This window comes from Stenotrophomonas maltophilia group sp. LNF247 (assembly GCF_054083135.1).
This window is the reverse complement of the sequence record NZ_JBSRQL010000007.1, coordinates 1-55084: the sequence shown is the minus strand read 5'-3', so window position 1 is coordinate 55084 and position 55084 is coordinate 1. Positions and strand designations below refer to the sequence as shown.

Sequence of the window (55084 nt, the reverse complement as noted above, 5' to 3'; positions counted from 1 at the left end):
CCAGGCGCCGTGACCAGTTCTGGTGGATATCGGCATACAGCGCTGAATCCGCGCCCAGCCGCAGTTGCCGGCCGATACGCAGTTCACCGTCGCGCAGCAGCGCCAGGTCGATCGGCAGGCCCACCGACAGGTTGGACCGGATGGTGGAGTCCAGCGAGACGATGGCCGTGCGCGCGGCGTCCTCCAGCCGCGTGGTCGGGCTGAGGATGCGATCCAGGATCGGCTTGCCGTACTTGGATTCACCGATCTGCAGGTAGGGCGTCTCCGGCGAGGCGGCAATGGCGTTGCCGAGCGGGTAGATCATGTACAGCCCGGGCCGCTCGCCGGCGATCTGGCCGCCGAAGATCAGCGTGGCCTGGGTGTTGACCCCGTCATGGCCGTGTTCGCTGTGGCTGCTGTGCACCTGGCTGTCCACCAGCAGCTGACCCACATACGCGGCGGCTTCGAACAGGTGGGTCATGTCGCGCAGGTTGGGCACGCGCCGCTCTGCGGCGTCGCGGCCCAGGCGCGACACCAGCAGCTGGGTGGTGGCCAGGTTGCCAGCCGCCATCAGCACGTAGGCTGCCTGGCCGGGATATTCGAACACGTGCAGCTTGCGATGCACGCGCACATCGTCCAGCGAGGCATTGGTCCGGGTGTCGGCAGCGAAGACCAGGCCCTCGTCCACCTCGATTCCAACGCAATAGGTCATGTCGGTGCCCTATCATGTGCGTCCCGGATTGTAGGCAGGCCGCCGTGACGACGGCATGTCCACGCCCCCCAAGTGCCGTCACCTGAACCGCATGACCACCGTGCTCCTGAGCCTGGGCAGCAACGTCCAGCCCCGCCGCTACCTCCACGCCGCGGTGACGGCCCTGCGCGAGCGTTTCGGCGCGCTGCGGGTGTCGCCGGCCTACCGTACTGCCGCGGTCGGCTTCGACGGCCCGGCCTTCCTCAACAACGCCGTGGCGATCGACACCGACCTGCCGCTGCAGGAACTGGACGACTGGCTGCACGCGCTGGAAGACGCGCACGGCCGCGATCGCAGCGGGCCGCGCTTCTCCGACCGGACCCTGGACATCGACGTGGTGTTCTACGGCGACCTGGTGGTGGAAGGCCCCGGCCACCTGCGCATTCCGCGCCCGGAACTGAAGCATGCCTTCGTGCTGAAGCCGCTGGCGGACATCGCGCCGGGCTTCATCGACCCGGTCAGCGGGCAGGACCTGGCCACGCTGTGGCGGGCGCACGCGCAGTTTGGCGAGGCGTTCGAGGTGGTGGACCTGGAATGATGGGTTGTTGTTGCCGCTGCGCTCGCCGGGCATGGCCCGGCGCTACCGGTGGTGCCGGCCGCTGGCCGGCAAGATTTCAGCTGACGGTGCGCCCACCATCCACGCGCAGGGTGTGGCCGGTGACGAAGCTGGCTTCGGCCACCAGCCAGTAGACCGCTTCGGCGATCTCCTCGACCGTGCCGATCCGCGCCAGCGGCGTGCGCGCCAGCAGCGCCTCGCGGGCGAAATCGTCCTTGCCCTGTTCCGGCCAGAGGATCGCACCCGGCGCCACCGCGTTGACCCGCACCTTCGGCGCCAGCTCCAGTGCCAGTGCGCGGGTGGCCATCTCCAGCGCGGCCTTGGCCATGGTGTAGGCGATGTGGTCGCGCATCGGATCGGTGCCGTGCAGGTCGGTCAGGTTGACGATGCAGCCCTGCTGGCGGCGCAGGTAGGGCGCCGCCGCTTGTGACAGCAGCAGCGGCGCACGTGCATTGACTGCATACAGTGCGTCCATCGCCTCGGCGGTGACCTGGCCGAGCGGGGTGGGGAAGAAGTTGGAGGCGTTGTTGACCAGCGCGTCCAGGCGGCCGAAGTGGGTGACGGCCTGTTCCACCAGGTCGGGCAGGGCGTCGGCGTCACGCAGGTCGGCCTGCAGGGCCAGCACGCTGCCCGGCCGCACATTGTCGAAATCGAACGCGGCCTGCTGCAGTTCGGCGCTGGAGGTGTTGGCATGCAGTACCACCGACCAGCCACAGGCGTGGAACTGGCGGGCGATGGCCGCGCCGATCCGGCGCGCGCTGCCGGTGATCAGGACCACGGGGTGGGTATCGCTCATCGAGGGTCCTCCAAGGCTCAGCTATCCTGTGCACATTGTCACCGCATTCGAACACGCCATGCAGCCCACCTTCCCCCTGCCCGAAGCCGATGCCCTGGCCCACAGCGACCAGCTGGCGGCCGCCCTGCGTGCTGAAATCCTCGCGCAGGGCGGGGCCATGCCCTTCTCGCGCTTCATGGAGCTGTGCCTGTACACCCCGGGCTGGGGCTATTACAGCGCCGGCGCCAGCAAGTTCGGTGGCAGCGGTGACTTCACCACCGCGCCCGAGCTTGGCAGCCTGTTTGCCGGCAGCGTGGCCAATGCGCTGGCACCGGTGTTCGCCCAGCTCGGCGCGCAGGCGCGGATGCTGGAGCTGGGCGGCGGCACCGGCGCCTTCGCCGAGGCCGTGCTGCTGCGCCTGGCCGAGCTGGATGCGCTGCCGTCGCGCTACGCCATCCTCGAACCCAGTGCCGATCTGCGCGAGCGGCAGCAGCAGCGTCTGCAGCAGAACCTGCCGGCCGAGCTGGCCGCGCGCGTGGACTGGGTCGACCGCCCGTTCGACGAGGCCTGGGAAGGCGTGGTGTTCGCCAACGAGGTGATCGACGCGCTGCCGACCCCGCGCTTCCTGATCCGCGATGGCGAGGTCTACGAGGAAACCGTCGAGCTGGACGCCGAAGGCAATTTCATCCGTGGCGCGCAGCCGGCCGACATCCTGCTCAACGGTGCGGTGCGCCATATCGAGCGCTACCTGGAAAAGCCTTTCGCCGAGGGCTACCGTTCCGAAGTGTTGCCGCAGCTGCCGTACTGGCTGCAGGCGGTGGCTGGTGGCATGCAGCGTGGTGCGATGCTGTTCGTCGACTACGGCTACAGTCGCAGCGAGTTCTACCAGCACGACCGCGACGAGGGCACCGTGCGTGCGTTCTACCGCCACCACGTGCACAACGACGTGCACCGCTGGCCGGGCCTGCAGGACATCACCGCGTCGGTGGATTTCACCGCGATGGCCGAGGCCGGAATGCACGGCGGTTTCGAGCTGGCGGGCTACTGCAGCCAGGCCAGCTTCCTGCTCGGCAACGGCCTGGACCAGGTGCTGCTGCTGGCCGAGGAACGCACCGACGAGGTCGGCCGCATCCAGTTGCGCGACCAGGTGAAGAAGCTGACCCTGCCGACCGAGATGGGCGAGCGCTTCCAGGCCATCGGCCTGCAGCGTGGCGTCGATTTCGAACCGGCCTTCGAACTGGGTGACCTGAGCTGGCGCCTGTGAGCGAGGTGTTGCCGGTGATCAAGCCGCTGCGGCGGCCGCGGTTGTGGGCCGTGCTGTGGGGTTTGGCCGTGCTGCTGGTGATTGTGGTCTGCCTGATCCCGCCACCGCCGATTCCGTTGCCGGAAAACAGCGACAAGGGCGAGCACTTCGTCGCCTACTTCATCCTGGCCGGCAGCGCTGTGCAGCTGTTCCGCCGCGGCAGGCCGCTGCTGTGGGTGGGCGTGGCCCTGGTGTTGATGGGCATCGGCATCGAGTTCGCGCAGGGCGCACTGACCAGCAACCGCATGGCCGACCCGATGGACGCCATCGCCAACACGGTGGGCGTGCTGGTCGGCATGGTCACGGCCCTGACCCCGCTGCGCGACCTGCTGCTGCGCTGGCGAGGGTGAGGTTCCTGTAGAGCCGAGCCCATGCTCGGCTTTCCGGTTGAAAAGCAGCCGAGCATGGGCTCGGCTCTACAGTAGATCCACGCCATGCGTGGATCCGGCCGCAAAGCGCCAACCAAGGTTGGCACCTACCTGAGCGTGACCTCATCCAGCACCCACATCGCCGGGCGCGTGTCGCCGGTGAAGTTGATGCACAGGTCACCGGTGCCCTGCGTCCCCTTCGGCAGCGCCGCACGCAGCGTCACGAAGCCATCGGCATCGGGCGTGGCCGGCAGCGGTACTTCGGCCAGCACCTTGCCGCTGCAATCTCCGCGACGCACCTGCATCTCGCCATGCGCGCGCCTCGCTTTTTCGAAGCGACGCTTCGGCTCGTCGTGGGCCAGCTGGAAGTAGTAGGGGATGCGCCCGGCACGGACTTCCACGCTGCCGACGCCGTCCAGCTGCGCCTGCGGCCAGCGCCAGCAGGGCTGGAAGATATCCACGTTGAACACCGCGCGATTTCCTTCGCGCGGGCCATCGTCCTCCAGGCGCAGCACCAGCCCCTTCTTGCCCACGCAGCTGAGCAGCTCATCGCTGCGGCGGCTGAGCAGCGATTGTGCGCTGAACGCCGCGACCGTCGGCTTCGCCGCCAGCATCTGGCCCTGGTAGAACGCGGCGGCCTGCACGGTAGCGGGCAGCTGCGCGGTCAGCGGCTGCTGGTACAGCGGCGACTGCGCCGTCACCGGCTGGCCATCGGTGCTGTAGCGCACTTCATAGCCCAGCGGATTGGCCAGCGACACGGTCACCGTGTTGGCGGCGCGGTTGTTGGTGTAGTCCACGCCCACTTCGAACGGGGTCTGCGCGTAGGCCAGGCCCCAGGCGCGGTAGCGCTGCAGCTGCGCGGGCAGGCGCGCGAGGAAATCGCGGAAGTCGCGATGTTCCGGCGTGCTCCAGCCGGTCTCGGCCACTGCCGCCAGGCGCGGGAACAGGTTGTGCTGCAGGCGTGCGTAGGTGCGCGTGTGCTCGGTGAACATGTTGGCCTGCAGACCGAGAATGTGCTGGCGCTTGTCGGCCGCCAGCTCGGCCGGCACCGGCTCGTAGTTGTACAGCTTGCCGAGGTTGACCTGGGCCGGGCGGCCCGGCGGTTCGTTCGGCGAGGCCGTCTGCAGGTAATCCAGATAGAGGTAGCCCACCGGCGACATGACCACGTCATGGCCAGCACTGGCCGCGGCCAGGCCACCTTCGGTGCCCTGCCACGACATCACCGTGGCCTGCGGTGGCAGGCCGCCTTCGAGGATTTCGTCCCACCCGATCAGGCGCCGGTCGTGCTTCTCCAGGAAGGTCTCCAGGCGCTTGATGATGTGGCTCTGCATGGCCATTTCATCCTTGATGCCCAGTGCACGCATGCGCTGCTGCACCTGCTTCGAGGCTTCCCACTGGTCCTTGACTGCCTCGTCGCCGCCCACGTGCACGTACTTCGCAGGGAACAGTTCGATCACTTCTTCCAGCACGTTCTCGAGGAAGGTGACGGTGCTGTCTTCCACGTTGAACAGGTTCGGGAACACGCCCCATTCACTGATCGGCTTCAGCGGGGTGTCGATCGAACCCAGTTCCGGGTACGCGGCAATCGCGGCGGTGGCATGGCCGGGCACGTCGATTTCCGGAATCACCTGGATATGCAGCTTGGCGGCATAGGCGATCACTTCGCGGATCTGCTCCTGCGTGTAGAAGCCGCAGTACGGATGCTCCTGGCCGCTGACCGGATCGACGCCGCCATCACCCGCCGGCAGGCGGCAGCTTCCCACCTCGGTCAGCTTGGGGTAGCGCTTGATCTCCATGCGCCAGCCCTGGTCATCGGTCAGGTGCCAGTGGAAGGTATTGAGCTTGTGCGCGGCCATCGCATCGAGCACGCGCTTGATCTCGTCCAGGCTCTGGAAATGCCGTGCCGAGTCGAGCATGAAACCGCGCCAGCTGAAGCGCGGCGCGTCCTGGATCTGTACCGCGGGCAGCACGCCGTTGCTTCCGCCCGTGGCCAGCTGGGCAAGCGTGGTTGCGCCGTAGAACAGGCCGGTTTCGTTGCCGGCCTGGATCACCACGCCCTGCGCGGTGCTTTCCAGCGTGTAGCTCTCGCCGCTGTCACGGAAGGTGGGCACGATCTGGAAGCGGATGCCGCCCGGGGCGGCTGCCGTCTTGCCCTTGGCCGGCGTAAGGCGCGGACCGCCACTGCGCGCCAGCAGGTCGGTGAACTGGGTGGCGACGCGCTGCGCGGCTTCGCCTTCGGCGTGCAGCGCGGTATCGGCGCGTACGGTGATGCCGCTGCCCTGGCCGCGCTGCACGGTGGCTGGCGCGGGAATCAGCATCAGGCTGCCGGTGCGCAGCTGCGGGCCGGGTGCTTCGGTGGCCGGCGTGGGATCGGCGGCCAGCGCCGGCAGTGCCGGCAGCAGGGCAATCAGGCTGCCCAGCAGCGCGCTGCGCATCCGGGCGCGGGAAGGCTTGACCATCGGAACGACTCCTTGGAACGGTGCGATGAACGCTATACATGAAAAACGCCGGGCCCGGAATGACCAGGCCCGGCGTGCGTGCACGACTCGGCGATGTTGCCGCCGCTGGATCAGTACTTGAAGCGGAAGTTGAGGTAGTACTGGCGACCGTTCTCATAGAACGCGCTCGGGATCGAGGCGCTCTGGTAGTACTTCAGGGTCGGGTTGTTGAGGTTCAGCGCATCGAAGCTCACGCTCATCCAGTCGGTCGCCTTGTAGCTGAGCGACAGCGACAGTGTGCCGAAATCATCCTGGTAGTACGGGCTCGCGCCCTTCAGACCGATCAGGAACGAGGACCGGTAGGTGTAGCTGACGCGCGCACCGAAGGTATCATTCTCGAAGTAGGCACCCACGTTGTAGGTGTTCTTCGAGGTACCCAGCAGGTTGTTGCTGCCGTCTTCCCAGGTGTGGGAGGTGCTGCCGTCGGCGTAGGTGTAGTTGGCGTTCAGGCCGAAGTTCTCACCCAGCGGCTGTTCGTAGGCGAACTCCATGCCGTAGACCTTGCCGTCGGCGTTGACCGGCACGGCGACCTGGTAGGCCTCCAGCTGGTTGCTCAGCTCGCTGTACAGCATCTGGGTCTGGGTGCCGAAGGCCACGTAGTCCTTCAGGTTCATCGAGTACGCGCCCAGCGACACCAGGCCGCGCGGCATGAAGTACCACTCCAGGTTGGCGTCGAAGTTGGTCGACAGCACCGGCTTCAGCTTCGGGTTGCCGCCACCGCCGACCTTGGTCAGGTCCGAACCCCAGGACGATGCGCCCAGTGCCGAGAAGTCCGGCAGGGTCTGGGTCTGCGACGCGGCGAAGCGGAACACCAGGTCATCGGCCAGATCGAACTTCAGGTTCGCGCTGGGCAGGATGCGGTCGTGCTTGTTTTCGAACGACAGCGCCTTCCATTTGCCGAACAGGCTGCTGACGTCGGCGTTGGCGATATCGCTGACCGCCTGGTAGGTGTCGATGTCCTGCTTGATGTTGACGTAGCGCAGGCCGACGTTGCCGCTCCAACGGTCGCCGCTGAAGTTGGCCTGGACATAGCCGGCGAAGTTCTTTTCGGCCACCTTCCACTCGGCGCCATAGTTGTGGCGACCGGTCGGGCCGTCATTGCCGGCCAGCCAGGTGGAGTTGTTGAGCACTGCGTCCTTCAGCGCACCGGGGGTGTAGTACCAGATGTTGCGCGGGAAATTGCCGCCGATGCCGCCGGCGAAGCCACCCGGGAAGCTGCCGGTGGGGGCGCCCTTCAGTGCGTCCCAGATCGCGCCCGGCGTTGCGCCTTCCGGCGACAGCGCCTCGCGCTTGTGGTCGGCATAGCGCACGCCGAAGTCGAGCGAGTTCAGCACGCCGCCATCGTTGAAGTACTGATTGAAGTCCGCCGTGAACCACTTTTCCTTGTCTTCGGCAGTGACTTCCTGGTTGCCCCAGGTGCCGAAGCTGGTCACGCCGTTCGGGCTGATGTCGCCGCCGACGTTCCAGTCCACCGGCGAACCGTTGCCGTGGGTGGTCCAGTTGGCGCCGCCGCCGTCAGCCACGGTCACTTCCGCGATGAACTGGCGCGGCGTGGTGCCGGTACCCTTGGTGCTGCCGGCCTGGAACTTGGCGTTGAGGCTGTCGTTGATCTGCCAGTCGGCATCGAGGGTGATGTAGTTGCTCTTGGCGGTGGCCTCGCGGTAGATCATGTCGTACACCGCGTACGGCGTACCGGCGACGCCTGCGAAGTTGGCGTTGGTCAGCACGCCATCCTTGACCACATAGCCTGGCAGCGGGGCCTGGCCCGGGCGGGTGATCACGCCGGCGTCGTCCTTGTCGTCGCCCATGATCTTGCTACCCCACAACATGAAGTTGCGGTTGTAGTTGTTGGCTTCCATCTTGGAACTGAAGCCTTCCAGGCCCAGCGTCAGATTGTCGGCCGGCTTGAACTGCAGTGAGATCAGGCCACCCTTGCGCTCGCGGGTCTGCTCGAACAGGGTCGAGCCGAGCAGGGCGGGCGCATAGACACCGGCCAGGTCCGGGTTCGACTTGGCTACGGTGCCGTTTGGGTCGATCTTGAAGAAGCCCGACGGGATTTCCTGCGCTTCACGACGCAGTTCACGCTTCTGGCTGAACCCCTGCACCATCACGCCGAAGGTGCCGTCGTCGTTCTTGTAGTTGAACAGGCCCGACAGCTGCGGGTCGGTCGACTTGGCCTGGTCCGAGCGCACCGCGCCGATCGAGGCTTCAGCGGTGATCTGCTTGGAAAATTCCAGCGGCTTGCGGGTGAGGATGTTGACGGTGCCGGTGGTGCCGCCGTCCTGCAGCTTGGCCTGCGAGGACTTGTTCACCTCCACCGAGCGCACCAGTTCCGACGGCAGCAGGGTGTAGCTGACGCTGCGGCCGACATTGCTACCTTGGCTGAGCACGAACCAGTCGGCCGAGCCGACGCTGTGGCCGTTGATCAGGGTCTGGGTCAGGCTCGGGCTGGTGCCGCGCAGGCTGACACGGTCGGCTTCGTCGAAACCGCCTTCATCGGCGCTGGACGAGCTGATGTTCACGCCCGGCAGGCGCTGCAGGGTATCGGCCACGTTATGCGCGGGCAGCTTGCCCACGTCTTCGGCAGTGACCACTTCCACACGCGCATTGGCTTCGCGCTTGGTGTCCAGCGACTTTTCCATCGAGCCACGGATGCCGGTAACGGTCACGGTGTCCAGATCGGTGGCGGTCGGGGCCGCCTGCTGCGCGTGCGCACTGAAGGCGATGCAGCTGACGATGGCGGCCGAAAGCAGGGTCTTGCGGGTGTTCATGATGTCTCTCCTCATCACTCGATTGGGTGCCGGCGGCGGTGTTCGGTTACGGTTGCGATGACATGCGCGGGGCGGCGGCGAAGTCCCGTGCGTTGGCGTGCCACGTACTGCGTGCTGCGATTGCGTTGAAGCCTGTTGCGGTGTCAGGCGGCCGATTGCTGCAGGTACCAGCTGGCAGCGCCGACCACGCCCAGCTGGCCGTGCTCGACGACCTTCACCGGGATGCGTGCCAGTGCTTCGCCCATCGGCCCCTTCTGCAGGTAGCGTTCGACGAAGGTGCTGGCGCGCAGGTATTCGCGGATCTGCGGCAGGATGCCGCCGGCCAGGTAGACGCCACCGTGGGCGCCGTAGAACAGGGCCATGTCGCCGATGGTGCTGCCGAGCAGGCCGCAGAACACATCCAGCGCCTGGCGCGCATGCGCATCGCTGTCGGCCATGGCCGCAGCGGTGACTGCGTCGGGGCTGGCCAGCGTCGGCGCCTGCCCCTGCAGTGCACACACGGCTCGGTACAGGTTCATCAGGCCGGGGCCGGAGATCGCATGCTCGATCGACACGTGCGCGCGGTCGCGCTGCATGTGGCGGACGATGGCCATTTCCAGTTCGGTGCTGGCCGCCAGGGTCGGCTGGCCGGCCTCGGTGGGCAGAACCACCGGGCCGTGCGCGGTGGGGATCCACAGCGCGGCGCCCAGACCGGTACCGGGGCCGACCACCAGGGTCGGGCCGCGCGTGGCGGTGTCCGGCCCGCACAGGTGCAGCACGCCGCTGGCGTCCACCTGCGCGGCGGCATAGGCCACCGCTTCGAAGTCGTTGACGATGTAGACCCGCTGCAGGCCGACGTCGGCTTCCACCTGGCGCGCCGACAGCGGCCACGGCAGGTTGGCGGTGATCACCGTGCCGTCCTCGCGGGCGTAGCCGGCGCTGGCGACCACGCAATGCGTGGGCCGCGGGCCTTCGCCGAGGAAGTCGGACAGGATCGCGCTGAGGCCGGCGTGGTCGGCATTGCGGTACTTGCGGTACTCCAGCACCTGCACCGGGTGGGCGGCATCACCGCTGGCCTGGACCCGGGCCACGCGCACATGGGTGCCACCGACGTCGGCGGCCAGGAACGAGGGCGCAACGCGGGACAGGACATGGGCCGGGGCGGGGTGGCTGGCGGTCACGCGGGCTCCTGCTGTCAGGTGGGGCCGGCCCGGAACCGGGGCGGCGATTGTGGCGGAGTCTGTAACCGCGCTGACAACGATGTCAACGAGTTCGTGACACTTTCGTTGCTGCGTTGCAACGAACGCGGCGTGCAGTAAACGTTTACATGGTGTGAGTGCGAGTTTCACGTGGGAGCCATTGCCGCACGTGGCTCTAGGACTGCCGCGCATTCAGCGGGGCGTACCGCGGTGGACTTGCGCAATGCAGCACGAGGTTCAGGCAGGCGTGCATGGAAGTTGACAAACCGCCGTTGTCCATCGAAAGAATGTGACAACGTTGTTCCCAGCCACTCTCCGACGCCGCGTTCTGCGGCCGTCGCCGCAGGAGCCCTCCTGATGTCCGCCGTCCCCGCTGCAAGCGCGCGCCCGAACGTGGCCACCTCCATCGCCATCGTTGGCGTGTTGTTCTTCCTGATCGGCTTCTTCACCTGGCTCAACGGCCCGCTGATCACCTTCGTCAAGTTGGCCTTCGAACTCAGCGAGGTCGGTGCCTTCCTGGTGCTGATGGTGTTCTACCTGTCCTATTTCTTCCTGGCCCTGCCGGCGTCCTGGATCCTGCGCCGCACCGGCATGAAGAAGGGCCTGAGCCTGAGCCTGCTGGTGATGGCCGGGGGGGCCGCGCTGTTCGGTGAGTTCGCGACCCAGCGCTGGTACCCGGGTGCGCTCGGCGGGCTGTTCGTGATCGGCAGCGGGCTGGCCCTGCTGCAGACGGCGATCAATCCCTACATCTCCATCCTCGGCCCGATCGAGACCGCAGCGCGTCGCATCGCGCTGATGGGCATCTGCAACAAGATCGCCGGCATGCTGGCGCCGGTGCTGATCGGCACCCTGGTACTGCATGGCATCGGTGACCTGGACAAGCAGGTACAGGCGGCCGACGCGGTCACCAAAGTGGCCCTGCTCAATGAGTTCGCCGCCAAGATCCATGCGCCGTACCTGGCCATGGCGGGCCTGCTGGTGCTGCTGGCCGTCGCCGTATTGTTCTCGCCGCTGCCGGAGATCAAGTCCTCCGAGGCCAACGCCACCCCGACGGCCGCCGGCGCAGCCGAGCGCAGCAGCATCTTCCAGTTCCCGCACCTGTGGCTGGGCGTGCTCTGCCTGTTCGTCTACGTCGGCGTGGAAGTGATGGCCGGTGATGCGATCGGTACCTACGGTCATGGTTTCGACCTGCCGCTGGACCAGACCAAGATGTTCACCTCGCTCACCCTCGGCGCGATGCTCATCGGCTACGTGGTCGGCCTGCTGGTGATCCCCAAGGTGGTCTCGCAGTCGCGCTACCTGACCATTTCGGCGGTGCTGGGCGTGGTGTTCTGCCTCGGCGCCTGGGCCACCCACGGCTACGTGTCGGTGGCCTTCGTGGCCCTGCTGGGCTTCGCCAACGCCATGATGTGGCCGGCGATCTTCCCGCTGGCGATCCGCGGCCTGGGTCGCTTCACCGAGACCGGCTCGGCCCTGCTGGTGATGGGTATTGCCGGCGGCGCGATCATTCCGCAGCTGTTCGCCGTGCTCAAGCAGCACATCGACTTCCAGCTGGTGTTCGTGCTGCTGATGGTGCCGTGCTACCTGTACATCCTGTTCTATTCGGTGATCGGCCATCGCGCCGGCCTGCCGCAGGACAGGGCCTGATCGGCGATGATGGACGGCAGCCAACCCCAGGGAAAACCCATGCGCAGAGCGACCATCAAGGACGTTGCGGAAAAGGCCAAGGTCTCGCTGAAGACGGTCTCGCGGGTGATCAACAACGAGCCCTCGGTGATGCAGGCCACCCGTGCGCGGGTGCTGCGTGCCATCGCCGAGCTCGACTACGAGCCCGATCCGTCCGCGCGCAACCTGCGCAGCGGCACTACCTTCGTGATCGGGCTGGTCTACGACAACCCGAACCCGTACCACATCATCGGCGTGCAGAACGGCGTACTGGCCGCGTGCCGCGAGACCGGTTTCGGCCTGCAGATCCACCCCTGCGATTCCAGTTCGCCGCTGCTGGCCGACGAGCTGGCCGATTGGGTGCAGCGTTCGCGCCTGGCCGGGCTGGTGCTGACCGCGCCCATGTCCGAGCGCCGCGACCTGATCCAGGCGCTGACCGCGCGCGGCATCAAGCTGGTGCGCATCATTGCCGCCACCGAAGACCCGGCCGATGGCGCCTGTGTGTTCGTGGACGACCGCGAGGCCGCCTACGAGATCACCGAGCACCTGATCCAGCTGGGCCACCAGCGCATCGGCTTCCTCTGGGGCGGCAGCTCGCACCGGTCTTCGGGCGAGCGCTACGCCGGTTACGAAGCCGCGCTGAAGGACTACGGCATGACCGTGGACAAGCACCTGGTGGTGCAGGGCGATTACACCTTCGATGACGGTTTCCGCGGTGCGCGCCGCCTGCTGGCGCTGCGCGAGCCACCTACCGCCATCTTCGGTTCCAACGATGAAATCGCCGCCGGTGTACTGGCCGCCGCAAAGTCGGCCGGCATGAACGTGCCCTACGACCTGTCCATTGCCGGTTTCGAGGACAGCCCGTTCTCGCGCCAGTCGTGGCCGCCGCTGACCACCGCCAAGCAGGCCACCGAAGACATCGCCCGCCACGCCGCGCGCCTGCTGATCGCGCAGCTGCGCAGCGATGCCTACGACGACGCGCCGGCGCCGCTGCACAACCAGGGCTTCGTGCCGCAGCTGGTGGTGCGTGGTTCGACCGCGCCGATGCGCCCCGCCGGCGCACGCCCCCTTCCTTCCGATCCTGCCTGAGCCTGCCATGTCGCTGTCAGACCCCACGTCCACCCTGATGTTCGCCGAGGCCGCTGAAGCGGCCGACGTGGTTGCGCGCCAGTTCTCGCGCAACCACGCCATCATCGAAACCCTGGCCGCCAGCCTGCGTGCTGCACCGCCGCCGTTCGTGGTCACCTGTGCACGCGGCAGCTCCGACCATGCCGCAACCTATGGCAAGTATCTGCTGGAAACCCAGCTGGGCCTGGTGGTCGCGTCGGCCTCGCCATCGGTGGGGTCGGTCTACGCCGCACCATTGCAGCTGCGCGGCGCACTGTTCATCGTCATCTCGCAGTCGGGCAAGAGCCCGGACCTGCTGCGCAACGCCGAGGCCGCCAAGGCGGCCGGTGCGCGCGTGATCGCGCTGGTCAACGTCGAGGATTCACCGCTGGCGCAGCTGGCCGACACGGTCATTCCGCTGCACGCAGGTGCCGAAAAGAGCGTGGCGGCGACCAAGAGCTACCTGGCGTCGCTGGCCGCGCTGCTGCAGCTGGCCGCGTACTGGAAGCAGGACAGCAGCCTGCGTGCGGCGCTGGACCTGCTGCCCGACGCGCTGCGTGAGGCGTGGCAGTGCGACTGGAGCGCGGTGACCGAAGGCCTGGTCGAGGCCACCAACCTGTTCGTGCTCGGCCGTGGCCTGGGCTTGGGGGCGGCCCAGGAAGCGGCGCTGAAGTTCAAGGAAACCTGCAGCCTGCATGCCGAAGCCTACAGCTCGGCCGAGGTCAAGCACGGCCCGATGGCGCTGGTTGACCGTGGATTCCCGGTGCTGGCCTTCGCGCAGCCCGATGAAACCGGCGCCGGCACCCGCGCGGTGGTCGAGGAATTTTCTGCCCGGGGCGCGCAGGTGTGGCTGGCCGGGGCCGGCGGCAACCTGCCGGTGGCTGCAGCGCCGCATCCGTTGTGCGCACCGTTGCTGACCGTGCAGAGCTTCTATCGCGCAATCAATGCGCTGGCGCTGCGCCGTGGTTTCAACCCGGATCTGCCGCCGCATCTGAACAAGGTTACGGAGACGGTGTGATGGCCACGGTCCTGCGCAACGCCCGCATCCTGGCTGGCGAGGAGTTCCGCGACGATCTGGCGGTGGTGATCGAGGACGGTCGCATCAGCGCGCTGCTGCCTGACGCTGCACCGCAGCTGGGCCAGGCGGCCGAGCAGATCGATCTGGACGGCGGCTGGCTGCTGCCCGGCTTCATCGATGTGCAGGTCAATGGCGGTGGCGGCGCGCTGTTCAACAACACGCCGGACGTGGCGGCGCTGCGCACCATTGCGCAGGCGCATCGTCGTTTCGGTACCACCGCGATGCTGCCGACGCTGATCAGCGATGACGTGGCGGTGATGCGCGAAGCCATCGGTGCGATGCGCGAGGCCATCGCGCAGGGCGTGCCGGGCGTGATCGGCATCCACCTGGAAGGCCCGTACATCGCGCCGGCGCGCAAGGGCACGCACGATGCCAGCAAGTTCCGCGTGCCGGACGAAGAAGAGATCGCGCTGGCCGCCTCGCTGGACAACGGCGTGACCCTGCTGACACTGGCGCCGGAACGCGTGCCGCTGGAGACCATCCGTGCGCTGGTCGAACGTGGCGTGATCGTTGCTGCTGGCCACACTGCTGGCACGTACGAAGAGATTCGCGCCGGACTGGATGCTGGGGTGCGTGGCTTCACCCATCTGTACAACGCGATGTCGCCGCTGCAGGGCCGTGAGCCCGGTGCGGTGGGCGCTGCGCTGGAAGACCGCGACAGCTGGATCGGCGTCATTGTCGATGGCGTGCATGTGCATCCGGCCAGCCTGCGCGTGGCGCTGGCGGCCAAGCCGCGCGGCCGCGTGCTGCTGGTGACCGATGCGATGCCGCCGGTCGGTGCCGATGATCCCAGCTACGTGCTCTACGGCGAAACCATCACCGCCATCGACGGCGTGGTGCGCAATGCCGCCGGTTCGCTGGCCGGCTCGGCGCTGGACATGGCCACCGCCGTGCGCAACACCGTGCAGCTGCTCGGCCAGCCGCTGGCCGAAGCCGCACGCATGGCCTCGACTTACCCGGCGCAGTTCCTCAACGTCGACGACCGCCTGGGGCACATCGCCGAGGGCTACCAGGCCGACCTGGTGCTGCTGGATGATGCCCTGCAGGTGCGTGGCACCTGGATTGCCGGACAGTACGAGGCCGCCTGATGAACCCGACGCCGCCACGCCGACTGGGCTCGATCGACGCCCTGCGTGGCATCACCGTGGCGGCGATGCTGCTGGTCAACAACCCGGGCGACTGGAGTGCGGTGTTCGCACCGCTGCGCCATTCGGAATGGCATGGCTGCACGCCCACCGATCTGGTGTTCCCGTTCTTCCTGTTCCTGGTGGGCGTGTCGATGGCGTTCAGCGTAGCGCCGCGCGCGCTGGACGTGTCGGCGCGACCTGCACTGGCGCGCGGCGTGCTGGAGCGCGCGCTGCGCATCCTGCTGGCCGGTGCGCTGCTGCACCTGCTGATCTGGTGGGCGTTGGATACCCATCACTTCCGCATCTGGGGCGTGCTGCAACGCATCGCGGTGTGTGCGGCGTTGGTGGGCGTGCTGGCGGTCTACGCGCGGCCGCGCGTGCAGGTGGGCGCTCTGATCGCGCTGCTGGTGGGGTACACCGTGTTGCTGCTGGGCATCGGTGACCTGGCGCCATGGACCAACCCGGCCAGCCGCCTGGATACCGCGTTGTTCGCGCCGTGGATCTATCAATGGCACGCCGATGCCGGGCAGGGCCATGACCCGGAAGGATTGCTGAGCACGCTGGGCGCGCTGGCCAGTACCGTGCTCGGGCTGTTGGCCGGAGGCCTGCTGCGCAGCGGACGTGCCGCGGCGCTGGCCGGGCTGGGTGTGGCGACTGCGGTGTTGGGCCTGCTGCTGGCGGTGGTGCTGCCGTTGAACAAGCAGTTGTGGACGCCCAGCTACGTGCTGTGGACCGGTGGCCTGGCGGCGCTGGGGCTGTGGCTGGGCCACCTGTTGATCGACCAGAAGGGCTGGCCGGCGCTGGGCCGGCGCTTCGGCGTCAATGCGATCACGGCGTATCTGGGCGCATCGGTGATGTCGGTGGTGCTGATGGCTACCGGGGTTTGGGGGTGGGTCTGGCAGCGACTGGCCACCGCAATGCCGCAGGCGCTGGAGCTGGCGTCCATGCTGCAGGCGCTGGTGTTTGTCGCGCTGTGGTGGGGCGTGGCATGGTGGCTGGACCGGCGGAAGATCTATCTGAAGATCTGATGGCACCTCATCCACGCCATGCGTGGATGCTCTCCGCGCGGCCTGTGACCGCTGCAAAGATGAATAATTTCAGCCACGTGGAGGTGGGGTGATGGCCGATCAAGTTCGCAACTGAACTGTGATGGCCGCCACGCAATTTCACCTATCGAAACCGTTCACCACACGGCAGACTGCCTGCGCAGTACCGCATATCCGCAGTTCCTGATCCCTTGTCCAGGAGTGCTGTATGTCCCGTGCCGTTCCGCGCGCTTTCCGTCCGCGCCGCCTCACCGTTTCCGTGCTGCAGGCCCTGGCTGTCCCGTCCGTCATGCTGCTGAGTGCCAGCGTCGCCTGGGCCGGCTGTGACAGCGCCGCCCCCGTCGCCGGCCAGACGGTCACCTGCGATGCCAATGCGCCGAACCCGCAGACTGTTCCCATCACGGCCAATGGCGCGGCCGGCATCACCATCAATATCGCCAACACGGCACAACTGCAGCAGAGCGGCGGCAGCAGCGCGATTTCGCTTGTTGGTGCTGGTGGGCATCTGTTGTCCAACCTGGGCACGATCAGTTCGGTGGGCGGTGTGGCGGTCCAGCTCGGTGGCGGCAGCCGTGTCGAAAATGCGGGCAGCATCAGCACCGGCAACAACACCGCCCTGCAGTTCGTCGGTGCGGGCGACAGCGTGCTGGTCAACCGCGGAACGATCAGCGGGCGCACCGGCGTACAGTTCGATTCAGGCAACGACCGCCTGGACATGCAGGCCGGCAGCATCAGCGGCGGCGTCCTGCAAGGGGATGGCAACGATGTGCTGCTGCTGGGCAATGGCACCATCGACAGCGTCGACCAGGGCAACGGCGATGACCAGATGACCGTCACCGGCGGCACCGTCACCGGCCTGGTAGCGCAGGGCAGTGGCCGCGATGATTTCGTCATGAGTGGCGGCACGATCGGCGCGCTGCAGCAGGGCGACAACATCGATACCTTCCGCATGAGTGGTGGCCGCATCATCGGCGCGTTCGAGGATGGCGACCAGGCGTGGATGACCGGTGGCCGCATCGGCCGCGTCAACATGAAGCTGGACAAGAACCTGTGGGACCAGTCCGGCGGCACCGTGGATGGCAATGTGGTGACCGGTTTCGACACCGATACCATCATCATCTCGGGTACCGCCTACATCGGCGGCAACATAAGCGTCAGCGGCGGCAACGACAGCGTGACCATCACCGACGGCACCGTGCGCGGGCAGGTACTGCTCAGTACCGGCGATGACACCTTCAACTGGAATGGCGGCGGCATCGTCTACGGCGCGATCGACATGGGCCCGGACAACGACGTGGCCAACCTCAGCAACCTCAACCAAGGCAACCTAGGTGCGGTGCCGCTGTTCGACGGCGGCAGTGGCATCGACCAGCTCAACCTGAGCAACGTCAAGACCACGGGCGTGGGCCGCTTCCAGAACTGGGAGACGATCAGCCTGACCAACAGCACCGAGCTGAGCTTCGATGGCGACCTGGTGCTGGGCGACAGCGCAACCGGCACCGGCACGCTCACCGTGGATGACACCAGTACCGTGTATGCGGGCAGTGGCGGCCATGCCATCCGTCCGTTCAACAGTGGCGCACTGGTGGAGATGGTCAATGCCGGGCGCATCGACCTGACCGGTACCGGCGCGGGCGACGTGTTCACCGTGCGTGGCAATTATCGAGGCGATGGCGGTGGCCTTTACCTGCGTACCGTGCTGGGCGCGGACAAGTCCACCAGCGACCGTCTGGTGATCGACGGCGGTACTGCCACCGGGACCACCGGCATCGGCGTGCTCAATGCCGGCGGTAGCGGCGCCGCCACGCTGGCCGATGGCATCCTGGTGGTGCAGGCCTTGAATGGTGGCCGCACCGCGCCGGGCGCGTTCTCGCTGTTCGCACCGGTTGCGGCCGGTGCCTACGAGTACTTCCTGTTCAAGGGCGGTGTCAGTGCCGGTACCGCCGAGAACTGGTACCTGCGTTCGACGCTGGTGACCGGGCCGACGCCAGCACCCAACGGTGGCGGCAGCGCGACACCGCCACCGCTGACGCCTCCAGTGGCCCCACCGCCGCCGATCATCCCGGCACCGCCGCCGCCGCCCGAAGGCGCCACCGATCCGGACCTGACCGCGGGCGAGACCGCGCCGCCACCACCGCCACCGGAACCCGCGCCGGTGGCGCCACCCAGCGATCCAGCCGTGCCGGACGTGCCAGTGGCCGGCGGTGCGCTGCCCGGAACCGGTGCCCCGCCGACGCCGGGTGCACGCCCCGCCGAGGGCGCGGTGGTGCCGCTGTACCGCGTGGAGACTGCCACCTATGCCGTGGTGCCGCCGCTCCTGCGCGAGACCTCGCTGGCCAGCCTCGGCACCTTCCACGAGCGGCAGGGCGAGCAGCGCCTGCTGTACAACCAGGGCGCATTCCGCACCGCCTGGGGCCGCTTGGTGGGGCAGAGCAGCGAGATCCACTGGAAGGGCGATGCGCAGCCCGGCTTCGATGGCGATGTGATGGGCCTGCAGGCTGGTCTCGACGTGTGGGCCGCTGCCTCCGACAACCATCGCAACCAGATCGGCGTGTTCGTCGGCCGCACCCGCGCGCAGGGCAAGACCACCGGCCTGGCATTGGGCTGGGAGAACGTGCAGGTGGGCCAGAACCGCCTGGACGACAAGCACGTGGGCCTGTACTGGACGTTCACCGACAGCAGCGGCGGCTACATCGACGCCGTGGCGATGCAGAGCCGTTACGACGGCCGCGTGCGTTCCTCGCGCGGGCTTGGCTTCGGCTTGAGCGGTGATGGCACCAGCGTGTCTGTGGAGGCCGGCAAGCCGCTGCTGCGGTTTGGGCAGTCCGCATGGTGGCTGGAACCGCAGCTACAGGTGATCTGGCAACGCACGTCGCTGGACGACCGCCGCGATGAGGTGTCGAGCGTGCGTTTCGACAACGACAACGCCTGGACCGGCCGCATCGGCCTGCGTCTGGCCGGCGATTATCAATTGGCCGACAACGGCTGGCAGCCGTATTTCAAGCTGAATTACCGGCATGGCCGCTCCGGCGAGGACCGCATCCGCTTCGACGACGACACGATCATCAATTCGCAGCGCTCACGCGCGCTCGAAGCCGGTGTCGGCGTGGTAGGGCGCTTCAACCGCACCATCAGCGCGTACGCGGTGGCCGACTACACGCGCGAGCTGGGCGGTGACCGCAACGAGAAGCGCCGCATCATCGAAGGCAACATCGGCCTGCGCGCGGACTGGTAGCGCGCGGTACGGATGTCATGACTCGTTCCGGTGGGTGTCGACCTTGGTCGACACGTCCTGAAATGCCGTTCGCTTTGGGCGATCGGGAATTGCTATGAATTTATGAATCCGTAGATGAGATTACCTTTCTCGAAATGGACATGAAGAATGGCTTCGCTGGGCTCGCCATCCCCGAGGAGATAGCACTCAACTGCAATGTCACCATCACCATAGTCATACGTGGTCATCAACGGTATCAAGTCGCCTGCTGCGCCGTACGCAGGTAGAGGGATGGAAATGGCGGCACCTTCTAGGAAGTACACCGGCAGAAGCTCGTAGATTTCCAGAATCATGACTGAGGTCAGGCCAAAGTCCTCCTGCAGTGTGCTGCTATCCCGATCTGATATCGCCTGCACGAATTTCCGAAGTAATTCATATCTCTTGTCGTCCATGGCTTGATCTGATGGCTTTCTCATGGGTCGATTTTTCCAGCAGGATTGCAACATCTAGCAGCATTCGTTGGCTCGTATCGGCAGCAGCTCGGGCGCGACCAGCGCCCCGGCATGATCGGCCAACACCACCACCGCATGCAGCAACCCTTCCTCCACCTGCGGCGGACACTGCGCCTGCGCATCGTCCGTCTCGCGCGCCGACTGTGCAGCCAGCAACACGCCGCCGCAGGCGGACAATGCGGCAAGGCAGCGCGTTGCCTCGGCCAGTTCCCGACCGCGCGCCTCGCTGAGTTGCCGCTCGCGCCACGCCTGGCCGTCGGCTCCGTGGCTGTGAGCGACGCCGTGCAACCGCGCGAAGAATGCGGAGGGCGGCGCCTGTTCGTGGACTTCGGTGAGCGCATCTTCCAACGCTTCGGCTGCGGTAGTGGACAGCTGCAGGCCGGGCAATGCAGCACCGAGCAGTGCATGCAGGCGTGGATAGGTGGGGTAGGGCGTGTTCATGGCAGCAACCTCACAAGGCAAGGCCACCTGCGGGATGCAAGGTGGCGGGCGGTGCGGGTTGGCGTGCCGGTGAAGCTCTTCACGAGGAAGGACGCCGGCGGATCCGGGGATCCCCACGCACCGCCCGCCGCAGAACGACGGACGGTGCATTGTTCGGGCCGGCAACGACGTTGCAAGCCCGCTCGTGAAAAGCTTCATTCAGGACGCCAATCCCGGTCAGCGCAGGAAGCGCCGACGGAGGCAACCTTCTCGCGTTCTACGTGGCGATGACATGGGCAAAGTTGCAATTTACTGATCGCGTGCACGCTGTCTTGCTGCAACCCGCGGCGGGGCCAGATACGACAGTTCGCGCATGGCGAAAGCCATCACCTGCGGGCTATGCTGTGCGCCTGCCTCAACGACAAGGAAACGTCACATGCAGGTTCGCAAGGGAGTGCGTCGCATTGGTGCGCTGGTGATCGCGCTGGTGGCTGCCAACGCCATGGCCGATACGCCCAAGGCAATCGAAGTGCCCTCGCCGGAGGCGGAGGCCGAGATCCTCAACCTGCTTGAACGGCAGGCGCTGTATCGCGACCGGGTGGACTGGCCTGGCACCCGCACACGACTGCAATCGGTGCAGGGCGACCCCGTGAAGCGGCTGGCGTTGCTGCGCGAAGCCATTGCGGTCAGCACGGGCAATCATGGCGTATGGACGACGACCCAGCGCCAGAGCGAATCCCTTGCGCGCGCTCAGCAGGTCGCCGCCGCCGCCGTGGAAAGGGCCAAGGCCGCCGATGCGGTGGATGCGCGCATCGGCTGGCTGGTCATCGAGGGCTATGCCTCCACGCCCGGCGCGACGCCACAGGAAGCGTTCCGCCAGAACATCCAGCGCGCCGCGCGGTGGCAGCAGGTCATCCGTAGCAAGGACGACGGCATGCGCTGTGGCTGGATCGTCGACCTGCGTGACAACAGCGGTGGCAACATGTGGCCGATGCTGCTGGGCATGGCACCGCTGCTGCGCACCTCGGTGGTGAACAACGAAGATGTGGGGGCGTTCGAAACCGCACAGGGGCCGGAGCGCTGGACGTTGACCGCGACCGCCGTGCAGCGTGCAGGCAAGTCGGTGCTGGACTTCGGCCGGTCCGGGTATGTGCTGCGGCAGCCCGGCGCGCCGGTGGCAGTGCTGTTTGGACCGCGCACCGGCAGTTCGGGCGAGGCCTCGGCGCTGGCGTGGCGTGGTCGTCCGCAGACGCGGAGTTTCGGTCAGCCCACTGCGGGCGTCTCCACTGGCAATGTCGTGCACACGCTTGCCGATGGCAGCCGCCTGCTGCTGACCACCAGCGTGATGCGGGACCGCAATGATCGTGGCGACGGCTTGAAGATCGAGCCCGACCAGCGCGTCGAGGGTGACGCCGCCACCGTGGCCGCCGCCCAAGCCTGGCTGCTGGCCCAGCCCGCCTGCCAGGGCACCCGGTCATGATCCTGATCGGCCAACAGGAACGGGTGCTGATCGTCGGCCCCACCGAAGCCCACCACTGCCTGCGCTGCCAGACGGAAACCGAATTCGCCCCGCAGCTGCGCTACAAAATGGCGCGCATCGACCTGTTGTTTGGCTTCACCTACCAGCGCCGCTACGATCTGGCCTGCACCCGTTGCGAGCACGGCTGGGTGCTGGATACCGAGACCATGGACCAGCAGCTGGGTGGGGTGCCGATCCCGTGGCGGCACCGCTTTGGCCTGCCGCTGATGCTGGTGGTGGTGGCCGGTCTGGCGATGGCCGGGTGGATGTGGCGGCATGGATTCCTCGGTTGAGGAGCGGGCCTGTTAAAGTCTGCCCTGCAATCACGTACCGGAAACCGACCATGGACCACGACACCCCGTTCGAACCCCTCAACGATCTCGAGGTGCGCCTGCTGCAGGCCCAGGACGGCACGCTGACCGCAGCGCAGTTCCTCGATGGCCTGCTGACCTCGACGGCGTTCGTGCTGCTGGACAAGGCCATTGGCGAAGATGGCGCCTGGGACGAGAGCATCTCGCCGCTGGTGCTGACCAGCGAAAGCGGCGAACCGATGTTCGCGGTGTTCACCGCCCCCGAGCGCGCGGGCCTGTGGCACGAGCAGCTGCCGCAGTTCGCGCATGCCATGCCGATCGCGGTGCACGCGCTGCTGGCCGGTATCGGCGACGGCGTCGGCCTGGTGCTGAACCCGGGCCTAGACGTGGGCATGGAGATGATTCCCGATGCCTTGGCCCAGCTGAAGCAGCGTGCGGCGGCGATCACCCGCGGCATGGCGCATTGAGATTGATGGCATAGAAATCGAGCCGTCCTCTTCGTTCCTTGCTGCTAGGCATTGATATGCCATTCGATTTGGGAATGTAAGAGCAAGAGCATTGGTGAAGAGCTTAAGAGCGAATATGCTGTTCAAGGAGAGAGTAGCTATGCGGTCGATAGGTGTTGGTCTAGTTTTCGCTGTTTTCTCTGTAATCCATGCTTTTGAATCCAAAGCGGAAACAGTTACATATATTCATACTGATGCTCTGGGGTCAGTAGTTGCCGAGTCAGATGAGACTGGCCGGACGACAAAGCGCTATAGCTATGAGCCGTACGGAGCGCAGATTGGAACTGGTATTGAAGATGGAGTGGGTTACGCCGGGCACGTGAGTGATTCGGCGACTGGGCTGAGCTACATGCAGCAGCGCTATTACGATCCAGGCTTGGGGCGTTTCTTGTCAGTAGATCCAGTCACAATGTACGGGAATGGTGACGGGAGACATTTCAATGCCTATGCATATGGATTCAACTCACCCTATACATTCAAAGATCCTGATGGCCGTTGTCCAATCTGCCCAGCCCTGTTTGGAGGCGCCGGTGGCATGGCGGTGGACTATGGGATTGAGAAGTACATGAATCCCGGAAAGCCAATCAACAAGACAGAGCTGGCAATTGCCGGCGTTGCTGGAGTTGTAACTGGTGGTACCGGCGGCCTGGTGGTTGGAGCCCTGGCGAGAGGGACGATTTCGATCGGTCAGGTCGTAGCAATTCAAGCGACGGTGGGTGCCGCGACTGGTGTTGCGGGTACGGCTGCACAGGGCGCAATCGAAGGAACACCAGTGACAAGCGCTCAACTGGGCTTATCGGCTGTCGGCGGGAGTGTTGGCAGTTTGGCGGGCAGCGGAATTGGAAAACTCGCTGGAGACTTTCGCAGGCGTCTACTCAAGGGGCAGTGAGTAATATGATGAAGGCGCCAGTGAGTTCACCTGCTGGCATCGGTGCACATATTGCAGAGGCGACTGCGAGCGCCGGCGCAATTGGAGCAAAGCAAGGGGCGGTACAGGGTGCATTGTCTAATGCGGGCCAACGCGGTGCTGATGCCGCAGTTGGAATTGGACAGAAAATCGCTGAGGACAGGTTGAAGTGATGAGATTTTTTAATCGATCTCTCCTTGTGTACGAGCTTGGGCTTCTGGTCGTATTCATACTGGTCGCATTCTTCATCACCCGGTTCAATCCGGTGGAGACGCTCCGGTTGGGTGGATGGCTGTTCCTCTTGATGCAACCCATCTTGTTGGGTGCTCATGCTGTCGACCATTTTTCGCGCAAGCGCCGTCGATAGACGGGAGATGTGAAGGTGCCGGCCAGCGACCGGCACTACCCGGTGCTTCAGCGTGCGGCGGCGATGGCTTTCACCCGCGCCTTGGCCAGCGCTTCGCCGATGGCCGGGCCCTTCAGATGCGTGGTATCCAGATCCCGCGCCTGCACTGACAGCGCCGCCTGGTGCAGGCGCTTGAGTGTTTCGCCCTGTGGGTAGTCGGCGTCCTCGAAGCCGAGCCGGCCGCGCTTGTCGGCCTCGCAGCACAGTGCGATGCGGGCCACCCGTTCCGGCCGGCGCAGCGCATCACAGCGGCCCAGGAGTTCCAGCACGGTGGCATCGCGCAGTTCATCGATGCGGTGCACGTTCAAGTGCTCGCGGCACACCGCTTCGGCCAGCTGCTGGTGTTCGGTGGGAATCTTCAACCGCGCACACAGTGCCTTCAACGGCTTGATGCCGCGCTGCTCGTGCATGATGTGGCGCGGCCATTCCTCCGGCGGGGTCAGGCCCTTGCCGAGATCGTGGGTGAGGGCAGCGAAGCCGACCAGGTCATCGCCGGGGGCGAGCTTCGCGGCCATGTCGCTGACCATTTCCTGGTGGATGCCGGTGTCGACTTCCGGGTGGAATTCAGCACGCTGCGGTACGCCGTACAGTGCTTCCAGTTCGGGCAGGATCGGGCCCAGTGCCTGCGCATCGTGCAGCGTGCGCAGGAAGGCGGAGGGCCGTTCACTGACCAGCGCCTTGCGCAGTTCCTGCCAGACGCGTTCCGGCACCAGCGCGTCCAGTTCACCGCTGGCGGCGACCTCGCGCATCAGTGCCATGGTCTCTTCGGCGACGGTGAAGCCTAGTGGTGCAAAACGGGCCATGAAGCGCGCCGCGCGCAGCACGCGCAGCGGATCCTCGACGAAGGCCGGCCCGACATGGCGCAGCACGCGCTGTTCCAGGTCACGGACACCGCCATAGGGATCGACCAGCGTGCCGGTGTCTTCGTCGCAGGCAATCGCATTGATGGTGAAGTCGCGGCGCTGCAGATCTTCTTCCAGCGTCACCGCCGGATCGGCATCGACCACGAAGCCGCGATAGCCACGGCCGGATTTGCGCTCGGTGCGCGCCAGCGCGTATTCCTCGCCGGTCTCCGGGTGCAGGAACACCGGGAAATCGCGGCCGACGGCGGTGTAGCCCTGCGCTTCCATCTGCGCGGGCGTGGCACCGACCACCACCCAGTCATGGTCGCCGGCAGGTCGCTGCAGCAGGCGGTCGCGCACGGCGCCGCCGACAAGATAGATCTTCATGGTCGGGATCATCGCATGCCCGACTTGTAGAGCCGAGCCCATGCTCGGCTGCTTAGGCGGTAGCGCTACCGGACAGAACAGCAGCCGAGCGTGGGCTCGGCTCTACAGAAGGAGGGTGATCAATCGCCGCCCTGCTCGGCGTCGGCCGCGCAGCTGAAGCGCTTGCGCTTGTCCACCAGGCGGCCCATCAGGCGGTCGCTCAGCGGCAGCGCATCACCATTGAGGCGCCAGTCGTAGATCACGCTGAAGGCCAGCACGCGGGCAACGTACTCGCGGGTTTCCTTGTAGCTGATGGTCTCGATCCACAGGTCCGGATCGAAGCCCGGGCGCTGGCCCTGCCAACGTGCGGTCGGGGTCGGGCCGGCGTTGTACGCGGCGATGGTCACGTACGGCAGGCCGTCGTACTTGTTCATCAGCTGGCGCAGGTAGGCGGTGCCGATCGCGATGTTGGTGTCCGGGTCGTACAGGCTGTCGGCGCCGCCGTAGCCGGTCAGGCCGATGGACTTGGCCACGCTGGCACCGGTGGCCGGCAGCACCTGCATCAGGCCCATGGCGTTGGCAGGCGAGCGCGCACGCGGAGTGAAGGTGCTTTCGGCTCGGATCTCCGCAGCCACCCAGGCCGGGTCGATGGCATTGCGTGCCGACTCGCGGCGGATGGTGGCGTCGTGGTGCAGCGGGAAACGCAGGTCGTACAGGCGCTGTTCCTGCGGCTGCTTGCCGAGCGCGAACACGGCGCGGTCGAACCAGCCGTTGTCCTGCGCGACACGTACCGCCAGGCGGCGCTGGGTGTCATCGAAGCGCGACAGCGCGCTGTTCCATTCGGCCACGGCCCAGCTGGCGCGGTCGATCTGGTACAGCGCCATCGCGCGCTGGATGGCCGGGTCGCGCGCGACCGCTGCCTGTGCCTGCGCGCTGTCATTCGGCTTCCACGGGCACAGCGTGTAGCCCTGCTGCAGCTTGTCGGCGGCCAGGAAACCGTGGAAGGTCGGTGCGCGTGCGGCTTCGCGGAACAGCGGCTGCGCCTGCTGGGCCTGGCCGGTCTTCTCCAGCATCCGGCCTTCGAAGTAGCGCCAGCGCGGGTCGCTGCGCTGCTTGCTGCCCATCTTGCGGATGGCGGTCAGCGCCGCCGGCCAGTCGCCGCGCGACATCGCTTCGCGCACGCGCCATTCGTGCAGGCGTTCGTCATACGCCGATTCCGGCACCGCGTTGAGGCGGCGCGCCGAATCGGGCAGGTAGGACGCCACCGTCCACAGTGCGATCTGGTATAGCACCTGGCCCTGCTGCGCGGCACTCAGGCCCAGCGCCTGGGCGTACTGCGGCAGCTGCTGTTCGGTGGCGGCCGGGTCGGCCTTGGCCAGCTTGGCCAGGCCATCGGTGGCGATGCGCCGGCTGCGTTCGTTGCGCGGCCAGTTCAACGCGCTGGCATTGGGCTTGTCGACAAAGGCAGCGTAATTGTTCGCCAGCGCCAGGTCGGTGGCAGGCAGGCCACGTGCGGCGTTGCGCATCACGGCCGGCTGCTGGGCGTCGGCGGCGGCATCGATGCGTTCCCAGCGCAGGGCGTCGCTCAGGCCACCCTGCGCCTGCAGCACGGCGAAAACGGCATCACAGCCGTCCGGCAGCGACTTGCCGTTCTTGCGCCACAGGTCCTGCGCCTCGCTGATCCACTGCGGATCGACCTTGCCCGTCACCTGGCGCGCGGTCAGTTGCGCACAGCGCAGGCCGGCGTTGTCGGTGGGCACCCAGTTGGCGAGCAGGGTGGGCCAGTCCTGGCGGCGTGCGACCGAGGGCAGCCACACGCTGCGGAACGTGTTGGCCACGGCCTGGCCGTCATAGCGCTTGAGGAAGGCCTGTGCCTGCGCGGTATCGACGGTGTCGATGTTACGGCGCAGGTTGGCGTACTCCAGCCATCCGTAAGCCGGATGGCGGCTGAGTGCAGCGGCCTGGCCGGGATCGAACTGGCCGCGTTCGGCGGCTGCGATCGCGGCCTTCAGCTGCGCGTTCTGGGCGTCGAGGGACTGGGCGTTGGCGCAGCCGATCAGCAGCGTGGTGGCCAAGGGCAGCAGGGACAGGGCAGTTGAAGTGCGTCGGGTCATGGCGACCAGCATAGCGGGCGATGGCTGAATTCAGTTTCGCATTGCGTGCACGCCGAGCGTCGGCAACGACAGCTGAATGACCCCGCGCAGGCCACTGCCGCAGGGGACGGGAGGCGTCGTAACGTCGGCCTTGGGCGAACGGCCCGGCTGCAGGGAGCGGCACATGGCGTTCAGTAGCGCAGGAAGAAGCGGTCCGCTGGCGGACATCAATGTCACGCCACTGGTGGATGTGATGCTGGTGCTGTTGATCATCTTCATCGTGACCGCGCCGATCGTGGCCCGGCCGATTGCCGTGCAGTTACCACAGGCCACCGATCGCACGATCGATCGCCCCGAACCGCCGCCGCCTATCGAGCTGCGCCTGGATGCTGCCAACCAGCTCAGCTGGAATGGCCAGCCCATGACGATCAGCGAGCTTCAGGCGCGCCTGCAGGCACAGGTGGGCGAACATGCCGGCAACCTGCCGGAGCTGCGCATCGCCACCGATCCGGCGGCCGAGTACGAAGGCATGGCGAGGATTCTGGCCGCGGCCGAGGCGACCGGTATGGAGCGGATTGCCTTCGTGCGATAGAGCGTTGTCTCACTGCCGCTCATGCGGTGATTGCTGCATGGGCGGCGCTTGCCCCGCTGACAGCGTCGCATCCTGGATCCGCAGAAAAGCCATTTCAATCTGCGCTGGAACCGGGGTCGGATTTGCTCGCCACTTTCCGCTCTCAGGGTCATGTTCAACGTCGAAAGCAGTCAACTCGGCTCTCTCGAAATCCACCACAACCGTCAGTCCCTCTCCCGAGGCCAAGGCCGCATTGCTGGGAGAGGGGCAGTCGTTGCACTCGATTACGCCGCCCGCTCTCGATTCGCCTGCCAGGAAAAGAAGCAGCGTCATCACCATCGTAATGCCCGGCGCGCCACTTGCTGGTTTCATGATCGATCCTCCTGCGATTGGCTGGAGGTTCGAGTCTGCACCGGACGGATCAGCGGGGCCTTCTGAATCAAGCAATTTCAGACTACTTCTGAAACGGTTCGGCAAAGACCTGTTCGATAAATGCGGCAACTCCCGGCGCGCGATGTCGTGGCCGGCATCAAGGCCGCGTGCCGTGAACACCATCGCAAGGTCATAACCGCAGCTATTTGACGCAAAGCACCTGTAATTGCGTCAATTCCACGTGAAAGAGTGTCGACCGTCACGCCGGGCCTTTTACCACTTGTTTACAAAGGAGACGCTGCCGCCATGCAGGGGGGAGCGCGGCAGTCCATGTCCCGACATTCCTTTGGAGAGAGAGCGAATGAATCACCTGCACCACCGCCCGTTGGCGGTTGCCGTCGCGCTGTGCGTGATGGCCCTGGCACCGCTGGGTGCCGCTGCACAATCCACCACCAACCTCGATGCGGTGGAAGTGACCGGCACCCGCATCAAGCGCGCTGAAGTCGAAGGCCAGGTGCCGATCCAGACATTGACGCGCGGTGACATCGAACGCACCGGCCTGACCTCGATCGGCGAAGTGCTGCAGCAGCTCACCGGTTCCGGTTCGGCGCTCAACGCCAAGTTCAACTCGTCCGGCAACTTCGGTTTCCCGCCCGATGGCAGTGGCGTGGGTGCCGGCTCGGCGCAGGTCGACCTGCGCCACCTGGGGGCCAAGCGCGTGCTGGTGCTGGTCGATGGCATCCGCTGGGTCAATGAGTCGTCCGCCTCCGGCGTCGGCTCGGCCACCGATCTCAATACCATTCCGCTGGCCATCGTCGAGCGCATCGAAGTGCTGGAAGATGGCGCGTCGTCGCTGTACGGTTCCGACGCCATTGCCGGCGTGGTCAACATCATCACCCGCCGTGACTTCGATGGTGGCCAGGTGACGCTGAACTACGGCGAGTACAGCAAGGGCGACGGCACCCAGAAGGGCGTGGATCTGGCTTGGGGCAAGAGCGGCGACCGCTTCAGCCTGTTCCTGGGCGCCAGCTGGACCAAGCAGGATCCGGTGTTTGCCAAGGACCGCGAACAGTCGCGCTTCCCGATTCCCGGCACCGGTCTGGCCTTCGGCAGCGGCGGCATTCCGCAGGGCCGTTTCATGTTCACCGACCCGAACACCGGCGCGGTGCAGAACATCGTGCCCAATACCGGCGTGAGCAATCCGCGCTACGACGGCAGTGCCGGCTGCAGCCGCACGGATGACTACCACTGCTTCGCTACCGCCGACCGCTTCAACTTCGCCGAATACAACATGGTGCTGACACCGTCGGAGCGTAAAGGCCTGTTCGGCCAGTTCCGCTTCGACATCACCGACAACGTGCAGTGGTACGTCAAGGCACTGGGCAACCGTCGCGAGTCGACCAACCAGGCCGGCCCCGAGCCGCTGTTCTTCGGCCCCGATGGCGCCACCGGCAATCCGCTGGCCGACAACATCACCGTGTCTGCACTCAACCCGTACAACCCGTTCGGGTTTGACCTGGTAGCGGGCGACAACCTGAGCCTGATCGGCCGCCGTCCGGTGGAAGGCGGTGCGCGCGTGTTCAAGCAGGAAGTGGACACCACCTATTTCGCCACCGGCCTGGTCGGTGACTTCCATGCCGCCGACCGCAGCTGGTACTGGGACGTCAACGGCATGTACAGCAAGAACAAGGCCGAACAGACCAACTACGGCAGCTATGACATCTACAAGGTGAACATGGCGCTGGGCGATCCGGCGGTGTGCGCGGCCACGCCGGGCTGCGTGCCGCTGAACATCTTTGGTGGCGTCGGTTCGATCACCCCGGACATGCTGAAGTGGATCCAGCCGGTGGTGCGCGACCGCAGTCAGAACGAGCTGAGCCTGTTCACCGCCAACCTGTCCAGCGAGCTGTTCTCGCTGCCGGCAGGTCCGGTGTCCTTCGCCACCGGTTTCGAGTACCGCAAGTACAAGGGCTCCTACCAGCCCGATCCGCTGACGGTGATTGGTCACTACAACGGCGTGCCGTCGCAGCCGACCTCCGGTTCCTACGATGTCAACGAGGCTTACCTGGAGTTGAGCGTGCCGATCTTCGCCGATTCCTCGTTCGGCAAGAAGCTGGACCTGAGCCTGGCCGGCCGTTATTCGGACTACTCCACCTTCGGTGGCGAGTTCACGCCCAAGTACGGCCTGCGCTGGCAGGTGACCGATGATTTCGTGCTGCGCACCACCTACGCCGAGGGCTTCCGCGCGCCGTCGATCGGTGAACTGTACGGCTCGGCGGCGCGTGCCGACCTGCAGCTGTTCGATCCGTGCTCTGTGGGCCTGGGCGGTACGCCGCCGCGTGGCAGCGCGGCCAACTGTGCTGCGCTGGGCGTACCGGCCGGGTTCCAGCAGGCCAACTCGCAGATCTCGGTGACCACCGGCGGCAACCGCGAGCTGGACCCGGAGCGCTCGCGCAGCTTCAGTGCCGGCTTCGTGTGGAGCCCGTGGTTCGGCAACAATGCCTCGTGGTCGGAGCGCTTCGATGTGGAGGTGACCTTCTACCGCCATGCCATCGACGGTGCGATCCAGGCAATCAACGCGCAGACCCAGCTGGACCTGTGCGTGGAGACGCTGGACCCGATCTACTGTGATGGCATTACCCGTGCAAGCACCGGTGCGGTCAGCAGCTTCAACAACCGCCTGACCAACCTGGGGTCGATCAAGACCGACGGCTGGGATGTGGATCTGTTCTGGACGCTGCCGCAGACGTCCATCGGCCAGTTCAAGCTGGGCTGGAAGAACACCTTTGTCGGCCGCTACGAGGCCACCGGCGCGGCCGGGCAGAAGCAGCCGCAGAAGCCCGGCGTGGAAGTGGCTGACAGTTCGATTCCCGAATGGACCAGCAACGCCAGCATCGGCTGGACGCTGGACCGCTGGAGCGCCAACTGGACGGTGCGGCACATCTCCGAGCTGACCGAGAACTGTGGCGATGCCGCGGCCTTCCCGGTGTGCAGCAACCAGGCTGCGGGTACCAACACGCTGTCGGCCACCACCTTCCACGACATGCAGGTGGGCTACAAGATCGACTGGATGAAGGGGTTGCAGCTGACCGCCGGCCTGAACAACGTGTTCGACAAGGATCCGCCGATCTGCCTGTCGTGCTCGTTGAACGGCTACGACGCCTCGACCTACGACATCCCGCGTGGCCGTTACTGGTACCTGCGCGCGGACCTGCGCTTCTGATGTGAGGGTGGCAGCGCCGGACAGTTCCGGCGCTGCCTTGCGGATGTAGCGCCGAGCCCGCGCTCGGCTGATTCTCTGAGCCGAGCATGGGCTCGGCTCTACAGGTGCGGCGCGGTCGTACCCCGCGTCTGATCAGAACGCCCAGGTGAACGTCAGCGAGCCGTTGCGGCCATCGCCGTAGGCACCGTAGCCGTTGATCTGCGACAGGTACTTCTTGTCCAGCAGGTTGTTGAGGTTGGCCTGCACGCTGAACTCCGACGAGATGCGGTAGCGCACGAAGGCGCTGACCAGTGCGTAGCCGCTCTGCTCGATGCGGCCGTAGGCCGGCACCGGGTAGTAGATGCGGTTCTGCCAGTTGGCACCGCCACCGACGGTCAGTGCCTGCAGCGACTGCGGGGTGTAGCTGGTGAACAGCTTCAGTGCGGTCTGCGGCAGGTTGGTGTTGATGTCGGCGTCGTTGATGTCCTTGGCCACGTAGCGCGACGCACCGAAGGTCGCATTCCAGCCCGGGGCGAGTTCGCCGTTCACCTCGAACTCGAAGCCGCGGCTGACGGTGCCGCGTGCGGCGCGATAGGCGAACTCGTTCTGGCTGCCCTGCACGGGTTCACCGGTGGCCTGGCCGACGTTGTCCTGTTCGATGCGGAACACCGCCAGCGAGGCATTCAGGCGGTTGTCGAACCACGCCCCCTTGACGCCCACTTCGTAGCTCTTGCCATCGACCGGATCGAGGTAGCTGCCGTTGCGGTCCTTCAGCGTCTGCGGCTGGAAGATTTCGGTGTAGCTGGCGTAGGTCGAGTACGTCCCGTTGATGTCGAAGACCAGGCCAGCGTACGGCGTGGTCACCTTGTGCGCGCGGTCGGCGCCTTCACCCTCGCTCTTCCAGTCAGTGTAGCGTGCGCCAATGATCAGCTTCAGCGGATCGGCCAGCGACAGGCGCGCGGCCGCGTAACCGGCCTTCTGCGTGATGGTGCCCTCGCTGGCCAGGGCCAGCGGGTTCCAGTTCGGCTCACCGATCTTGCCCGTCCAGTTCAGATAGCTGGCGAACGGATCCCAGGTCTGGCCCGGGCCACCGACCTGGTAGTCGCCGTAGTTGGCGTACTCGCGCCTGTTGTAGCTGAGGCCGGCCATCAGCTGGTGCTCGCGGCCGAACAGCTGGAACGGGCCGTCAATGTAGCCATCAACGCCGGTGACCTTGCGCTCAGTGTTGTAGAAGCCTGCGGATGGCGAGATGCCCGCGCCGGTGGTCCTGTCGAAGTTCGATTCGCCCGTGGTCCAGTCGTTGTAGGCCGGGTAGAACAGTTTGTCGTCGGCCTTGGTCTCATCGTGCGTGGCGCCAACCTTGAACTTCCAGCCATTGCTGAAGGCGTGCTGCAGGGTGGCGAAGGCGCGCTTGCTGGTGGTGTCCCAGTAGGTCCAGTCCGGGCTGGCGTTGAACGATTCGTCGTAGCCGGTGCGCGAGCCATCCGAATACAGCATCGGGAAACCGCCCCAGGTCGCGCCGTTGGCGCGCTTCTGCTGGTAGTCGTAGCCCACGCTCAACTGGGTGTCCGGAGTCAGGTCGGCGTCGATGACGGCATAGCCCAGCGTCTTGCGCTGGTTGTAGCGGTCCATCTGGCCATCGGTGTCCAGGTAGCTGCCGATTACGCGGCCGCGCACCGTGCCACTGGCGTTGAGCGCGCTGCCTACGTCCACGGTGGTGCGGGTGCGGCCCCAGCTGCCGACGTTCACCGACACGCTGCCGGCCAGCTCGGCACTGTCGGCATGCTTGCGGATCAGGTTCACCGACGCGGACGGATTGCCGGCACCACTGAGCAGGCCGGTGGCGCCACGCACCACTTCCACGCGGTCGTACAGCGCAAGGTCCAGGCCGGAATCACCGTAGCTCCAGTTCTGCACCATCTGCGTGGGCAGGCCATCGAACTGGTAGGCGTCGATGTAGAACCCACGTGCGTAGAACTCGGTGCGCTCGCTGTCGGACTGGGTACTGGTCACGCCGGTGGTGTTGGCCAGCACGTCGATGATGTCGTCCAGGTTCTGATCTTCGATGCGCTGGTGGCTGATGATGCTGAGCGACTGCGGGATCTCGCGCGGTGCCAGGTCGAAGCGGGTACCGGCCGAGGTTCGGCGCACCGAATAGCCTTCGGCGCGTTCGCCCTTGACCACTACCTTGTCCAATGTGGTCGGGTCGGCGGCGGTGTCGGCGAAGGCGGCCGGGGCCGGGGCCAGGGCGCAGAGTGCAACGAGTACGGCAACGGACAGCCGCTGCGGCTGCGGGATACGGAAGGCGGAACGGGTCATGGGGGTCCTGGACGAGCACGCGCGCTCGGCCGGCATCCAGAAGGCGAGGCGCTACGGGGGGAAACGGGCGGGCAGGCCGTCCTGGCACCACCGGAAACGCAAGAAATGGTAATACGAACTATTCCTATTTACAAATCATGAACGAGGTAGGCACTCACGCGGGCCGCGACGCAGCGCATTGGGTTCAGCGCAGCAGCGGCAGCGGATCGCGCGCGCCATCGGCGCCGTAGATGCCCCAGTGCAGGTGGGGCGGCGTGCCCTTGGCATTGCCGCTGTCGCCTACATGCCCGAGCAGGTCGCCGGCCTGGACCACCTGGCCGCGCGCCAGGCCCTCGGCCCAGTCGTCCAGATGGGCGTAGTAGTAACGTTCACGCCCGGGCCCGATCACCCAGACCTGGCGGCCACCGAGGCCGCGCTCGCTGACGTCCGCGATGACGCCGGCAGTGACGCTGCGCACCGCGGTGCCGCGCTTGGCGAAGATGTCGATGCCGGCGTGGGAGCGGTCACGGCCACGTGGTGCGCCGAAGGTGTTGGCGATCTGGCGTGGCCGCACGCCGTCCACTGGCACCGGCAGTTGCGTGGCCGGCGGCATCCGCGCGAGTGTCCACAGCATCTTCGGTGCGGCGGCCCAGGGACTGTTCCACAACGCCATCATCGCAACGACGGCAATGGCCAGCCACAGGCCGCGCAGCAACCAGCGGCGCAGGCGGTGGGCGTGGGAGGGCGATGTGTTCATGGTCTCCGACTGTAGCGCCGAGCCATGCTCGGCGGCTGTTACTTTGCGGTCAAAGCGCAGTCGAGCATGGCTCAGCGCTACAGAACCGGGGCCAGCGGCACTTTGAAACTGCGCTTCAACGTTCCCAGTGCTACCGAGGTGCGGAAGCGCTCGATGTTGTCATCGCCGCCGAACAACCGCTCGGTGATCGCCTCGTACTCCTCCATCGACGCGGCCGACACCAGCAGCAGGAAATCGCCGTCGCCGGTGATCGAGTAGCACTGCTGCACCGCCGGGTCGTCCTGCACGCGGCGCTTGAACGGCGCCACGTGATCACGCTGCTCGCTGACCACGCGCACTTCGACGATGATGGTCAGCGGTCGCCCGACCTTGGCTGCGGCGACTACCGCCACGTTGGCCGAGATCACACCGCTGTCCTGCAGGCGTTTGATCCGGCGTTGCACGGCCGGGGTGGACAGGTGCACGGTCTCGGCGATCTCGCGCTGCGGCAGGGTGTTGTCCCGCTGCAGCAGGTCGAGGATGGCGCGGTCGAAGCTGTCGAGCACGGGGGCGGTGGCCATGGCGAGCAGAAGTTGCACGAACGGGCTGTCAATTGAGCCAAGTGCTCGGCGCTGGCGCAATAGACTTTGCGCATGCAGACCTCACGACTTGCGCCGATGTTGCCGGCGCTGGCGGTGCTCGGCTCGGTCACCTCGCTGGCCATCGGCACCTCCTACGCAAAACACCTGTTCCCGCTGATCGGCGCCCAGGGCACCAGCGCGCTGCGTGTGGGCTTCTCGGCCCTGTTGCTGCTGATGTTCTGGCGGCCATGGCGCTGGAAGACCAGCTGCGTGGATGCGATCACCATCCTGCGCTACGGGCTCACCCTGGGCCTGATGAACCTGCTGTTCTACATGGCCCTGCGCACGATTCCCTTCGGCATCGCGGTGGCCATCGAGTTCACCGGGCCGCTGACGGTGGCGATGCTGTCATCACGACGCCCGATCGATCTCCTCTGGGTAGGCTGCGCGGCGGTGGGGCTGCTGTTGCTCCTGCCGATCGGCGGTGGCCCCGCGCTGGACCCGGCCGGTGTGCTGTACGCGACGGGCGCTGCGGCCTGCTGGGGCCTGTACATCGTGTTCGGCAAGCGTGCCGGTCATCTGCATGCCGGGCACTCGGTCTCGCTGGGGCTGCTGGCGGCGTCTCTGGTGGTGGTACCGGTGGGCGTGGTGCATGCCGGTGCCGCGCTGCTCGACCCGAAGATCCTGGCGGCGGGCCTGCTGGTGGCACTGGTGTCCAGCGCGATCCCGATGTCGCTGGAAATGATGGCGCTCAAGCGCCTGCCGAAGGAGACCTTTGGCATCCTGATCAGCATGGAGCCGGCCGTGGCCGCGCTGTGGGCGATGCTGCTGCTGCACGAGCACCTGCATGGATTGCAGTGGCTGGCGATCGGTTGCACGGTGCTGGCCTCGGTGGGCAGCACGATGACCGCGCGGCGGTTGAAGGCACCCGTCACCGCCTGAAAAAAAGGGGACGGAGGGGATTAAGTCGTTTATGCCCCGATTTAGGGGGCGCCGGGCGGCGCCCGGCGCAGAGCGTGCGGACCAACGGTCCGCACCTACCGTAACGGCGAGTCAGCGCAGGGCGTCGGCCGGGACGTCGATCTGCATCGCCAGGGCGAGGTGATCGGAGAACGCGGCTGGTACGGCTTCCACGGTACGAGTCTGCAGGCCACTGCTGACCAGGATGTGGTCGATGGCGCGGTCGGGGCGCCAGCTGGGGAAGGTCGGCACGATGCAGCCGGGCGGCTGCAGCCGGGTCTTCTGGTACAGCACCTGCATTTCCGGGCGTTCTGCCAGGCAGTTGAAGTCGCCCATCAGCACCGCGTTGGGGTGGTCGGACAGCAGTTCGGCGATGAAGCCCAGCTGCGACATCCGCGATCCCGCACCCAATGACAGATGCGCCACCGCCACCGCCAGGCCGTCGGTACCGTCGCCGAACTTGGCCAGCAGCACGCCGCGCCCGCCGATGCGGCCGGGCAGGGCGTGATCCTGCACTTCAACCGGTTCCAGCTTGCTCAGCAGGCCATTGGCGCTGGATGCGACCCCGCCCATGCGCCGGTTCGGCTGGTGACTCCAGTAGTTGAAGCCGGCGCGTTGGGCCAGGTAGTGGGTCTGGTTGGTGAAGCCCGAACGCAGGCTGCCCGGGTCGGCCTCCTGCAGGCCGACGATGTCATGGTCGCGCGCCAGCGTGGCGATCGCGTCCAGGCTGCTGCGCTTGCGACCCGCCGGCAGCGCATGTGACCAACTGCGGGTCACATAGTCGCTGTAGCGGCGGGTACTTGAGCCGGCCTGGATGTTGGCCGTCAGCAAACGCAGGGTCCGTGTGCGGGGGGAATTCACGGCCGGGAACAACGTCCTTTGGATCAGTGAGCCTGGGCCGCACCGCGTTCGCGGGCGATCAGGTGGTCGGCAATGCGCAGCATGTCCGGGAAGCTCTTGCCCTTCACCAGGTACTTGCCGTTGACGATGATCGACGGGGTGCCGCTGATCTGGCTGCGCTGGGCGAACTGCTTGGCCGAGTTGGTCTTGGCATTCACCGCGAAGCTGCCCATGGTGGCCGCGAACTGCTTCGGATCGACGCCGTAGGCGGCGTAGAACTTGGCGATGTCTTCCACCGAGTCACGGCCGCGCTCGCCCTTCAGGGTCTTCTGCGAGTGGATGGCGGCGTACAGCGCTTCGTGGGTCTTTTCCTGCACGCCCAGGGTCTGCGCGGCGTAGAAGGCACGGGCGTAGTCATCCCAGGTGCCGCCGAACATGGCCGGCACGTAGACGAAGTTCACGTCGCTGGGCAGGCCGGCCTTCCACGGGCCGACCAGCGGCTGGAATGCGGCGCAGGCCGGGCAGACGTAGCCGAAGATCTCGGTCACTTCGATCTTGCCGGCAGCCGGCTGGAACGGCTGGCCGTTCGGGATCACCTGGTAATCGGCGCCTTCCACCGGGGCCGGGCCGGTCAGCGCGGCGGTGGTCGGGGCCGGCGCCGCGGCGGGGGTGGCTTCGGCCGGGGCCTTTTCGCCTTCGGCGGCCGCCGGAGCGGTGCCTTCGCGGCCCGCGGCCGGAGCGGCCGGTTCGGTGGCCGCCGGAGCTGCAGCCGGTTCGGCCGGCGCCGCGGTGGTGTTGGTGCTGCCGTCGTCGGCCTTGCAGGCCGCCAGGATCGGCAGCAGCGCTGCGAGGGCGAGGGCGTAACGGATCTTCATGGAAACGTCTCCAGCATCTGGAAAGGTGGGGGCCGGCGCCAGGCGCCAGCCAGGGGGAAATGATGACATGCGGCGGCGACAGCGCCGTGTCGATGGTGTGTGTTGGTTCAGCGGCCGCGGGCGGCGCGGGCCTGGGCGATCAGGGCCGAGGCGATGCGCAGCTGGTCGTCGAAGCTGTTGCCGCGCACCAGATACTGGCCATTGATGATCAGCGCCGGGGTACCCGGGATCCTGGTGCGCTGGGCGAACGCGCGGGCGGCATCGACCTTCTTCTGTACGGCATCGCCGCGCAGGGCCTGCAGATAACGGTCCGGGGTCACCCCGTAGGCCTTGTAGAAGGTGGCAAGCTCATCGGCCGAAACGTTCTGCATCGGCAGCGAGCCATCCTGGTGCAGGGCCTTGAAGACCGCCGCGTGGCTGCGCTTGGCCACGCCGACTTCGTCGGCGGCGTAGTAGGCCAGGGCCCATGCATCCCAGGCGCCACCGAAGGCGGCCGGGACCGGGGTGAAGCGCACGTCGGCCGGCAGCTTGGCCGCCCAGGCTTCCAGTTGCGGTTCAAAGTGGGCGCAATGCGGGCAGGTGTAGCCGAAGACCTCGACCACCTCGATCTTGCCGGCCAACGGCTGGAACGGGCCCGGCTGCGCGATGCGCTCGTAGTCTTTGCCCTCGACCAGCGGGGCATTGGCGGGGGTGGCGGCGCAGGCTGCCAGCGGCAGCAGTACCAGCACGGACAACAGCAGGCGGGAAATCAACCTCATCGACACGCATCTCCGTTGAAAAAAGCAACGCCGGCGCAGTCGCCGGCGTGAAGGAACATACCGCAGCCGTGGGCCGACGTGGCGGCCCGGGCCGACCAGTGGTGGTCAGGGGGCGGCAGCCGGTTGCGTCGGCGTGGCTGCAGCGGCCACGTCGTCGGCCTTGTTGTGCAGGCCCTGCAGGTAGCTCGACAGCGCCTGCACCTCCTGCTCGCTCAGCTTCTGCGCGACCGTGGCCATGATCTGGAAGTGTGCCTTGTCGGTCTCGTTGGTCTGGCCGGCCTGGTACTCCTGCAGGCGGCGCGCGACATAGCTGGCGTGCTGGCCACCGAGATGCGGATAGGCCGGGCCGGGATTGCCGGCACCGCTGGGGCCATGGCAGGCCATGCAGGCCGGCAGGCCGCGCTTGGCATCGCCGCCGCGGTACAGCTGCTGGCCGATCTCGTAGAACTTCATGCCCTTGTAGGGGCCCTCGGTGACCGCCGTGTCATCGGCGATGCCGGCGTCGGCTTTCTGCGTGGCGAAGTAGGCGCCGATATCACGCATGTCCTGCGGGGTGAGGTTCTGCACGAACGGCACCATCGCCACTGCTGCGCCGGAACTGCGCTGGCCATTGGCGATCAGCGCCATCTGCTGGGCCACGTAGCGTTCGCTCTGGCCGGCAATGGACGGATACATCTCCACCGTGGAATTGCCGTCGACGCCATGACAGGCCGCGCAGGCCGAGGCCTTGGCCTGGCCGGCCTTGGCATCGCCCCAGTGGGTCTTGCTGAAATCCACCTCCAGCGAGGCGGTATTGATCGGCCCGTTGTCGGGCAGCGGGGTCAACGTGGTCTGCGCGAACGCAGCAGCGGCAACGACTACAGCAGTGGCAAGGGCGGATACGGCAAGAACGCGAGCGTGGCGCATGCTGAAGCTCCGTATGGACCGGGCCGGGCGGCGGCCGCCGGCATCGCCCGGATTATCAACGCCGTTTCCGCGCACGGTCAACGCAGCAGTGCAGCAAAATGGCCGCAGCGGCCGCCGGCACGGGCGCGCGGCGCCGCAACATGCGATCCTAGGCACATGTCATTGCTCATCGAACGCGCCCGTTACCACCTTTCGGCCCACAACGTGCGGCAGCTGCCGCCTGACGAAGGCGCCGAAGTGGCCTTCGCCGGCCGCTCCAACGCCGGCAAGTCCAGTGCGCTCAACGCGCTGACCCGCCAGAACGCGCTGGCCCGCGTCTCCAAGACGCCCGGCCGCACCCAGCAGCTGGTGTTCTTCCAGGTCACCCCGGAAGCGCATCTGGTCGACCTGCCCGGTTACGGCTACGCCAAGGTGCCGCTGGACCTGCAGGCGCATTGGCAGGCCTTCATTGACCGGTATTTCCGCACCCGCGAAGCCCTGAAGGGCCTGGTGGTGGTGATGGACATCCGCCACCCCCTGAAGGACTACGACCGGCAGATGCTGTCCTATGCCGTGCAGCGTGGCCTGCCGGCGCACGCGTTGCTGACCAAGGCCGACAAGCTCAGCCGCAGCCAGCAGATGCAGTCCCTGCAGAAGGTGCGCAAGGAGCTGCAATCGGCTTACGGTGACAGCGTCAGCGTGCAGGTGTTCTCCGGCGAAGACCGTACCGGCGTGGACGAAGCCCGCGGCGTGATCGGCGGCTGGCTGGGGCTGGAGTAAGGCATCCCCTGCCTTCCTGTAGAGCCGAGCCTACGCTCGGCTGTGGAATCCCGGCACGCTGAGCGCGGTAGCCGAGCATGGGCTCGGCTCTACACGGGTCATTTCAACGGCGAATACTCCGCCGGCACCCAGGCGTAGGTCTGGCCTTCGCTGCGCACATGGCCCAGGCCGGGGAACGGTAGATGTGCACCAGCCACCCACCAACCATTGGCCGTGGCCTGCTGCAGCAGACTGCGACGGCTGGCGGTGGCCGCCTTGCGGTCCGAATCGGCCTCAAATGCCGCTTCCGGATGCGCGAACTGCACCGCGTGGAAGTGCAGCACATCGCCCCATACCAGCAGTGACTGGCCCTGGCTGTCGAACCGGTAGGAGACATGGCCGGGGGTGTGGCCATGGGTGTCCATCGCCACCGCGCCGCCGGGCAGGGCATCGCCGGGGCTGAAGGTGCGCAGGTGGCCGCTGGCCTGATACGGCGCCACCGCGTTGCGTGCCAGCGGGAAGGCGAAGCGCACGCCCTTCGGCGCGGTGGCCTCGCTGGCCGGGTTGAGCCAGTAATCGGCATCGGCCCTGGACAGCCACACCGTGGCATTGGGGTAGGCCGGCTTGCCCTGCGCGTCGAGTACGCCGCACAGGTGGTCCGGATGGGCGTGGGTCAGCAGCACCTCATCCACCTCGGCCGGGTCCACGCCGGAGGCGCGCAGGTTGCCCAGCACCTGGCCCAGGCCGGGGCCGAAGCACTGCGCGGTGCCGGTATCGACCAGGGTCAGGTGGTTGCCCTGGCGCACCAGGAAGGCGTTGATCGCGGTCTGCAGGCCCTTCTTGTCTTCGGGCACGTAGCGGCCTTCCAACAGGCGGCTGACCAGCGTCGGCGGCACGTCCACCACTTCCTGCCGGCCCAGCGCGACCACGCCATCGAACAGGGCGGTGACCTGCAGCGCACCGACGCGCTGGTGGTAGACGCCGGGCACCTGCCGGGTGGGGGCGGGCGAGGTGGCTTCGGCCAGGGCGGCCAGTGGCAACGAGGACAGGGCCAGCAGCAGGGTGGCGTGCAGTGGCAGGCGACGCAGGGTCATGAGGGGTCTCGGTGGATGACGGGCGGTTCCGTTGGCCTAGCGTGCCGTGGCTGGCGTGTGCGCGGCGCTCAAACCACTACGTGGAATGCTCAGGGAAGGAGTGTTGTCTGCAGGGCTGCGCCCTGCACCCGCAGAGGCAACGGCAACAGCCGAAGCAACAGCAACAGCCGAAGCAACAGCAACAGCCGAAGCAACAGCAACAGCGGGCTATCCGTGGGATGGCGGGGTGGGTCCGGTTGCGGGAGACGCCGTAAACCCTTCCATGGGGGCTTGGCCGCGGCATCCATGCCGCGGACACTCCCGCAACCGGACCCACCCCGCCATCCCACGGATAGCCGCTGTTGCTGTTGCTTTCGCTGTTGCCGTTGCCTCTGCAGGTGCAGGGCTGCAAGCCCTGCCGAACCCCCTCAAATGTCTGTGGGAGCCAGCCCGTACTGCTCGGCGAAGCGCTTGCTGAAACTCGCCACAGACCGATAGCCCGCGCGTGCGGCCACGGTCTTCAACGGCAGGTCCGTGGTGTAGAGCAGCTGCATGCCATGCGCCAGCCGGGCCTCGGTGAGCAGCTGGCGCAGGCTGGTGTCCTCGGCCGCCAGGCGACGGCGCAGGGTCGCGCCGCTCAGCGCGAACAGCGCTTCCACATCACGCGATTGCCAGTCGCGGGCCGGTTCGGCGGCGATGCGGTCGCGGATCTGTTCGCCCAGGCTCGGCGCCTGCGGCAGCAGCAGGTTGCCGTGGCCCTGCCGGCACAGGGTCAGTACCAACGAGGCCAGGGCCAGCCGCGCTTCGCTGTAACGGCCGTCCTGCAGCGATTGCCGCCACTGGCGCAGCACCGCGCCATGATCGATCAACGGCAGTCGCGCCATCGCATGACCAGCGGCGGGAAGCTCCCCGCTCCACAGCGTGCGTGCGGCCGCCAGCACTTCGGCACACAGCGGCACGATGGCGCTGAGGTAGCGGCCACTGCGTGGGTCGGGGGTGTTGACTACATCGATGCGGCATCGCTGGGTCAGCAGCAGGATGTCGCCGGGGATGAACTCCAGCGACTGGTGGGCGGTACGCACCTGCTTGCGGCCTTCCAGCAGGATCGCGAACTGGGGTTGCGGAATCTCCACCGAGCTGGCGCCATGTTCGCGCCGAGCGGTGATGCACGCATAACCTTCGGCGCGTGCGCAGCCGGCCAGACTGGCCATCTCGGCCAGCAGTGCGGTAACTGGCGGCAGCATGCCGGTCATGTCACCTGGGCGCCGAACAGGCGACCGACGCCTGCAGCGGCGGCCATTGCCAGTGCACCCCAGAACATCACACGCAACGCGCCGCGTACCGGCGGGGCGCCGCCGGCCTGGGCTGCCACCGCGCCGGTCAGGCACAGGCCGAGCAGGGTACTGGCCGTGGTCATCATCGCGACCTTGTCGACCGGCGCGAGCAACGCGGTCAGCACCGGCAGTGCCGCACCGCAGGTGAAGGCGCCGGCAGAGGCCAGCGCTGCCTGCAGCGGGCGCGCGCGCAGGGTATCGGTGATGCCCAGCTCGTCGCGCGCGTGGGCGCCCAGTGCGTCGTGGGCGGTGAGCTGTTCGGCCACCTGCCGTGCCAGCGCCGGCTCCAGGCCACGGTGGCGGTAGATCGCGGCCAGCTCTTCCAGCTCGCTGTGCGGATCTTCGTGCAGTTCGCGCTTTTCCATTGCCAGGTCGGCGTCTTCGGTGTCGGCCTGGGTCTGCACCGAGACATACTCGCCGGCGGCCATCGACATCGCGCCGGCCACGGTGCCGGCCACGCCGGTGGCCAGGATGGTCGCAGCGGAGGCGCCGCTGGCGGCCACGCCGACCACCAGGCCGGCCACCGAGACGATGCCATCGTTGGCGCCCAGCACGGCGGCACGCAGCCAGCCGACGCGCTCGGAGCGGTGCAGTTCGGGGTGTCGTGAATGGCGGCTCATGACGTTGAGTGTACGAGGGTCAAGAGGGCGTCGGTAGGATGCTGAAACCCGTCACCGTCGCATGACGCGACGGGGTGCCACGCTATAGTGCGCCCTTGCGATGGAAGGCCGCGAGCCCCACATCCCCCGCCACCGTCCAGCGAGCCTCTCCCTTGTCGAGCCCCAGCCACGTCGCCGATACCCCCATTACCGACCGCTCGCAGCTGGTGGAGGTGATCGCCTCCGGCGAGAAGCCCCGCGCGCAGTGGCGCATCGGCACCGAGCACGAGAAGTTCGGGTTCCGCCTGGATGACCTGCGCCCGCCGACCTTCGAGGGCGAGCGCGGCATCGAAGCGCTGCTCAACGGCCTGGTCCGCTTCGGCTGGGAGCCCGTGCAGGAGAACGGCAGCACGATCGCCCTGCTGCGCGATGGCGCCTCGGTGACGCTGGAACCGGCCGGCCAGCTGGAACTGTCCGGTGCGGCGCTGGAAACCATCCACCAGACCTGCGTGGAAACCGGCACCCACCTCAATGAAGTGGCGCAGGTGGCCGGCGAACTGCAGCTGGGTTTCCTCGGCATGGGCTTCCAGCCGAAGTGGAAGCGCGATGAAATGCCGTGGATGCCCAAGGGGCGCTACAAGATCATGCGCTCGTACATGCCCAAGGTCGGTTCGCTGGGCCTGGACATGATGACCCGCACCTGCACGGTGCAGGTGAACCTGGACTACGCCACCGAAGCGGACATGGTGAAGAAGTTCCGCGTGTCGCTGGCGCTGCAGCCGATCGCCACCGCGCTGTTCGCCGATTCGCCGTTCACCGAAGGCAAGCCGAACGGCTACCTGAGCTACCGCTCGCACATCTGGACCGACACCGACGCCGACCGCACCGGCATGCTCGACTTCGTGTTCGAGGATGGTTTTGGTTACGAGCGCTATGTCGACTACCTGCTCGACGTGCCGATGTATTTCTCCTACCGCGATGGCATCTACCACGACGCCAGCGGGCAGAGCTTCCGCGATTTCATGCAGGCCAGGCTGCCGGTGCTGCCGGGTGCGCTGCCGACGCTGCGCGACTGGTCGGACCACATGACCACCGCGTTCCCGGAAGTGCGCCTGAAGAAGTACCTGGAAATGCGTGGTGCCGATGGTGGCCCGTGGAGCCGCCTGTGTGCGCTGCCGGCATTCTGGGTGGGCCTGTTGTATGACGACACCGCACTGGATGCCGCCTGGGACCTGGTGCGTGACTTCACCCTGGCCGAGCGCCATGCGCTGCGTGACGGCGTGCCGAAGCATGCGATGAACCTGCCGTTCCGCAATGGCACCGTGCGTGACCTCGCCGGCGAGGCGGTCAAGATCTCGGTGGAAGGCCTCAAGCGTCGCGCCGCACGTAATGCCGATGGCCAGGACGAGAGCAAGTTCCTGGACGTGCTGCAGGAGATCGTCGAATCCGGCCTGACCCCGGCCGAGCGCAAGCTGGCGCTGTTCCATGGCCGCTGGCATGGCGACGTCGATCCGGTGTTCCGCGAGTTCGCGTATTGATCGTCATGCGGGGTTGCCGGCCAGCGGCCGGCACTACCCAAAAGAAAAACCCCGGCATTGCCGGGGTTTTTCTTTTTCGCATCTGCCCTGGATCAGGCCGCGTTCTTCATCGTCGCCATGTCGATCACGAAGCGGTAGCGCACATCGTTCTTCGCCATGCGTTCCCAGGCTTCGTTGACGTTCCTGATGTCGATCATCTCCACATCGCTGACGATGCCGTGCTCGGCACAGAAGTCCATCATTTCCTGGGTTTCGGCCATGCCGCCTATCGCCGAGCCGGTCAGGTGCTTGCGGCCGAAGATCACGCTGCCACCGGTCAACGGCGGGTCCAGTTCGGTCAGCACGCCGACCAGGCACATGGTGGCTTCGCGCTTGAGCAGGCCCATGTACGGATTGGTGTCATGGCTGACCGGGATGGTATTGAGCAGGAAGTCGAAGCTGCCGGCGTGCGCCTTCATCTGCGCCGCATCGCGCGAGACCAGCACCTCATCGGCGCCCAGGCGCTTGGCATCGGTGCCCTTTTCCGGGGTGGTGGTGATCATCACCACGTGCGCACCGAGCGCCTTGGCGAACTTCACGCCCATGTGGCCGAGGCCGCCGAGGCCGATCACGCCGACCTTCTGGCCCGGGCCGACCTTCCAATGGCGCAGCGGCGACCACGTGGTGATGCCGGCGCACAGCAGCGGTGCGGCCGCCTTCAGGTCGAGGGTGTCGGACACCTTCACCACGAAGCGTTGCTCGACCACCACGTGGTCGGAATAGCCGCCGTAGGTCGGTGCGCCGCTTTCGCGTTCACGGCCGTTGTAGGTCCAGGTCGCGCCCTCGGCGCAGTACTGCTCCAGGTCGTGCTGGCAGGCGTCGCAGTGGCGGCAGGAGTCGACCATGCAACCCACGCCGGCGTGGTCGCCGACCTTGAAGCGGGTGACGTTGCTGCCGACCTCGGTGACGCGGCCGATGATCTCGTGACCCGGCACCATCGGGTAGATCGAGCCACCCCAATCATCGCGGGCCTGATGCAGGTCGGAGTGGCAGATGCCGCTGTAGAGGATCTCGATGCGCACGTCGTTGGGACCGACCGCACGGCGTTCGAACTCATAGGGGACCAGCGGGGCGGTATGGGAATGGGCGGCGTAACCACGGGCGAGGGACATGGGGAATCCTTGGCAGGGTTTATCGAAAGGCGTTTTACAATACGCCCCGTTCCCAGCGGCAGGAATCGCGGATATCGGCATGATTCATCAAGTGGAACTGCACAATCATGGCCACTGACAACCTCACCCACCTGGCCGCGTTTGCCGCGGTCGCCCGCCACCGCAGCTTCCGCCGCGCCGGTGCCGAGCTGGCGCTGTCGACCTCGGCAGTGAGCTATGCGATCCGCGCGCTGGAAGAACGGTTGGGGGTGGGCCTGTTCCATCGCACCACCCGCAGCGTGGCCCTGACTGAGGCCGGGCAGCGCCTGCTGGAGCGCCTGCAGCCGGCGCTGGGCCAGGTGCATGACGCGCTGGAAGAGATGAACCAGTTCCGTGCCGCCCCGGCCGGCCTGCTGCGCATCAACGCCACCCGCGCGGCGGTACCGACCCAGTTGGGGCCGCGACTGGCGCGCTTCCTGCACGCTCACCCCGACGTGCGGGTGGAGCTGACCGAGAACGATGGCCTGGTCGACATCGTCGCCGAGGGCTACGACGCCGGCGTGCGCCTGCACGAGTTCGTGCCCGAGGACATGGTGGCGGTGCCGATGGGGCCACCGTTGCGCGGGCTGATTGTCGGCTCGCCGGACTACCTGCGGCGACACCCGGCACCACAGCATCCGCGGGACCTGGCGGCACACGAATGCATCCGCTTCCGCTTCGCCAGCGGGCATCTCTACAAGTGGCAGTTCGAGCGTAGCGGGCAAGCGCTGGAGATCGATGTGCCGGGCCGGCTCACGTTGAGTGAGCAGGGCACCGTCGTGGGTGCAGTGCTTGATGGCATCGGCCTGGCCTACGTGCTGGAAGACACGGCGCGGCCGTATATCGAATCCGGCCAGATGGTGGCAGTGCTGGAAGACTGGAGCGAACCGTTCGCCGGCTTCGCGCTGTACTACCCGAAGCAGCGGCAGATGCCCGGTGCCCTGCGCGCGTTCGTGGATATGCTGCGCGAATGAGCTGCGATGGATGATGTGGTGCCGACCAACGGACGGCACCCACCACCCACTGTCGTCCATGCGCGGATGGGGCAACCCTACGGCACCCGCAACACCGGCGCCAACAACGCCATGCACTCACGCAGGTGCACCTCCACCGGCGCATCCTCGGCCACCACGCCGATCACGCGTTCGCGCAGCGGCTCGGCCACGGCCATTGCCAGGATCAGTCGCGCCATGCGTGCGGAATCCCCCTCACGCAGCAGCCCACGCTGCTGCTGCCGTTCCAGCCAGTCAGCCAGCAGCGCTCGGCCGCGTTCGATGCCATTGTCCAGATAGGCCTGCAGCAGCGCATCCTTGCCGGGGAAATCGGTAGCCAGCAGCCGGAACACCTGCACCGCCTGCGCCGACAGTGCCTGCGTGCACACCGCCTGCAGGATGTCCTGCAGCAACGGCAGCACCTCGTCGGCACCGTGCGCATCGCGCTGCAGCTGCGGCGCGAAGCCGTCGGTCCATTCGCGCACCGCAAGCCCAACCAGTTCCTCGCGATTGCTGGCGTGGCGATACACCGTCTTCTTCGCCACCCCGGCTTGCGCCGCCACCGCTTCGATGGTGGTGGCCTCGTAACCCTGTGCCAGCAGCAGCTCCAGGGTGGCCTGCAGTACCGCGTGGCGGACTTCCGCCTCCGGGCGCGCAGGGCGGCCGCGGCGGCGGGTCGGCGTTGTGGACTCGGACAGGGTCGTGCTGTTCATTGTGCCCATCTTACCGCATCCGGCTAATTGAGAAACGAATAACGTTTCCGTATTGTCGGGTCTCCCAACACCGCAGGAGACCCCGATGGATACCGCTGTGAACGCACGCGCCTGGCTGGACCACCACGATCTGCTCGACCCGGCGCCGATGCACCTGGAGACCGGCATCCAGCGCCGCGAAGACGGCACCCTGCTGGTGGCGGTGCGTAGCGATCTGCACGGCTGCAAGGGCCGCATGCTGGACTGGTGGTTCACCTTCTTCGAGACCACCCAGCACATCCGCTGGTGGCATCCGGTCGATCATGTCGAGCATCGCGGCTGGGACGCGGCGTGGCAGCGCGGGCGCAGCTACCACGGTGCCAGCATCCATGCGGTGGAATCGCTGGCCGACATTCCGCCGGTGGCGGCACGCCTGAAGTTCCATGACCCGCGCACGCTGCTGGTGCCCCAGCGCCTGCAGGCGGCACAGGATGCAGGCGATGTATCGGCGGTGATTGCCGCGCGCATCGGCTTCGGCGACCACGTCCGCCTGGATGCAAACGGTGATCCCTGCGACGGGCAGATGCTGCACGTGGCGCGTGATACGCCGTTTGGCTGTGTGCTGCGCAGCCGCTTCGTGCTCGGCCTGGACAGCGCCGATCCGCACCGCGAGGCCGGCGATGCGGTCGGCCTGGGCCTGCTCAAGCACTGCTATACGGAGTTCAGTTTCCTCTCGCGCTTGCTGCCGTCGCTGTACTACGGCGAGCGTGCCAATGGCGAGGCAGTGCCATTGCCGTGGTGAGTGGTGCAACGGTCATTCGACCAGCGCGTCGTAGCCTTCAGCACTGAACTGGATCAGGCAGAAGCCGTGGCCGAACGGATCGGCCAGCACGGCGATGCGTCCCCAGCGACGCTCGCGCAAGGACTGCTCGAGCGTCGCTCCGGCTGCGACTGCACGTGCCAGCGCGGCGTCGATGTCATCCACTACCCAATCCAGGTGCAGCGGCGTCCAATGGCGCTCGTAGTCGCGCACGTCGCCGTCTTCGGTGGCGGCGCTGCCGGCGTCGTTGTGCAGCAGGTAGAGCGGCGTTGGCCCACCGAGCAGCTCCACGGCACCCGGGCCGAGACGGCGGCCGATGCGTAGGCCGAAGGCCCGGATGTAGAAGTCTTCGGCGGCGGCCAGGTCGGGGACGTCGAGGTTGACGATGAAGCTGTGGGCAGTGGCGTTCATGGCAGCGATGGGTGGCATCCGGTGGTCGCAGTCTAGTCCTGCCGCGTGCTGTGGCCGGTTCATCTCCTGCGCGGATTCGGGCAAGCTGGGCGGTCTCTATCGACAAGGACATCCATGAGCGCGCTATCCGGCATCGAACAGGCCACCGGCCAGTCCTTCCCGCCCCTGTTCAAGCAGTTGCATGCAGCGGGTCGGTTGAGTTGGGGTGCTCCCCATCCGGAATGGTCCGAGGTGGTATTCCCGACGCTGCAGGCGGATCCGCCGGTGCTGCTGTACGCCCAGGACTACGAGCCGTTGGAACACGACGAGCTGCTGGAGGCGTGGCAGGAGCTGACCGCCGAGGATCATTACAATCCCCTGCGTCCCGACCTGCAGCTCCTGCCGTTTGCGCGGACCGGCGGCGGCGACAGCTACTGCTTCTGGAGCAACGCGCCCGGCTTTGCCGAGCCCCCCGTCGTGCTGGTGTGGCATGACGATGATCGTGCCGATGTGCTGGCCGCCAACTACCAGGATTTCCTGTTCCGCAAGATGGTCGAAGCCGTTGCCGACTACCAGGCGCCATATACGCTGCTGTCGCACGGCGAGCTGGCCGGCAATCTGCAGCGCTGGTTGCAGTCCCACCAATCCTTCCTTCGCGACGACCAGTACGCGGCGTTGCAGCAGCTGTTTGCCCGCGTTGACGATATTGAAGAAGGAAACATCAGCGAAGACGACGCACAGGCCATCGTCGTTGAAGTGATCGGCTGCGAGCGGTTGGACGAGTCGTTCGCGTACGTGCGCGAGGATGCCTGAGGACATGGGTCGGAGCCCCGCCGGCGGCGGGGATCCGACCCCGTGCGTGATCAGCCTGCGGCCGGGTAATCGAGGTAGCCTGCCTCGCCGCCTCCGTAATAGGTGCTGCGGTCCGGCGTGGCCAGCGCGACGTTGCGCTGCAGGCGCTCGACCAGATCCGGGTTGGCGATGAACGGCTGGCCGAACGCGGCCAGGTCGATGATGCCCGCTTCGACCAGCTGCAGGGCGCGTTCGCGGGTCATGCCACCTGCCAGGATGACGGTGCCGCCGTAGGCCTGCTTGAACTGCCGCAGGAACACCTCGCCCAGCACCGACTGGCTCGCCTGCAGGTTGTCGTTGAGATGCACATAGGCCAGGCCGCGCGTGCCCAGCTCCTCGGCCAGGTACAGGTAGGTTGCCTCGTTGTCGGGGTAGAGCGGCATGTCGAAGGTGAGGTTGTTCGGCGCCAGGCGCACGCCGATCCGCTGCGCACCGATGCGCTGGGTCATCGCATCGACGGTCTCCAGGATCAAGCGCGCACGATTGGGCAGCAAGCCGCCATAGCGGTCCTCGCGCTGGTTGATGAGCGGGTTGAGGAACTGTTCGAACAGGTATCCGTTGGCGGCATGCAGTTCGATGCCATCGAAACCGGCGGCGATGGCGTTGTCGGCGCCGCGCGCGAAGTCGCCGACGATGCCGGGGATCTCTTCGGTGGCCAGCGCACGTGCCGGGGTGGGATCGGCGTGGCCGCGGCTGCCGTCGTCCAGATAGACGAACGAGGTGTTCTTCGGTGCGCTGGCGACCGGCCGGGTACCGGCGCTTACCGGTTGACCACCGTCGGGCTGCAGCGAGGAATGCGACATGCGGCCGACGTGCCAGAGCTGGGCGAAGATCGTGCCCTGTGCGGCATGCACCGCCTCGGTGACGAGCTTCCACCCGGCAACCTGCTCGGCCGACCAGATACCCGGCACGTCGATGTAACCCTGGCCCTGCGGCGAGACCGGGGTGCCTTCACTGATGATCAGGCCGGCGCTGGCGCGCTGCCGGTAGTACTGCGCGGTGAGTTCATTGGCCACCGCGCCGGGGTTGCGGGCGCGGGTCATCGGGGCCATCACGATGCGGTTGCGCAGGGCGATGCCTGCCAGATCGAAGGGGCGGAACAGGGCGGCGGTCATGTCGGTCATCTTGGTGCGGGGAGGAGGCGCCAGCGGCGCGATGCACACAGAATGGAGTTGACATGCAGGCGCATAAAGCGCTTCGATCTCCCCAGGTGCGGGACTATTTGTCCCCAATGGAGCGCGATAGATGCTGCCGCTGGAATCATTGAATGGCCTGGTCACGTTCGTTACCACGGCCCGCTCAGGCAGCTTCACCGAGGCTGCCGACGCGCTGGGCATCTCACGCTCGGCGGTGGGCAAGGCCATCGCCCGGCTGGAAGCGCGGCTGGGCGTGCGCCTGTTCCACCGCACCACGCGGCGCATCGCGCTGACCACCGACGGCGAAGCGTACTACGCATCGTGTGCGGCGGCGCTGGAAGAAATCTCCGCCGCCGAGGCCTGCCTGGGGTCGGCCGGCCTGCCCAGCGGACGGCTGCGCATCGACATGCCATCCTCGTTCGGGCGCCTGGTGGTGCTGCCGGTGCTGCTGCGCCTGTGCCGGCAATACCCGGACCTGCAACTGACGATGACCTTCACCGATCACTTCGTCGATCCGGTCGAAGAGGGCATCGACCTGCTGATCCGCTTCGGCGGATTGCACCAGGCCGAGCATCTGGTCGCGCGCCGGCTGGGTCGCCAACGACTGGTCACCTGCGCATCGCCGGAGTACCTGCAGGCGCATGGCGTGCCGGCCTCCGTGGAGGATCTGGCGCAGCACCGCAGCGTCGTTGGTTTCCGCCACGGCCAGCCGGTGGCGTGGCGGATCGGCAGGGACGATGCCGAGGGAACGTTCATCCCGAATGCGACCCACCAGCTCAACGATGGTGACGCGGTGATCGATGCGGCCATCGCTGGGCTGGGCATCTGCCAGATGCCCGTTTCACTGGTACGCCGTCATCTGGAATCCGGGGCGCTGCAATCGGTGCTGGATGCGCACATGCAGCGGCATATCGACATCCATGCGCTGTGGCCACCGACCCGCCACCTGCGGCCCAAGGTGCGCTACGTGGTGGATGAGCTGGCGCGGTTGGCGGCTCAGGGCGTGTTTGATTGAGCGTAGGGCATCAGTAGTTGATGATCCGGGCGGACGTGTCTTCGCCTTCCTGAAGTGCTTCAAACACCTCGGCCAGAAGCGCGATCAGATCGTGCCCATGTGAGGTGACGAAGTAGGTCGCCAGGCTGTCGATGTCGCCAGCGATATCGTCTCCCCACGGTGGACGCTGGGTTCTATCCTCGAACGACCATATGACACGGGCTGGCGCAAGCTCGGCCAGCTCTCGGCGGACCCTATGTAGTTCGGCCAGCGCGGCGGCAGCATCTGATTGCTGCAGTCTGCCGGCGTATAGCTGATTCAAGAGGATTGGGAATCGACTTCCCCAGCCATTCGGCTCCAGGTTGCCGGATATGGTCGAGAAGAAGGCATAGAGAAACGCGCCACTGCCGATCTCATCGGTGATGCGCCCGAGTTGGATGCCAACACCCATTGTCTGGTTCCTGATTCTGCCGATCCTACAGCATGCCCCGATGCATTAACGGTAGAAGCGCAATTTCTGTAATTGATTGATATGAAAGGATTCAACGGCACTATTGCGGAGGCGGGAGATGCCATTTCCGTCACTTTGCCAATACGCATGTATACTATCCCCCAGTATAGTTCCGAACTGGCCCGCCATGCCGCACTCCCCCGAAGAGAAGAAGAAGGTCCTGGCCCGCGTGCGCCGCATCCGCGGCCAGTGCGATGCGCTTGACCGCGCGCTGGAAGCCGGCGCCGACTGCGGGCCGGTGCTGCAGCAGATCGCCGCCATCCGTGGCGCGGTCAACGGCCTGATGTCCGAGGTGATGGAGGCCCATCTGCGCGAGGAATTCGGCCAGCCCGCCGCCTCCGACGAACAACGCGCCGAACGCGTGCGCGACATGAGCGCGTTGATCCGCTCGTACCTGAAGTAAACGACGGCGCAACATGGCGCCGCCCATCCTGTCATTGCCTGTCTCTGGAGAGTCCACCCATGAAATCCCGTGCCGCCGTCGCCTTTGGTCCCGGCCAGCCGCTGCAGATCGTCGAGATCGACGTCGCCCCGCCGAAGAAGGGCGAAGTGCTGGTGAAGATTACCCACACCGGTGTCTGCCACACCGATGCGTTCACCCTGTCCGGTGATGACCCGGAAGGCCTGTTCCCGGTGGTGCTGGGCCATGAAGGCGCCGGCATCGTGGTGGAAGTGGGCGAGGGCGTGACCAGCGTCAAGCCGGGCGACCACGTGATTCCGCTGTATACCGCCGAGTGTGGCGAATGCCTGTTCTGCAAGAGCGGCAAGACCAACCTGTGCGTGGCCGTGCGCGCCACCCAGGGCAAGGGCGTGATGCCCGACGGCACCAGCCGCTTCAGCTACAACGGCGAGCCGCTGTACCACTACATGGGCTGCTCGACCTTCAGCGAGTACACCGTTGTGGCCGAAGTCTCGCTGGCGAAGATCAACCCGGACGCCAACCCGGAACACGTCTGCCTGCTCGGCTGTGGCGTCACCACTGGCATCGGCGCGGTGCACAACACCGCCAAGGTGCAGGAAGGCGACAGCGTGGCGGTGTTCGGCCTGGGTGGCATCGGCCTGGCGGTGATCCAGGGTGCGCGCCAGGCCAAGGCCGGCCGCATCATCGCGGTGGACACCAATCCGTCCAAGTTCGAACTGGCGCGCGAGTTCGGCGCCACCGACTGCATCAACCCGAAGGACTTCGACAAGCCGATCCAGCAGGTCATCGTGGAAATGACCACCTGGGGTGTGGACCACAGCTTCGAGTGCATCGGCAACGTCAACGTGATGCGCGCGGCGCTGGAATGCGCGCATCGTGGCTGGGGCCAGAGCGTGGTGATCGGCGTGGCCGGTGCCGGGCAGGAGATCTCCACCCGCCCGTTCCAGCTGGTGACCGGGCGCAAGTGGATGGGTACCGCCTTCGGTGGCGTGAAGGGCCGCAGCCAGCTGCCGGGCATGGTCGAGGACGCGATGAAGGGCGATATCGAACTGGCGCCGTTCGTCACCCACACCATGGACCTGGACAGGATCAACGACGCCTTCGACCTCATGCATGAAGGCAAGTCGATCCGTTCGGTGGTCCATTACTGAGCCGCGTCATGGGCTGGTTCGATGCCCTGCGCCGGCCGCGTGCGGAAGACCCGCGCGCGGCCTTGGTGGCGCCGATCGAGCAGGCGTTGCGCGCGCTGGGCTGGGTCGACGGCGAGGTGGGGCCACCGCGTGCGGTGACTTCGGCCTTCGGCAGCGACGATGGCATGCCGTTCGAGCAGTGGCTTGCGCAGGTATTCCTGCCGCGCCTCTACGAGGCCCGCGCCGACGGTCAGTGGCCACCGCGCAGCGACGTGGCGGTGGCGGCGTATCGCAACCTGGACGGCCAGCCTGGCGTCGAATCGTTGCTGCGCCTGCTGGCACAGCTGGATGAACTGATCAACCAAGGCATCCACGCCGGGCGTGGATAAGCCGACCAAGGTCGGCATCTACCAGAAGCACGCGTGCGCTGACGCGCCGCGCAGGAGAGCACCATGGAACGCATTGAACACCGCGCCTGTTTCGGCGGCTGGCAGGACGTGTACCGCCATCATTCGACCACGCTGGGCTGCGACATGCAGTTCGCCGTGTACCTGCCACCGCAAGTGGAAACACAGAAGCTGCCGGTGCTGTACTGGCTGAGCGGCCTGACCTGCACCGAGCAGAATTTCATCACCAAGGCCGGTGCGCAGCGCTATGCAGCCGAGCACGGAGTAATCATCGTTGCGCCGGATACCAGCCCGCGCGGCGATGATGTGGCCGATGCCGAAGGCTACGACCTCGGCAAGGGAGCGGGGTTCTACCTCAACGCCACCCGTGCGCCCTGGGCGGAGCACTACCGCATGCATGATTACGTGGCGCAGGAGCTGCCGGCGCTGATCGAGGCGAACTTCGCGGTCACCGATGCGCGCGCGATCAGTGGCCATTCGATGGGCGGCCATGGCGCGCTGCTGATCGCGCTGCGCAACCCCGGGCGCTATCGCAGCGTGTCGGCGTTTTCGCCGATCGTCGCGCCCAGCCACGTGCCGTGGGGGCAGAAGGCCTTCCATGCCTATCTGGGCGACAACCCGGCCGACTGGGCGCAATGGGATGCCTGCGAGCTGATCGCTATGGCTGACGAGCGCCTGCCGCTGCTGGTCGACCAGGGCGAGGCGGACGAGTTCCTGCAGACCCAGCTGCAGCCGCAGCGCCTGCAGCAGGCCTGCGCGGCCGCCGGCCATCCGCTGACCCTGCGTCTGCAGCCGGGCTACGACCACAGCTACTACTTCATCGCCAGCTTCATCGGCGAGCACATCGCCCACCACGCCCGCGCCCTGCAGGGCTGAGCGCGTTCCGGTGGT

At 66.6% G+C, this 55084-nt stretch carries 52 protein-coding genes (1 of these 52 cut by a window edge); 26 read left to right on the top strand and 26 right to left on the bottom strand.

Going from position 1 to position 55084, the window contains the following annotated elements; translation table 11 throughout:
- Nucleotides 1-691, bottom strand: the 5' portion of a protein-coding gene (locus ACTXG9_RS09095) for a proteasome-type protease (RefSeq protein WP_019660665.1). The gene continues 53 nt to the left of window position 1, outside the view; the window shows 691 of its 744 coding nt (coding positions 1-691); the start codon lies at nucleotides 689-691; its stop codon lies beyond the left edge, outside the window.
- A gap of 91 nt (nucleotides 692-782) precedes the next feature.
- Here ACTXG9_RS09095 and folK point away from each other — a divergent pair, with 91 nt between their 5' ends.
- A complete protein-coding gene (gene folK, locus ACTXG9_RS09090; protein ID WP_134731692.1) occupies nucleotides 783-1268 on the top strand; it encodes a 2-amino-4-hydroxy-6-hydroxymethyldihydropteridine diphosphokinase in 486 nt (161 codons plus the stop codon).
- A 76-nt stretch (nucleotides 1269-1344) separates the two neighbouring features.
- Here the strand turns inward: folK and ACTXG9_RS09085 are convergent, their stop codons facing one another.
- Nucleotides 1345-2082, bottom strand: coding sequence for a pteridine reductase (locus ACTXG9_RS09085; RefSeq protein ID WP_019660663.1), 738 nt, complete (start codon nucleotides 2080-2082; stop codon nucleotides 1345-1347).
- 58 nt (nucleotides 2083-2140) lie between these two features.
- On the opposite strand from ACTXG9_RS09085, the gene ACTXG9_RS09080 reads away from it, so the two are divergent.
- Both ACTXG9_RS09080 and ACTXG9_RS09075 read left to right on the top strand, forming a co-directional pair.
- Complete coding sequence (locus ACTXG9_RS09080) at nucleotides 2141-3325, top strand: SAM-dependent methyltransferase (protein ID WP_206621866.1); 1185 nt, start codon at nucleotides 2141-2143, stop codon at nucleotides 3323-3325.
- The gene (locus ACTXG9_RS09075) at nucleotides 3322-3714 is read left to right on the top strand and encodes a VanZ family protein (protein ID WP_021204674.1); all 393 of its coding nucleotides are present in this window, start codon (nucleotides 3322-3324) and stop codon (nucleotides 3712-3714) included. The genes ACTXG9_RS09080 and ACTXG9_RS09075 overlap by 4 nt, the downstream gene beginning before the upstream one ends.
- A 125-nt stretch (nucleotides 3715-3839) precedes the next feature.
- On the opposite strand, the gene ACTXG9_RS09070 is transcribed toward ACTXG9_RS09075, so the two are convergent.
- From ACTXG9_RS09070 to ACTXG9_RS09060, 3 genes are all read right to left on the bottom strand, one after another.
- Nucleotides 3840-6191: a family 20 glycosylhydrolase gene (locus ACTXG9_RS09070; RefSeq protein ID WP_456115583.1), complete on the bottom strand. Its 2352-nt coding sequence runs from the start codon at nucleotides 6189-6191 to the stop codon at nucleotides 3840-3842.
- Nucleotides 6192-6301: 110 nt separating this feature from the next.
- Nucleotides 6302-9001: a TonB-dependent receptor gene (locus ACTXG9_RS09065; RefSeq protein WP_021204672.1), complete on the bottom strand. Its 2700-nt coding sequence runs from the start codon at nucleotides 8999-9001 to the stop codon at nucleotides 6302-6304.
- 143 nt (nucleotides 9002-9144) lie between these two features.
- Entirely contained in the window at nucleotides 9145-10161 is a 1017-nt protein-coding gene (locus ACTXG9_RS09060; protein WP_456115582.1) for a glucokinase family protein, read from the bottom strand.
- A gap of 375 nt (nucleotides 10162-10536) precedes the next feature.
- On the opposite strand from ACTXG9_RS09060, the gene ACTXG9_RS09055 reads away from it, so the two are divergent.
- The 6 genes from ACTXG9_RS09055 (at nucleotide 10537) to ACTXG9_RS09030 (ending at nucleotide 19437) form a co-directional block, all read left to right on the top strand.
- Nucleotides 10537-11826, top strand: a complete 1290-nt coding sequence (locus tag ACTXG9_RS09055; protein WP_456115581.1) for a sugar MFS transporter — start codon at nucleotides 10537-10539, stop codon at nucleotides 11824-11826.
- Between the two features lie 39 nt (nucleotides 11827-11865).
- Nucleotides 11866-12933 (top strand): LacI family DNA-binding transcriptional regulator, encoded by a 1068-nt coding sequence (locus ACTXG9_RS09050; protein ID WP_005411045.1) that lies wholly within the window; start codon nucleotides 11866-11868, stop codon nucleotides 12931-12933.
- A gap of 7 nt (nucleotides 12934-12940) precedes the next feature.
- Nucleotides 12941-13969 carry an SIS domain-containing protein gene (locus ACTXG9_RS09045; protein ID WP_021204669.1) on the top strand — a complete coding sequence of 343 codons (1029 nt, stop codon included), beginning with the start codon at nucleotides 12941-12943 and terminating at the stop codon, nucleotides 13967-13969.
- Nucleotides 13969-15117 (top strand): N-acetylglucosamine-6-phosphate deacetylase, encoded by a 1149-nt coding sequence (gene nagA, locus ACTXG9_RS09040; protein WP_111102097.1) that lies wholly within the window; start codon nucleotides 13969-13971, stop codon nucleotides 15115-15117. Before ACTXG9_RS09045 ends, nagA begins: the two co-directional genes overlap by 1 nt.
- A complete protein-coding gene (locus ACTXG9_RS09035) occupies nucleotides 15117-16184 on the top strand; it encodes an acyltransferase family protein (protein WP_197575835.1) in 1068 nt (355 codons plus the stop codon). The genes nagA and ACTXG9_RS09035 overlap by 1 nt, the downstream gene beginning before the upstream one ends.
- Before the next feature lie 226 nt (nucleotides 16185-16410).
- On the top strand, nucleotides 16411-19437 hold the full coding sequence (locus ACTXG9_RS09030; protein WP_111102096.1) for an autotransporter family protein: 3027 nt from the start codon (nucleotides 16411-16413) through the stop codon (nucleotides 19435-19437).
- Between the two features lie 92 nt (nucleotides 19438-19529).
- Here ACTXG9_RS09030 and ACTXG9_RS09025 read toward each other — a convergent pair whose 3' ends face one another.
- Nucleotides 19530-19892 carry a hypothetical protein gene (locus ACTXG9_RS09025; protein WP_152525823.1) on the bottom strand — a complete coding sequence of 121 codons (363 nt, stop codon included), beginning with the start codon at nucleotides 19890-19892 and terminating at the stop codon, nucleotides 19530-19532.
- 30 nt (nucleotides 19893-19922) lie between these two features.
- Nucleotides 19923-20369, bottom strand: a complete 447-nt coding sequence (locus ACTXG9_RS09020) for a hypothetical protein (RefSeq protein WP_021204664.1) — start codon at nucleotides 20367-20369, stop codon at nucleotides 19923-19925.
- A 415-nt stretch (nucleotides 20370-20784) separates the two neighbouring features.
- On the opposite strand from ACTXG9_RS09020, the gene ACTXG9_RS09015 reads away from it, so the two are divergent.
- The 4 genes from ACTXG9_RS09015 to ACTXG9_RS09000 all read left to right on the top strand — a co-directional run bounded on the left by ACTXG9_RS09015 (nucleotide 20785) and on the right by ACTXG9_RS09000 (nucleotide 23573).
- On the top strand, nucleotides 20785-21828 hold the full coding sequence (locus tag ACTXG9_RS09015; protein WP_456115580.1) for a S41 family peptidase: 1044 nt from the start codon (nucleotides 20785-20787) through the stop codon (nucleotides 21826-21828).
- Complete coding sequence (locus ACTXG9_RS09010; protein ID WP_456115579.1) at nucleotides 21825-22160, top strand: hypothetical protein; 336 nt, start codon at nucleotides 21825-21827, stop codon at nucleotides 22158-22160. Before ACTXG9_RS09015 ends, ACTXG9_RS09010 begins: the two co-directional genes overlap by 4 nt.
- Before the next feature lie 50 nt (nucleotides 22161-22210).
- Nucleotides 22211-22645, top strand: coding sequence for an SseB family protein (locus ACTXG9_RS09005; protein ID WP_456115578.1), 435 nt, complete (start codon nucleotides 22211-22213; stop codon nucleotides 22643-22645).
- 115 nt (nucleotides 22646-22760) lie between these two features.
- Nucleotides 22761-23573, top strand: coding sequence for an RHS repeat-associated core domain-containing protein (locus ACTXG9_RS09000; RefSeq protein ID WP_456115577.1), 813 nt, complete (start codon nucleotides 22761-22763; stop codon nucleotides 23571-23573).
- On the opposite strand, the gene ACTXG9_RS08995 is transcribed toward ACTXG9_RS09000, so the two are convergent.
- The 3 genes from ACTXG9_RS08995 to ACTXG9_RS08985 all read right to left on the bottom strand — a co-directional run bounded on the left by ACTXG9_RS08995 (nucleotide 23560) and on the right by ACTXG9_RS08985 (nucleotide 27331).
- Entirely contained in the window at nucleotides 23560-23922 is a 363-nt protein-coding gene (locus ACTXG9_RS08995) for a hypothetical protein (RefSeq protein WP_457654783.1), read from the bottom strand. The two genes, ACTXG9_RS09000 and ACTXG9_RS08995, sit on opposite strands and share 14 nt — an antisense overlap.
- Before the next feature lie 83 nt (nucleotides 23923-24005).
- Nucleotides 24006-25226, bottom strand: coding sequence for a multifunctional CCA addition/repair protein (locus ACTXG9_RS08990; protein WP_206621862.1), 1221 nt, complete (start codon nucleotides 25224-25226; stop codon nucleotides 24006-24008).
- Between the two features lie 119 nt (nucleotides 25227-25345).
- Nucleotides 25346-27331: a transglycosylase SLT domain-containing protein gene (locus ACTXG9_RS08985; protein ID WP_197575840.1), complete on the bottom strand. Its 1986-nt coding sequence runs from the start codon at nucleotides 27329-27331 to the stop codon at nucleotides 25346-25348.
- A 151-nt stretch (nucleotides 27332-27482) separates the two neighbouring features.
- Here ACTXG9_RS08985 and ACTXG9_RS08980 point away from each other — a divergent pair, with 151 nt between their 5' ends.
- Nucleotides 27483-27890 carry an ExbD/TolR family protein gene (locus ACTXG9_RS08980; RefSeq protein WP_021204654.1) on the top strand — a complete coding sequence of 136 codons (408 nt, stop codon included), beginning with the start codon at nucleotides 27483-27485 and terminating at the stop codon, nucleotides 27888-27890.
- 9 nt (nucleotides 27891-27899) lie between these two features.
- Here the strand turns inward: ACTXG9_RS08980 and ACTXG9_RS08975 are convergent, their stop codons facing one another.
- On the bottom strand, nucleotides 27900-28424 hold the full coding sequence (locus ACTXG9_RS08975; protein ID WP_456115576.1) for a hypothetical protein: 525 nt from the start codon (nucleotides 28422-28424) through the stop codon (nucleotides 27900-27902).
- A 229-nt stretch (nucleotides 28425-28653) separates the two neighbouring features.
- Between ACTXG9_RS08975 and ACTXG9_RS08970 the strand changes: the two genes are divergently transcribed.
- On the top strand, nucleotides 28654-31464 hold the full coding sequence (locus ACTXG9_RS08970) for a TonB-dependent receptor (RefSeq protein WP_425605080.1): 2811 nt from the start codon (nucleotides 28654-28656) through the stop codon (nucleotides 31462-31464).
- Nucleotides 31465-31596: 132 nt separating this feature from the next.
- Here ACTXG9_RS08970 and fhuE read toward each other — a convergent pair whose 3' ends face one another.
- From fhuE to ACTXG9_RS08955, 3 genes are all read right to left on the bottom strand, one after another.
- A complete protein-coding gene (fhuE, locus tag ACTXG9_RS08965) occupies nucleotides 31597-33762 on the bottom strand; it encodes a ferric-rhodotorulic acid/ferric-coprogen receptor FhuE (protein ID WP_111098698.1) in 2166 nt (721 codons plus the stop codon).
- A gap of 184 nt (nucleotides 33763-33946) precedes the next feature.
- Nucleotides 33947-34498: a M23 family metallopeptidase gene (locus tag ACTXG9_RS08960; protein WP_021204650.1), complete on the bottom strand. Its 552-nt coding sequence runs from the start codon at nucleotides 34496-34498 to the stop codon at nucleotides 33947-33949.
- 77 nt (nucleotides 34499-34575) lie between these two features.
- Nucleotides 34576-35058, bottom strand: a complete 483-nt coding sequence (locus ACTXG9_RS08955) for an Lrp/AsnC family transcriptional regulator (protein ID WP_021204649.1) — start codon at nucleotides 35056-35058, stop codon at nucleotides 34576-34578.
- Between the two features lie 72 nt (nucleotides 35059-35130).
- On the opposite strand from ACTXG9_RS08955, the gene ACTXG9_RS08950 reads away from it, so the two are divergent.
- Nucleotides 35131-36000, top strand: coding sequence for an EamA family transporter (locus ACTXG9_RS08950; RefSeq protein WP_031270844.1), 870 nt, complete (start codon nucleotides 35131-35133; stop codon nucleotides 35998-36000).
- Nucleotides 36001-36111: 111 nt separating this feature from the next.
- Here ACTXG9_RS08950 and ACTXG9_RS08945 read toward each other — a convergent pair whose 3' ends face one another.
- The 4 genes from ACTXG9_RS08945 to ACTXG9_RS08930 form a co-directional block, all read right to left on the bottom strand.
- The gene (locus ACTXG9_RS08945; RefSeq protein ID WP_021202520.1) at nucleotides 36112-36849 is read right to left on the bottom strand and encodes an endonuclease/exonuclease/phosphatase family protein; all 738 of its coding nucleotides are present in this window, start codon (nucleotides 36847-36849) and stop codon (nucleotides 36112-36114) included.
- Between the two features lie 53 nt (nucleotides 36850-36902).
- Nucleotides 36903-37733 (bottom strand): thiol:disulfide interchange protein DsbA/DsbL, encoded by an 831-nt coding sequence (locus tag ACTXG9_RS08940; RefSeq protein ID WP_111102090.1) that lies wholly within the window; start codon nucleotides 37731-37733, stop codon nucleotides 36903-36905.
- Nucleotides 37734-37840: 107 nt separating this feature from the next.
- Complete coding sequence (locus tag ACTXG9_RS08935; protein WP_019660639.1) at nucleotides 37841-38491, bottom strand: thiol:disulfide interchange protein DsbA/DsbL; 651 nt, start codon at nucleotides 38489-38491, stop codon at nucleotides 37841-37843.
- Nucleotides 38492-38596: 105 nt separating this feature from the next.
- The gene (locus ACTXG9_RS08930; protein ID WP_456115575.1) at nucleotides 38597-39397 is read right to left on the bottom strand and encodes a c-type cytochrome; all 801 of its coding nucleotides are present in this window, start codon (nucleotides 39395-39397) and stop codon (nucleotides 38597-38599) included.
- A 156-nt stretch (nucleotides 39398-39553) separates the two neighbouring features.
- Here ACTXG9_RS08930 and yihA point away from each other — a divergent pair, with 156 nt between their 5' ends.
- Nucleotides 39554-40156, top strand: coding sequence for a ribosome biogenesis GTP-binding protein YihA/YsxC (gene yihA / locus ACTXG9_RS08925; RefSeq protein ID WP_014038472.1), 603 nt, complete (start codon nucleotides 39554-39556; stop codon nucleotides 40154-40156).
- 98 nt (nucleotides 40157-40254) lie between these two features.
- On the opposite strand, the gene ACTXG9_RS08920 is transcribed toward yihA, so the two are convergent.
- The 3 genes from ACTXG9_RS08920 to ACTXG9_RS08910 form a co-directional block, all read right to left on the bottom strand.
- Complete coding sequence (locus ACTXG9_RS08920; protein ID WP_206621860.1) at nucleotides 40255-41229, bottom strand: MBL fold metallo-hydrolase; 975 nt, start codon at nucleotides 41227-41229, stop codon at nucleotides 40255-40257.
- 407 nt (nucleotides 41230-41636) lie between these two features.
- Nucleotides 41637-42461 (bottom strand): helix-turn-helix transcriptional regulator, encoded by an 825-nt coding sequence (locus ACTXG9_RS08915; RefSeq protein WP_134735873.1) that lies wholly within the window; start codon nucleotides 42459-42461, stop codon nucleotides 41637-41639.
- Nucleotides 42458-43162, bottom strand: coding sequence for a VIT1/CCC1 transporter family protein (locus tag ACTXG9_RS08910; RefSeq protein WP_021203944.1), 705 nt, complete (start codon nucleotides 43160-43162; stop codon nucleotides 42458-42460). The genes ACTXG9_RS08915 and ACTXG9_RS08910 overlap by 4 nt, the downstream gene beginning before the upstream one ends.
- 152 nt (nucleotides 43163-43314) lie before the next feature.
- On the opposite strand from ACTXG9_RS08910, the gene ACTXG9_RS08905 reads away from it, so the two are divergent.
- Nucleotides 43315-44679: a glutamate--cysteine ligase gene (locus tag ACTXG9_RS08905; protein WP_019662096.1), complete on the top strand. Its 1365-nt coding sequence runs from the start codon at nucleotides 43315-43317 to the stop codon at nucleotides 44677-44679.
- A gap of 92 nt (nucleotides 44680-44771) precedes the next feature.
- Here the strand turns inward: ACTXG9_RS08905 and ACTXG9_RS08900 are convergent, their stop codons facing one another.
- Nucleotides 44772-45830 carry an NAD(P)-dependent alcohol dehydrogenase gene (locus tag ACTXG9_RS08900; protein WP_227852070.1) on the bottom strand — a complete coding sequence of 353 codons (1059 nt, stop codon included), beginning with the start codon at nucleotides 45828-45830 and terminating at the stop codon, nucleotides 44772-44774.
- Between the two features lie 107 nt (nucleotides 45831-45937).
- Here ACTXG9_RS08900 and ACTXG9_RS08895 point away from each other — a divergent pair, with 107 nt between their 5' ends.
- The gene (locus ACTXG9_RS08895) at nucleotides 45938-46822 is read left to right on the top strand and encodes a LysR family transcriptional regulator (RefSeq protein ID WP_019336462.1); all 885 of its coding nucleotides are present in this window, start codon (nucleotides 45938-45940) and stop codon (nucleotides 46820-46822) included.
- Nucleotides 46823-46899: 77 nt separating this feature from the next.
- Here the strand turns inward: ACTXG9_RS08895 and ACTXG9_RS08890 are convergent, their stop codons facing one another.
- Nucleotides 46900-47562 carry a TetR/AcrR family transcriptional regulator gene (locus ACTXG9_RS08890; protein WP_134731664.1) on the bottom strand — a complete coding sequence of 221 codons (663 nt, stop codon included), beginning with the start codon at nucleotides 47560-47562 and terminating at the stop codon, nucleotides 46900-46902.
- Nucleotides 47563-47638: 76 nt separating this feature from the next.
- Between ACTXG9_RS08890 and ACTXG9_RS08885 the strand changes: the two genes are divergently transcribed.
- Complete coding sequence (locus tag ACTXG9_RS08885; protein ID WP_021203939.1) at nucleotides 47639-48334, top strand: DAPG hydrolase family protein; 696 nt, start codon at nucleotides 47639-47641, stop codon at nucleotides 48332-48334.
- 12 nt (nucleotides 48335-48346) lie between these two features.
- Here ACTXG9_RS08885 and ACTXG9_RS08880 read toward each other — a convergent pair whose 3' ends face one another.
- Nucleotides 48347-48763, bottom strand: a complete 417-nt coding sequence (locus ACTXG9_RS08880; RefSeq protein WP_134731668.1) for a VOC family protein — start codon at nucleotides 48761-48763, stop codon at nucleotides 48347-48349.
- Between the two features lie 114 nt (nucleotides 48764-48877).
- Between ACTXG9_RS08880 and ACTXG9_RS08875 the strand changes: the two genes are divergently transcribed.
- On the top strand, nucleotides 48878-49555 hold the full coding sequence (locus tag ACTXG9_RS08875) for an SMI1/KNR4 family protein (protein WP_134731670.1): 678 nt from the start codon (nucleotides 48878-48880) through the stop codon (nucleotides 49553-49555).
- 50 nt (nucleotides 49556-49605) lie between these two features.
- On the opposite strand, the gene ACTXG9_RS08870 is transcribed toward ACTXG9_RS08875, so the two are convergent.
- Nucleotides 49606-50709, bottom strand: coding sequence for an alkene reductase (locus tag ACTXG9_RS08870; protein ID WP_456115574.1), 1104 nt, complete (start codon nucleotides 50707-50709; stop codon nucleotides 49606-49608).
- 130 nt (nucleotides 50710-50839) lie between these two features.
- On the opposite strand from ACTXG9_RS08870, the gene ACTXG9_RS08865 reads away from it, so the two are divergent.
- Entirely contained in the window at nucleotides 50840-51745 is a 906-nt protein-coding gene (locus tag ACTXG9_RS08865) for a LysR family transcriptional regulator (RefSeq protein ID WP_206621951.1), read from the top strand.
- A 10-nt stretch (nucleotides 51746-51755) separates the two neighbouring features.
- Here ACTXG9_RS08865 and ACTXG9_RS08860 read toward each other — a convergent pair whose 3' ends face one another.
- Entirely contained in the window at nucleotides 51756-52175 is a 420-nt protein-coding gene (locus ACTXG9_RS08860) for an Imm70 family immunity protein (RefSeq protein WP_206621952.1), read from the bottom strand.
- A 187-nt stretch (nucleotides 52176-52362) separates the two neighbouring features.
- On the opposite strand from ACTXG9_RS08860, the gene frmR reads away from it, so the two are divergent.
- The 4 genes from frmR (at nucleotide 52363) to fghA (ending at nucleotide 55069) form a co-directional block, all read left to right on the top strand.
- Nucleotides 52363-52638, top strand: coding sequence for a formaldehyde-responsive transcriptional repressor FrmR (gene frmR, locus ACTXG9_RS08855; RefSeq protein WP_005411009.1), 276 nt, complete (start codon nucleotides 52363-52365; stop codon nucleotides 52636-52638).
- 59 nt (nucleotides 52639-52697) lie between these two features.
- Nucleotides 52698-53807, top strand: coding sequence for an S-(hydroxymethyl)glutathione dehydrogenase/class III alcohol dehydrogenase (locus ACTXG9_RS08850; protein WP_019662086.1), 1110 nt, complete (start codon nucleotides 52698-52700; stop codon nucleotides 53805-53807).
- 8 nt (nucleotides 53808-53815) lie between these two features.
- Nucleotides 53816-54175: a YqcC family protein gene (locus ACTXG9_RS08845; RefSeq protein WP_021203933.1), complete on the top strand. Its 360-nt coding sequence runs from the start codon at nucleotides 53816-53818 to the stop codon at nucleotides 54173-54175.
- Nucleotides 54176-54238: 63 nt separating this feature from the next.
- On the top strand, nucleotides 54239-55069 hold the full coding sequence (gene fghA / locus ACTXG9_RS08840) for an S-formylglutathione hydrolase (protein WP_019662084.1): 831 nt from the start codon (nucleotides 54239-54241) through the stop codon (nucleotides 55067-55069).
- Nucleotides 55070-55084 lie beyond the last annotated feature (15 nt).

Coding starts and splice junctions, on each gene's coding strand:
- folK (WP_134731692.1), top strand. CDS start 783: ATGACCACCGTGCTCCTGAGCCTGGGCAGCAACGTCCAGCCCCGCCGC.
- ACTXG9_RS09085 (WP_019660663.1), bottom strand. CDS start 2,082: ATGAGCGATACCCACCCCGTGGTCCTGATCACCGGCAGCGCGCGCCGG.
- ACTXG9_RS09080 (WP_206621866.1), top strand. CDS start 2,141: ATGCAGCCCACCTTCCCCCTGCCCGAAGCCGATGCCCTGGCCCACAGC.
- ACTXG9_RS09070 (WP_456115583.1), bottom strand. CDS start 6,191: ATGGTCAAGCCTTCCCGCGCCCGGATGCGCAGCGCGCTGCTGGGCAGC.
- ACTXG9_RS09065 (WP_021204672.1), bottom strand. CDS start 9,001: ATGAACACCCGCAAGACCCTGCTTTCGGCCGCCATCGTCAGCTGCATC.
- ACTXG9_RS09055 (WP_456115581.1), top strand. CDS start 10,537: ATGTCCGCCGTCCCCGCTGCAAGCGCGCGCCCGAACGTGGCCACCTCC.
- ACTXG9_RS09050 (WP_005411045.1), top strand. CDS start 11,866: ATGCGCAGAGCGACCATCAAGGACGTTGCGGAAAAGGCCAAGGTCTCG.
- ACTXG9_RS09045 (WP_021204669.1), top strand. CDS start 12,941: ATGTCGCTGTCAGACCCCACGTCCACCCTGATGTTCGCCGAGGCCGCT.
- nagA (WP_111102097.1), top strand. CDS start 13,969: ATGGCCACGGTCCTGCGCAACGCCCGCATCCTGGCTGGCGAGGAGTTC.
- ACTXG9_RS09035 (WP_197575835.1), top strand. CDS start 15,117: ATGAACCCGACGCCGCCACGCCGACTGGGCTCGATCGACGCCCTGCGT.
- ACTXG9_RS09030 (WP_111102096.1), top strand. CDS start 16,411: ATGTCCCGTGCCGTTCCGCGCGCTTTCCGTCCGCGCCGCCTCACCGTT.
- ACTXG9_RS09025 (WP_152525823.1), bottom strand. CDS start 19,892: ATGAGAAAGCCATCAGATCAAGCCATGGACGACAAGAGATATGAATTA.
- ACTXG9_RS09020 (WP_021204664.1), bottom strand. CDS start 20,369: ATGAACACGCCCTACCCCACCTATCCACGCCTGCATGCACTGCTCGGT.
- ACTXG9_RS09015 (WP_456115580.1), top strand. CDS start 20,785: ATGCAGGTTCGCAAGGGAGTGCGTCGCATTGGTGCGCTGGTGATCGCG.
- ACTXG9_RS09010 (WP_456115579.1), top strand. CDS start 21,825: ATGATCCTGATCGGCCAACAGGAACGGGTGCTGATCGTCGGCCCCACC.
- ACTXG9_RS09005 (WP_456115578.1), top strand. CDS start 22,211: ATGGACCACGACACCCCGTTCGAACCCCTCAACGATCTCGAGGTGCGC.
- ACTXG9_RS09000 (WP_456115577.1), top strand. CDS start 22,761: ATGCTGTTCAAGGAGAGAGTAGCTATGCGGTCGATAGGTGTTGGTCTA.
- ACTXG9_RS08995 (WP_457654783.1), bottom strand. CDS start 23,922: ATGAGCACCCAACAAGATGGGTTGCATCAAGAGGAACAGCCATCCACC.
- ACTXG9_RS08990 (WP_206621862.1), bottom strand. CDS start 25,226: ATGAAGATCTATCTTGTCGGCGGCGCCGTGCGCGACCGCCTGCTGCAG.
- ACTXG9_RS08985 (WP_197575840.1), bottom strand. CDS start 27,331: ATGCTGGTCGCCATGACCCGACGCACTTCAACTGCCCTGTCCCTGCTG.
- ACTXG9_RS08980 (WP_021204654.1), top strand. CDS start 27,483: ATGGCGTTCAGTAGCGCAGGAAGAAGCGGTCCGCTGGCGGACATCAAT.
- ACTXG9_RS08975 (WP_456115576.1), bottom strand. CDS start 28,424: ATGGTGTTCACGGCACGCGGCCTTGATGCCGGCCACGACATCGCGCGC.
- ACTXG9_RS08970 (WP_425605080.1), top strand. CDS start 28,654: ATGGCCCTGGCACCGCTGGGTGCCGCTGCACAATCCACCACCAACCTC.
- fhuE (WP_111098698.1), bottom strand. CDS start 33,762: ATGACCCGTTCCGCCTTCCGTATCCCGCAGCCGCAGCGGCTGTCCGTT.
- ACTXG9_RS08960 (WP_021204650.1), bottom strand. CDS start 34,498: ATGAACACATCGCCCTCCCACGCCCACCGCCTGCGCCGCTGGTTGCTG.
- ACTXG9_RS08955 (WP_021204649.1), bottom strand. CDS start 35,058: ATGGCCACCGCCCCCGTGCTCGACAGCTTCGACCGCGCCATCCTCGAC.
- ACTXG9_RS08950 (WP_031270844.1), top strand. CDS start 35,131: ATGCAGACCTCACGACTTGCGCCGATGTTGCCGGCGCTGGCGGTGCTC.
- ACTXG9_RS08940 (WP_111102090.1), bottom strand. CDS start 37,733: ATGAAGATCCGTTACGCCCTCGCCCTCGCAGCGCTGCTGCCGATCCTG.
- ACTXG9_RS08935 (WP_019660639.1), bottom strand. CDS start 38,491: ATGAGGTTGATTTCCCGCCTGCTGTTGTCCGTGCTGGTACTGCTGCCG.
- ACTXG9_RS08930 (WP_456115575.1), bottom strand. CDS start 39,397: ATGCGCCACGCTCGCGTTCTTGCCGTATCCGCCCTTGCCACTGCTGTA.
- yihA (WP_014038472.1), top strand. CDS start 39,554: ATGTCATTGCTCATCGAACGCGCCCGTTACCACCTTTCGGCCCACAAC.
- ACTXG9_RS08920 (WP_206621860.1), bottom strand. CDS start 41,229: ATGACCCTGCGTCGCCTGCCACTGCACGCCACCCTGCTGCTGGCCCTG.
- ACTXG9_RS08915 (WP_134735873.1), bottom strand. CDS start 42,461: ATGACCGGCATGCTGCCGCCAGTTACCGCACTGCTGGCCGAGATGGCC.
- ACTXG9_RS08910 (WP_021203944.1), bottom strand. CDS start 43,162: ATGAGCCGCCATTCACGACACCCCGAACTGCACCGCTCCGAGCGCGTC.
- ACTXG9_RS08900 (WP_227852070.1), bottom strand. CDS start 45,830: ATGTCCCTCGCCCGTGGTTACGCCGCCCATTCCCATACCGCCCCGCTG.
- ACTXG9_RS08895 (WP_019336462.1), top strand. CDS start 45,938: ATGGCCACTGACAACCTCACCCACCTGGCCGCGTTTGCCGCGGTCGCC.
- ACTXG9_RS08890 (WP_134731664.1), bottom strand. CDS start 47,562: ATGGGCACAATGAACAGCACGACCCTGTCCGAGTCCACAACGCCGACC.
- ACTXG9_RS08885 (WP_021203939.1), top strand. CDS start 47,639: ATGGATACCGCTGTGAACGCACGCGCCTGGCTGGACCACCACGATCTG.
- ACTXG9_RS08880 (WP_134731668.1), bottom strand. CDS start 48,763: ATGAACGCCACTGCCCACAGCTTCATCGTCAACCTCGACGTCCCCGAC.
- ACTXG9_RS08875 (WP_134731670.1), top strand. CDS start 48,878: ATGAGCGCGCTATCCGGCATCGAACAGGCCACCGGCCAGTCCTTCCCG.
- ACTXG9_RS08870 (WP_456115574.1), bottom strand. CDS start 50,709: ATGACCGCCGCCCTGTTCCGCCCCTTCGATCTGGCAGGCATCGCCCTG.
- ACTXG9_RS08865 (WP_206621951.1), top strand. CDS start 50,840: ATGCTGCCGCTGGAATCATTGAATGGCCTGGTCACGTTCGTTACCACG.
- ACTXG9_RS08860 (WP_206621952.1), bottom strand. CDS start 52,175: ATGGGTGTTGGCATCCAACTCGGGCGCATCACCGATGAGATCGGCAGT.
- frmR (WP_005411009.1), top strand. CDS start 52,363: ATGCCGCACTCCCCCGAAGAGAAGAAGAAGGTCCTGGCCCGCGTGCGC.
- ACTXG9_RS08850 (WP_019662086.1), top strand. CDS start 52,698: ATGAAATCCCGTGCCGCCGTCGCCTTTGGTCCCGGCCAGCCGCTGCAG.
- ACTXG9_RS08845 (WP_021203933.1), top strand. CDS start 53,816: ATGGGCTGGTTCGATGCCCTGCGCCGGCCGCGTGCGGAAGACCCGCGC.
- fghA (WP_019662084.1), top strand. CDS start 54,239: ATGGAACGCATTGAACACCGCGCCTGTTTCGGCGGCTGGCAGGACGTG.